This is a genomic window from Puniceicoccales bacterium (assembly GCA_031255005.1).
Classification (GTDB): domain Bacteria; phylum Verrucomicrobiota; class Verrucomicrobiia; order Opitutales; family LL51; genus JAIRTH01.
In genome coordinates this window covers 1-54,685 of the sequence record JAIRTH010000019.1, presented here as the reverse complement: position 1 = coordinate 54,685, position 54,685 = coordinate 1, and the positions used below count along the sequence as shown (strand labels likewise).

Below are 54,685 nucleotides of genomic sequence, written 5' to 3'. Positions count from 1 at the left end.
GCATAACAATTATAAACATTAGTCAATCCCAATAGGGACATCAATAGGACATTTTTTGTACTCATAGTATTCTATTAAGTAACTATGACTTCCATCCTGACAACCCTAGATTTATTTTTCAGAACGATTTACGGGAATTTTACGCCCTTTTCGTTAAAATAGCCAAATTGTTTCAAATAAAAAAACTCAGCCATCGTACAAAACTGAGTTTTTAATCTTTTCAATGAAAATTGCTACTATTCACCATTAATTAAGAAATTCCTAACATCAGCGATTTTTTCCTGCAATTTACGGGATGCAAAAGGAATTAATACAATTTCTTCTATGAGGGATTTTAGGCCATTGATGAAATTATTGCATTCATTGGACGGAACTTCACATTGGTTAAAGGTTTTAATGGCATTTAAAACTTCTTTAGTCATTCTCATTAGAGTTCCTTTCGCCATGGTATGCACATCACTGTAACGTGACATATCAAACAGATCTAAGAAGGGAAATCTGTCAATCATTTTTATGAAATGACCATGAAGTTGATGATCAAACAACTGGCTATCGACCGACGGTAAAGATATTCTTTCACAGAAATTTATAATTTTTCTATTCACATTTCTTGTCGCATTGGCCCAAAAACCAAGGTTCTCTATCAATTCTCTAAAGGCTAAATCATCTGCCAAATCCGTACGCCGTTTAGCAATCCTTCTGGCCACGTTGATCGATTTGTTTTTTGTCGCATTTACAATAGAATTTATGCTAATAACAAAATTTTTGTCTATCATAATATCTGGACATTCAGATACTCTATAGCCAAATTCACGTTCTACCAAATCGCTTAAACTACCGGTATAGTGGATATTACCTCTATTATAGCTGGATAGTTCATTAAATACACTAAGCACAGCCTGATCATCCACTGATAATTGAGATCCAAGAAACTCCATGACCTGGTATTGGGATCTTAGATAAGCTTCCTGTTGCCTTAGAACAAGAAGTTTTATCTGATCAAATTTTGCACCGGAAATATAGGGCCCTAGCTCTTCGGACCTGATCGCAAAAACCTTTGCATCGATCTGTTCAAATAGCTCATCAAAAACTTTTTCCATCTGAGGCTGATTTTGGGACTCAAAAACCTTTGCTTTTTTCCCATGAAAATCGCGTGCAATCTTTCTGAGGCTTTCTCCAATTCTCAAAGATAGCGAAAAAATGGATTCCACATCTCTTCGCAGAGCCTTTTGCTCATCAGCGCTCAATAGATTGGTTTCTTGGAGTATAATACTTCTGTATTGATTTGGACTTATGGTCGGCCTTGGGAAATTTTCCAATTTCTGTGCTTCGGTAAGATTAGCCAAATAGACAGGAACATTTAATTTCGAATTCCCAATATAACTCAACTTTTCACCTAATAATGCGAAAATGGATGGCTCTTGACTTATTAAGTATTTTTCCTCTTTTTCATATCTCTTTTTTTCTTTTGCTAGTTTTTTATCCCTTATATCTTTAAATTCACGACTTTTAGGAACGGCCGCTTCTGCCAACGCCTTTAGAAATGCTATTTTTTCCGCCTCGGTCATTTCCTCAACTTTATTCTGAGCGTAAATTTCTACGCTTTCTTTTGCTCTTTCGTCATTTCTATATATTGGTTTTTCCGCATTCTCATCTATTTTCAATAATTCAGCCCTTTTTCTAATAACATCTTCTGCTCTCTCTTTCAGTATTTTTTTTCTTTCGTCAACGAGAGCCCTGTTATTGTCAGTATTATAATGAGTTACATTCGGCCTAGGGTTTGGCTGAGTATTAATGGGCCTATTATTTACAACACTACCATGATTGCTTCTGAACGTTTTTATTTCATGCCCATTATCAAACATCTTAGCCCTTTCCTTTAGAGAGCTAGATACAGCTGGATTGTTGCGCACAAATGCTTTCGGGCTTGGTCCAACATTTTCTTTGTTCTGGACATTAAACATCTTAATTCTATTCGCAAAAGCATTACTAGGGCCACTACCTTCACCATATATTGAAGCTTTCGCAATCATTAACAAAATAGCTCCCACAAGTATTTTCTTATTATTTTTATTACATCCATCCATAAAACTAATCCTAATATAAGTGATAGCTATGTCAATTTATAACGTCAGTAATGAAAATATTAATGGTGTAAATTTGATAATAATTAAAAAATTATCAATCCTCCATGGATTTTAAGCATTTCTCTAATTTCATTGATTCTATTTTGTAATTCATTATAGAGCACTACATCTTTATTTTGAATATAATCTAATATTATATCTTTCGAAATATTATTTAATCTATTCTCATCGGTTGCATGAATTAAAATATTTTCCAATAAAATTTTAATTTTTCCATTGAAAGAATCGTCATTTTCGCATGAAAAACCATAATCAATCATGCTATCATTCATATCCGTTATTTTGCGGTATAACTGAAATTCATTCTCATCACATTCTCTTACAAGTTCATTATACAAAGACGGATACCGGGAATCAAGATCTTCAACCATTCGATGCATAAGACTATAAATAGTATGATTTTTTCTTAATACATTAAAAAGATATCTTAGCACAGCCTCCCAGTCAACATTCTCATTTTCTGGCATACAATAACCAGGCATATTGTCTTTTTTGGCCACAAGAATGTTTACAACTTTACGCAATGTAGTTAAATCTCGAGACATAGATAGACCACCCGAAAGCTTATTCAAATGCAGATCATGCTTATTGATATAGGCTTGATATTCATCATGACTTAATCCCTCTATCAATTCATTGTATAGACTTTCACATTCACTTACTACAGATTGAGAATATTCCGCTAATTCAGGGTCCATAGCAGGATTCAGCTTATAAATTGCTTTATCTACAAGCTCATTAATATTGTCTACTGTTTTCGTCTCACAAAAGATGTATTTTACTATATATTTCCAATCAATTTCTAAATTTTCACACAGATCATCGCTGAGAACACCAGCTTTTTCTTCTATAAAATATAACACACACTCATCTAAAGTCTCTAAATCTAGAACGCCAAATATGCCATAGGTAAGACTATATAAATTACGGTCCACCGGCTCACTGATGCTATCATCAATATCATAACACGATAATTCATCATAGCTCCGCTCTACTAACGGGCATCTAGCCTGACAATCACAAACATTCGTTAATCCTAACAGAGATATTAATAAAACATTTTTTGCGTCCATAGCCTTTTATTGAATAGAGATATTACCACAACGTCAATTATAATTTATACATCTCAAAACGATTTACAATTCTCAAACACTTATTCGTTAAAAATTAGACACTGGCGGAGAGAGAGGGATTCGAACCCTCGAGCCCCGTTTTATAAGGCTACCTTCTTAGCAGGAAGGCGCTTTCGACCACTCAGCCATCTCTCCGAACTGCCCATTTCTAAGGAAACTTTACTATCAGGTCAAGAGAAAGAGCCAAAGTTTATTAAAAAGGTAAAACAATTTTAATCCTAATCCATGGAACGCTTTTCCGCATCTGCTTCCAAAAAATTTTTTAGCGAATCCAATCTGGATTTTACTCTATTTACACCATTGACAGTCATTTCAGAATCCATGGCAGTGGTACTGCAAAATATATAAAACTTTATCTTCGGTTCGGTACCACTTGCTCTAACAGCATAGGCATCGCCATTTTCTAACTCCAGAAACAGAAAATCTTCCCGAGGTACTTTACAACCATCGGCATCAAAGATAGAGCTCTTTAAAAAATCACGAATCTTGACCACAGTTCGCCCAGCTACTGTCTCCGGTGGATTTTTTCTATAGGAATTCAAAATATTTCTGATTTTCTCCACTCCACTGGCACCTTCATAGTATATGTTTAATAATATATCGTCGTAATAGCCATAGGTATTATAAATCTCATCGCGAAAATCTATCAACGTTTTTTTGCCAAGATCCGTCATCATTTCGCAGACCATCGCCGCGGCAGCATTGGCATCCTTATCCCTAACCACATCGCTGACCAAACAACCATAACTCTCTTCACAACCAAAGACATAGAACTGGCTATGCTGGAGCAAAAGTTTTCTCCTTTCCCCTATTTCAATATGGTCATAATCCACATGGCCATCGCCTAGTTTTTCCATTAACCGCTGTGCATAGCTATTAATTTTATTGCCAAGCCATTTAAATCCCGTGAGCGTATTTATGCACTTCAAGCCATGATCCAGCGCTATCTTTTCGACCAGAGGAGTGGTGACAAAGGTTTTCAATACCACAGCATTTTTGGCACCATTTTTTGGCAAAATCCCCAGCTCTTTCATCTTTCTAATCCGATGCTCGAGCAGAAGAGCTCCGGTCATATTTCCAGAAAATTTTTCAAATTCTCCGTCATTATTTCTGGCAGCAATGGCCATGCGATCAGCATCCGGATCCGTTGCTATCACCACATCGGCGCCAACGGCTTTGGCCTGATCAATGGCAAGCCTCAATGAATCGAAATTTTCTGGATTTGGAGACTTAACGGTGCTAAATAGTGGATCATGGACCATTTGCTCTTCAACACAAATGACTTTCATTCCAAGAGATTTTAAAACAGGAACAGTTATCACATCTCCGGTACCATGCAGTGGTGTAAAAACAATTTTTCTGGTACATTTTTTTATCGAATCCACATCCAGAACCGAATCTTTCACCACGGCCATATAGGCTTCTTCGGCCTTTGGATCTATTATATTTGAAAAATTTCTGCCCTCTATGGCTTTAAACATGGTCATGCTATCCGACAGCTTTAGCTGTGAAAAATTCTTTATTATGGCAGCAGCATGGGGATCAATTACCTGGGCACCATCGGCAAAGTAAGCCTTATAGCCATTGTCATGATAGGGATTATGACTGGCTGTGATTACCACTCCGGCAATGGCCTTGAAATATCTAACCGAAAAACTCAACTGAGGCGTGGATCTCGGTCCGGCAAAAACCATGGCCTGACCACCGAGATACTCCCAGGTTTTGGCAGTAATCTCGGCAAACCATTTCGAAAAAAGCCTCACATCATAGGCCACAATTAACAGCATCTCGCGCCGCTGGGATGCCGCTGCCTTTTTACAATATTTATGCAATGCAGCTGTGGCCCGAACCACGTTGAAGTGATTTAAGCATGCACTGCCAATGGCTGGAAATTCTGGCGAGGTATTGACACCATTGCCAAGTTCGGCCATGGTGATGCGATCACCCACGGTACGACCACGGATACCTCCGGTCCCGAAATTAAGTGTCTTAAAAAACCTATCGTTAAGTTCATTGAACTCACCGGCATCAACCAGTTCAACGATCGATTCTCGGACAGTTCTTGAAGAATTTTCACAGCCATACCATTCTTTGATATTCGCAAGAGAACTTTTAGACAACGTGCCTCTTGGAATTTTATTAAAAAGATCAGACATTCCTCTTCTCCCCGATAATAATGTGAAAAAAAAATCTATAACATCCATTGGATTATGCAGCTAACAAAACTTCGTTAGTATCAGAACTCCAATCTATTTCAAATCATTGTTAATAATAAAATTACAAAATCATTTATAAACCTTTTTACACCTTGTACATATAAATGTTCCGTCAGGATTATCTATGGATCCTGATTTATATATGAACTCATTTGCAGACTCATTTGCAGACTCATTTGCGGATTTTGATTTGCCATCATCCGGTCGGCACAACAAATTTCCAATAAAATTGTATATTGATTTATATCCATCATAAATAGAAATCATACCGCACTTCGAAGCCGAAGTGATTTTATCAAAAATTTTACAAGTTACTGAGACAATTTTTGGATAATAGCAATACAATGCCATGACACCAATCATGGTACCAACACCGATATAACATTTTTTGGCCGCATCCGATCCCAATACCTGCATGGTCTTTTTGACTGAATACCATGAATCATGGGGCTGGTCTTCCTCATTGAAATATTTATGTATTGTTTTTTTTGGTCTTTGCCTCATATAGCTTTCGTTTTCTGACAATTCTTCACTGGGTTCGTCATACTCATCGCTAACATTATCTTCATAGTTATTGAAAACTTCCTCCGGTGTATCCTGATCAGGCACTTTATGGTCTTTAATCAGAATACATAGGTCACCATCGATTAAACTATTATTAAATTTCAATAACCAGATGGCATCATCTAGGCCCTCAAATTTACTGAGTATATTAGATTGATTTTCATCTCCAACAGATGGAATATTGCATAGGCGCGAACTCTTCTTTTTCTTGATGAAAGAGCTAATATGCTCATCTTTGATAATGAATACCACTGGTTTTTCGTCAATTGCATGACTGAGATCTATAATATGGTTATGGCTAATAAAATTAAGACCTAAATTTTCATAATAATCTTCAGTGAAAAGATTATCATCTGTGGATAAATTTGACATATCTAGTTCTATATTAGAATTTCCTTCTATATTCTGGTAAAACGCTGCCATCGCCAGTGGCAATGCTTTCTTATATTCGAAAGGAATTTTTACGACTACTCGGTTATAGGTTTTTAATAACTTATTAATCCTCTTACTATGTAGCTCTATATTATCTAACCTAATTTCTTCATCATTTTCTGTTTTTATAGTTAATTCTACTTCGGCTTTACAATTTACCGCAAACCATAGACATGTGACCAATAAGACTCTATACCATAAATACATATTACTTATATTTTACACAAAAAAATCCATTCGCAATGAATATTTACAAAATTCTTACATTTGTACTGATCTATATGAAGTCCAATGAAAACGCTGTCACTGCCTGGTCATCATTAACTGCATACAAAATCAATCTACCATTCATTTCACTGATGCATATGCCGTCTGTATTCTTTGTGTATATGCCTGAGAAGGATTTTACATGCGCGAGAGTTTGAGCATCAAAAACATGAAATATGGTTGTTTTCTTTTTTCTTTGCTCCACAGCAAGCCAATAGGATCGTCCGTCTTTTTTGAAAAACCATACACCTTCTGGGTCTCCTTGGGAAAAGAATTCGCTGTTAATTTTTTTATTAAGATATTCACCATCAAAAGAATATAATTTCAATTCATTAGATTTTTCATCAGCAATCAACAGTGTTTTATTATCCAGATTACCATAGATCGATTCAAGCTTCCCAAATTCTCCGACACCAAATTCATCCTTAATGCCAAACTGCAATGGATCCATCTGATTCATTTCTTCATCCAAAATAAAGGTGACTATCCTCCGGGCATCATCATTTTCGGACTTCTTGGTCTTACCATCATCGGTGATATATACCAAATAATAGTCATCGACCTTACAGACGAAGATACCATAGGGCCTAAATAGAATATCTTCACCAAAGGTACAAATATGGGCATAATCCGGAATAGAAAATACCTGAATCCTGGAGTTATCTCTTTCGGTAACAAAGAGCAGATTGTCAATGGCTGCAACTCCATTTGGCCTATTTAATTGGCCCATGTCATCGCCCTTACCGCCAAATCTCCCAAGGGGAACGCCATTTCTCGCATCGTACATCTGGATGGTATGATCATTTTTGGCGGTGACGTAGATCCTATTACCTGCACAGGCCACCGAATCGAGGTTGTCGCTGTGATTTTGTGGAGTCATCCATAATTCCACTATTTTTTCTATTTTGTCATCTTTGCATTTTTTTTCATATTTTTTACATTTTCTGGTATTCTTGTATTTTCCACAGAAGCTCTTGCATTTTTTTTGGCATTTTTTTTGGCATTTATCATAGCATATTACATCATAACATATTTTACCATAGCATGTTTTTCCATGTTTCTGCACATTGAAACACACTTTACCATTGTATGGTACGCCATTCATTGACTCGTTGCAACCTGAATCATAGGAACATAATTTGTCACAATCAATGCTGCAATCAATCATTCCACAATCCATAGCTTTATCACCACAGCAATGAGAGTTACCATAACTATCTGTATTGCCCACTATCGTCAAAAAAGATAAAAGGCTAAAACCGATCATTTTTCCATACCCATTCATGGGTTTTATTATGCAAATAAACCGCCACATGTCAATCTTAATAAGCCAATGATCTATCTAGATATGTCATTTTGACCTAGGACAAGCAACCCCATCTTGCTTAACACAGTAGATGTCATTCTAGGATTATCAGCACTGATGACAACCACCACAGATCCATTTTTTTGCACAAGCATGGGATAGATATAATTTATATTTATTTCGGCATTGGCCATGGTTTGGACTATATCTACCACTGTGCGCACCGAAGGCAGTGCTACGCCGATGAGTTTCTTTTCGACAAAATTTAGAGAATGAGCCATAAGAAGCTCCTTGACCTCTTCCGGATAACTCGGCACAATCCTTACAATGCTCAGGTCTTCATGATCGACCAACGAAATGCCAAGTATAGGTTCATCATGGCTATGAAATAGTTGCATTAATGTATTAAGGCTACCAATTTTGCTATCCAGAACAACAGAAAACTGTGATATCAATTCATGGCCATTAGATTTAATTGTGACATCACTCATAGCTAATAATGGTATGGTTCCGAGGAGAAAGTCGAATCGAAAAATCTATTATCAGGCCTTGGTACATTAGTTATTTGGTTAACATATTTGTTCTTGACTGCGATTGGTCAAATTTTCAAGTTAAGAATAGTTATTGCGAGCGTAACTCAATTGGCAGAGTGCCACCTTGCCAAGGTGGATGTTGAGGGTTCGAACCCCTTCGCTCGCACCAGATATGGATAAATCATTACAATTTGTTCTCTTTTTTCATCATTTCTTCGATCTCTTTGGTTAGTTCCTTGACGTGATTCATTAGCTCATCCAAAGTTTGATATTTACTGCAATTAAATTCATCAAAATACTCCACCCAGTGGTTATGATCGCCATCGATAGAACTTCTTTTTGTATATTTTTTCAGTACCATTAATGTCGCCAGAAATAGGTATTCGGTCCTCATATTAATTTGGCGCCATAGAGACTGAGGAGATGGATCGTTAGCCGAATCGAGGCTACGAAGATGGGGACCAATTTGGGATTGAATCTCACCAGATATTTTAATGAGATTATTTTTATCCATATCCATTAGCTTTTCTGGATTAACATATAGTTCCATCAACCAATCCATGGTTTCGATCTTTCGCCGAGTTAAATGGTTGCAATAGGAAAATCCGAAATATTTTACGTACCTATTGAAAATATCTGAAGTGACATAGACATCTTCATCCTGAGTCCCATTCAGATGGCATTTACCTTTTGTTTTAGCGCAAAAGCCATGACTAGTGATACCTAATCCCAACATCAACCCAAAAATTAATATTTTTGCTTTCATAATTTTTTTTAAAATTCTATTAAATATTGTTCAACGGTAAGCATGCCTACGAAAATAAGATCATTTCATGCTAGTTCATCATTTTTAAAAGATTACTTTTCACAGAAATTTTCATGCTCTTCCTTTAGCGCTTTGCTTAAATCTTTCGATACAATTTCACTTAGTATTTCTACGACCTTATCGCCTACATTATATTTTTCAAAACCAGCATCGCTTATCCCAGAAAGTTCCGTCATTATCATCATTCTTGAAACTTTCATTGCTATTTTATTTATTTTATACCTCTGCGAGTAAAATTTTTCATACATCATTTTATAGCTATTCCACTCATAAGACTTTTCTATATTATTCCTAAATTTAGTACAAAAATTCAAGACATTCTCTCTTAGTTTATTGTGCCATTTCGCAAATATACCATATCTTTTCTCCAATCGACAGTAAGATTCAAAGCTATTCACCATATATTTTTCAGCATTTTTATAAACATCAAAAATATGCTTAACATTTTCAAAAGACTTCATATCAGCATAGTTTTTAATTACTGCTTCAAATGCTTCCCTGTCACCGCCATTACCTTCTATTATTCTGTCAAATATTGCATCAAACTTAGCAATATTATCGTCTATCATTTTAATTTTTTCTTGAAAGAAATTGAGCATATCATGTATCTCATTCTCATTTCCTCTCGTATTAAAAAATCTTTTAAATAAATTTTTCGACAACGAAGCATTTATATCTGGCAATGAATCTTGTATCTTACACTCTTCAATTTCTTCGAGCAATTGAGTCATTATCATTATAGCACTTCCTCTAATTGCACAAATTTCCCAAATCATTTCATCTACTATATCTCTAAACTTGTTATATTTATTAATAAAAATCTCAAACCGCTTATTTATTTCATATAAATTTTTATCATTTTTTCCTTCTTTTTTATATGTTTCCTCAAAATTATGTATATCATCGCTTATTTCTTTAATCTTTCTTAACCTTATGCTGTCGTACATTTCTTTAATTTCATTATAATCACGACATCTATATACCATATATTTTCTGCAAAGCTCTCCAATGGCTTCATAGTACTTTCCCTTCGAGTCTTCAATGTTACTAAATGCCGTTTCGTCAGTAATACATCTGCGGACCTTTTGCATATCATCTATAGTTGTGGAAATATTTATTATTGCATTCGATATCCTTTCTATAAAAGAATCTAAACGCTTACACAAATCCTTACCTATGATCATATCCTTTGATTTTTCAGTTCTTCTTACTCTTTCGATCATATCTTCGCCAAAACCTCTTACTGTCTCGATCAATTCTTTTGCCTTCTCAGTTAGGCCTAGGCTAGCAACTCTAGATGAAGTGAAAAAATTTTTCACTCTATTAACTATGCTATATTTTTGCTCTATCTTAGGAAATTCATGCCGATCACTATAACTACCATTAGAATTTGGCATACATAATATTATCCATAGTAAACCTAAGATAATTTTCCCTATTTTTCGCATTTCCATGTTAAAAATTCTATTAAATACCGATTCAATTGCAAACACATTTAGGCCAGAATAAATTTTCCCTTGGATAATAGGGAAATCCTATTCTGGCCGGCATCAGTTTTAACAACTAGATTTTTTAATAATCCAAATATTTATATGCGCCTGAGGATTTTCTGGTATTATATATCTCTTTATTAAAATCAATGACACTTTGTATTCTACTAGCCATTTTATTTAGTTCATCTCCATCGATATATTTTCCTCTATTCTCCGAATCAGCATTGGTGTCATATCTCGCATGGCCAAGCTTATCCAATGCTATTCCAATAACAAAGTATAGAGCCGAAATTCTCTGAAATGATAGATCGACTATTTTTCTCCGATAGTTGTATTCCATGCTGAAATGTTTACTAATTTTTTTCGAATATTTATGGATGCTATTTCTAATAGTGTCTATTTCTGTAAAAAATTTTTCCAACTCTTCGGAGGTAAAATTGCGGGCCGTTCCTGGATTGGAATACAGCGACCTAACTTTTTCCATCATAGATCGTTTTGTCTCAGTAATATTTCTACAATAATTTTCCCCAAAATCCTCCTTGTCAATGTTCTCTATATTTTCTAATTTCATAAAAATTTCATTTTTAAGATTATTAGCTTCTATTTCCAATCCATGCCTGCTATCGCATAGTACTTTCAAATTATCAAGTTTAACATTATATTCATTCATTTTTTTCCTTAAGCTATTACAGTCTATTTTTTGACTCTCAAGCAGACGGAGATCTTTCTCAATTGATTTAACCTTATCTAATTTAATGTCGAATATTTCATTAAACTTATTAAAAGACTTATCAAACAGATCAGAATATTTACCATTGGCTTCATTGAAACGGTTAGTAATAGCCATTTTTTGGTTTTCTTCCTTAAGGATATTGGTTAAAATTTTATTATATTCCTTATATTTTCTAATAACATCATTCACCTCTTTAATTGCACGATCCATAGTCCAATAGTCATCATCAAGCAACCTTAATAGGTGTTGCTCATTTTGTTTTGCCATATCACTTTCGGACTGAGGTTCATTAGTAGTAGTATTATTAGTATAATTATAGCTAACATTAGTCATATTATTAGTCGTATTTAAACTACTAAAATTATTCCTCAACTTGGATTCAAGTTCTGATAAACTAGACCCAACATTTTGAGTTACATTATCATATTTGTTTTTCACAAATTCTACCGTATCATTTGCAGATTTTTTCATAAATTCTACCGTATCACTTGCAGATTTTTTCACAGAATTTACCATATTACCCAATCGGGACCAAATAGATCCTTCATTAACTTTGTCATTAACTTCGTCATTAACTTCGTCATTAACTATATTAGCTGTATAGAATGTACTGTTACCACTTGATCCATCATTTATAAACGGATTTTTTATAAACAGATTTTTCCTTTTTTCCATAATTTCTGTAACACTGTATCCTAATTCCATAGCACTTTTCTTTACTGAGTAATAACGTTTACATAACGCATCAAACTTTCTTTTAGCCTCATTATATCTACCTAACATAGATTCTTTTACATTACCATATTTATCATCAAATTCCTCACATAGATCTTTTAGGTTTCCTTCTCCATCGGGAAGCATTTCCGAGTATATAAGTCCAGCATCTGAATCTATTTTAGCTCTGTAAGCATATTGACAATCATCCACATTGTTGTTAACCCAATCAACATATTCCTTACCAACTTCATCTATCTTTTTCTCTACCAATGCATTATGATCATTTGCTCCATTGGTTAAAACCCGTAAATATTCTTTGTATTTATTTTCAATGCCAGTTAGCTCATTATTTTCGGAGTTTATTATGCTATTAATATAGCCTATTTTACCGTATAGTTTTTTCATATCATCCTTCATGGCATCTTCCCTCTCCTGATTTTCTTTCTGCTTCTCTTTAAACTGTTTACTTTCCTCGACAATCCTGACTACTTTTTGTTCCGATGGAATGACTATTTTTGGATTTGATTTAAAGAAATTCGCAGCTTTCTCCGCGGTAGATTGATCATCTTGATATAACATCAGAGCCGTTGATGGCGTTTCTGGCGTGACCACTGTCGGTGGTATTATCGATGATTTTTCGGCTGAAAACGACGCTAATGCTGGTGTCTCTGGTATCCCCAGTATCTGGTTATGATTATCCTTGGCATTGTCAAAATAATCTTTCAATTTTCCAAAGGCGGATGATGCAAAATTTTTGATCTCCGGGCCAAAGTATGCGCCAATGGCTGCACTAGCCGCTGCACCAGCTCCAACTATTATGGCAGTTTTATGTCCTTTAACAAATGACTTTACCGAAGAAAAAGCTCTCTGAAATTTACTTTGCTGCGGCGCATTGGGCTGAACTGGTTTCCATTTAAAAGAACTGTCCATTGAGGTATCAATTGTAGGTATAGACTCATTCCGCTTAATAGGCCTTTTCTTCATGCCACTGGGCATGACCATGGGCATCTGTTCATTTATACTATATATGACACAACAGTATTTAAATCTATCACTTCTTATGTCATTTTCCTGTTCATCAAATAAAGCTTTTTGGTTCATATTATTACGAATATTATAAATGCGGCCATCTTGTTCTGAAATATTGCTGATGCCGCTATCTCCTTTTGTAATAGAACATATTAAATATTTGCCTTTTTCTCCTAGCAATTTGGCAGATTCATACACTAATTTATTAAATTTAGCATACTCTTCATGTCGATAATCTGGAAAGGTCTTATATACATAACCATTTTTCATTATTATGTACATCAAATCAGCCTTTAAGGCATCTTTAACCGATCTAACTTCTTCTCTATCCTGAACAGAATTATTGCGTATTAATAAAACGCATAGCTCATCAGAATCAGGTATTCTTTTGTACATATCACAAAAAACTCCTTTGAAACTTTCTATCTCTTGCGAAAAAATATTTTTAGGTTTTGGCATATTAGAGCGTCGACGAGGCAAGAATGATTTATAATCACTCCATCCCCCGCTATTACTACCATTGCCGTTAGGTATTTGACTTCCTTGCAATCCATAACTATTCATAGACCTTTTATCGAATTGTTTAGATTTATAATCACTCCGTCTCCCTCTATTACTACCATTGCCGTTAGTATTGGGGATACATAGTATTATCCATAACAATCCTAAAATAATTTTTCTTGTTCTCATAATCCCTCCTATTTTATTGTTTATTTTATATTTTTTTCTTAGTTTTTTTAATTTCTTCTCTAATTCTTTTAATTTTTTTGGTTAATTCCTTGATACGATTAATTCTCAGTTCTGGTGTATTATACTCAAGAAGAAGAGTTTTGACACTTGCATCACTCTTCTCTTCGTTATATTCAAATTCATCGATTAAATCGCATTTTAAATATTCTTTATATTTATTAAAAATATTTTCTTCTTTTTCGCCAATTTTAGTGTCAATTATTATCATCAAATATGTCATCCTGACAATATTATTCAGATAAAAGATCATATATTTTTCGGTAATATTAGAAGCTATAGCATTGGTATCATTTTTCGCTCTAAAGCTACCTTTCATCCAAGAAAAATTTTTACCCATATTTATCAAACTCTCAAAAATTGGCCCTTTTAAGTCATTTAAAATTACCCTTAGATAACCAACGTCCATAGCATATACTTTACTAGGATCATCATATAAATCATTGATATCATTTATCAATTTTCTCCTTTCTTTGGTTAAACCCTCACAATATTCATCTCCGAAATAGTCTTTGAGATCTTCGTCGTCGCTATCGCTCTTATAATTACAAGTACGATCAACTAGGTTTACGATGCCACTGACAGTGGTTTCAATTGTCTTTATATTATTGTAGATACCCCATTGGCCAAAACTAGAGAAACCTGTTATTTTATCGAATTCTTTTTTCAGAAATTCAAATCTATCAATAATTTTTTTTCCTTTCATTGTTAATTCTTTCACAACATTGACCATATTATGTATTCTTTTTCCATTGATATCAATCCTTTTACCAGCGATACATCTGATGCCGCTTGCAATGAGTGGCATAAATGGAGAGTAATTAGATGCAATTGAATAACCTATCAGCGCAATTTTATCTTTATTACGCCAAATAAATGAACCAGCGCCCTTCAAAGCGCGACTCAATATACCAGGCGACTGCGGACTATTAATAACAACATTGGAAGCGGTAGCCCTAAAAAACGCAGGCGTACCGTAAGATACCGACGGCTCCAAAGGCACGTGTTCCTTCGCAAAAAAATCTTCTATATTACCAATTTTTTTAAACTTAGTTGACTTTATTTTATTCGTGAAATTACCAATACCATTGATGTTTTGCGTATAAAAAACTTTTTTGTCCATATAGGGAGATTTATGTTCCAAAACGATTAAAGGCACTGAAGAGCTCGGCAATTCTGCATAGCTAAAATATTCTTTTTTACCATGAAAATGTTTATACTTAGCATTGGTTTGCGGTTTTAAATACTCTAAATCTTTTCCACCCCTAGATGAAACATAGATATCTCCAGTGGCATATATAATGTCTATATATTCTATGGTTTCATTTTTTAAAATTACTTTTCCATCTAAAATAACTCTATCTATAGGCTCGGTATTTGTGTTTTCAGCTCGTTTATAAAAGGCTATATAATTGTATATTTCATTCCAAATATTCTTTCTAGATTTACTAAATTCCTGATTGTCTTCATATTTAAATTTGTAACTTTCTTTAATAAAATTACACGGAAAAGCATTTTCATTGGCTCTCGAAAATTTATTTAACTGCAATGGTTCACTATTACGTTCTGGCCAGCCGTAATCCTCCAGCTGGCTGTAATCTTCTGAATATTCGTCATCTTCGCTTTGAGAATCATAATAAGCATGGGTATAACTACCTAAGTGACATAATATTACCGTTATTAAATATAGAGTTAATATTTTAGTTTTTATTTTCATTTTCGTTTCCTTTTATCATTTCCAAAGTTAAACTCATAAATTCACCATCATATATTGTTATTTTCATATTTTTTCCTAAGATTATCCAAAATTTTCAATTTGTTTTGTTGCATAATTTTTATTATTTCGGCTTTCTTATCATAAATATTACTTTCCGTATCTTTTAGGCTTTTTTCTATATTATTTTTTTTAGTTTCATCTTGGTAGGATTGGCTATCAATTTTAAAATCAATGATCTGGGTTTTATATCCAGCTCTCATGGATCTAAGCTCAGCAACTTCCATGGCTAATTTGAGAGTTTTCAGTGTAGGATCATCTTCTTGTGTCTTTTTTCTTTTTATATATCTATCCAAGCAATCTTTGGCTCTTTTGTAATCTTCCCTTCGGGCAACTTCTTCTTGACGGGCTTCCTTTAGACTCATTTCCTTATCTTCGAATGCATTTTTTAAAAATCCACCCACTCCAGGTAACATGCCTAACTTTTTAGCAAAATTTTGTTTCCCTATGGCAAACCAGGATTTGTGGTACTCGGGATTATCTTTGTCTAAAAAACGATCTGTGCTATTATCTCCCACAATGGCACTTAGGGCAATATTAGTGACATCACAAATGAATTCAATGAATTTTGGCTCAGTGATGGACATGGTTGATATATCGAGTCCATTACGGAATAAACCAGCAGTTGAATGTACCATCTTGTTAACAATGCCTTGGTCATTTAGACCTGATTTTATTTGGTTATCTGAATAATTGTCCAAGTATTTATTAGTAAATTCACCAAATAGACCAGTAGTGATCATCGAAAATAATTCTCTGCCCAACTTACTTCCACGAATATTATCTGCTGCAAATGATCCAATGCTATTATCCATGTTTTCTAACCCTGATAAAATTTTGTCACCCATGCTACCTGCAATGCTGAAAATTGGACCATTTGGTTTCGTGATTTGCAATAAAAGACCCTTAACGCAGATACCTATGCCACCGGCAATAATTGGATAGGTTTTTTTTATTACTTCTTTGCACAAACAATACGAACCCAGCGATAGGCATTTAACTTTTTCCCAGATAATTTTTCCAGAACTGCTTTGGCTATTTAATTTAGTAGGTTGTCCTTGTAATAAGTCATATGATCTGGTAGTGATATTTTTATGATCTGATCTTTTGCTGTCAGATATATTTAATGTAAATTTATAATATCTATTTTTCCTTAATATATAACTCAACATGGCCATAATGTTTCTATCTTGGCCATCCTCACCGTTTAATTTTATAAAATTTACGGCCGCATTATTGACAATTACCATTAAAAACGTCGAACATTTAGTATTTTTGTCTATTAATTGATCCAGTGATTTTTTATCTAGGATTTCTGTACTTTTTCTTTTGTTACAAGAAATAAATACATCTCCATTTTTCAGGATTATGTGTATCGAGTCTATTTTAAAGTTATCATTTATGCCACCATCCGTTTTGAAACAGCAAAATACCATCGCTGCGTCCACTTTCTGTTCTTGGATGGATAGGTATACTTTTTCAAAAATATACTTGGGTGGCCCTGGGTTAACAATGCCCACTGATTTCTTTTTAGATATATAAAATGATAACTGTTCGTTTATATCTATCTTCTTTTCGTTTATATCTATCTTCTTTTTTGGCAAAATATATTTCCTGGACTTCACACAAGATTTTCTCGCCTTAGGATTCACCTTAGTCTTGGATTTAACCAAAGTCTTGTCATCATCTTCTTTGCTAGCATTTGCCACGGATTTCACACTAGATTTTCTCGCCTTAGGATTCACCTTAGTCTTGGATTTAACCAAAGCCTCTTCGTCATTATCTTCTTTGCTAGCATTTGCCACGGATTTCACACTAGATTTTCTCGCCTTAGGATTCACCTTAGTCTTGGATTCAGCCAAAGCCTCTTCATCATCATCTTCGTATGCAGGCTGATTATTCTCCGAAGTATGCCCATTTTTTGCATTATGTAAGTATTTATTGGCCAAGGCATAGCTTGATAGGGATAGTCCCATTACCATCCCTATCAAGACAAGACTTCTTCCATCCATATCAACCATCCCTATGTTATTCTACTATACCGAGATGATATTTCAATATAATTTAATATAAAATATGCCAATGATCCTATAGTGACTAACAAAATAGCTTGACAGATCCTCCATTTCATTTTTCTTTAAGGAAAGTTTAGAGAAAAATTTTTATGGCATTGAAAATCAGATTACAGCGTCATGGCGCTATACATAAGCCTATATACAAGATTGTGGTAGCGGAATCTTCTTGGCGTCGTGATGGTCGTTTTGTCGAAAAACTAGGAATCTACGATCCTCAGGCCCGAGGCAAAGCCCCAGAGCTCATGTTAGATATGGATCGGGTTGATCATTGGCTTAGGGTCGGAGCAAAGCCTACGGAAACCGTTGGCACTTTGATTCGTCGTTCGAGAAAAGTATTGTCTGCCTAATTTACGCATAGATTTTTTATCATTATTTCCGCAACTACTTGATGGCGTAGTGTCTTGTAGCATATTGAGCAGAGCTACAAAATCTGGATTGATTGAGTTTGGTGTTTATAATATACGCGATTTTGCCACCGACAAACATAAAATAACCGACGATAGACCATTCGGCGGCGGAGCTGGTATGGTCATGAAGGCCGAACCAATATGTTCAGCCATAGATAAATTTCGGACAGAAACCTCCATAGTGATATATATGTGCCCTGATGGCAAGCTGTTAACATCCGCCTTGGCCAAGGAGCTGTCCCAAAAAAAACACCTGATTTTATTATCTGGGCATTACGAAGGCATCGACGAAAGGGTAAGAAAATCTCGGGTAAATTTGGAAATTTCCATTGGTGACTATATAATAACCAACGGAACCCTGGCTTCGGCGGTGCTAGCAGATGCAGTATGCAGATACGTACCAGGCGTCCTCGGTAACGCTAACTCATTGACCCAGGACAGCTTCTCGAACGGATTGCTATCATTTCCACAGTATACTAGACCGGTGAAATTCGAAGAAATTTCTGTGCCAGAGGTATTGCTATCGGGAAACCACATCGAAATAAACAGATGGCGCCTTCGGCAGATGATTGAAAAAACTGAGTTGCGCAGACCAGATATTTTTCGAAAATGGTTGAATTCTGATAAAAAACACTTAGAAGGGAACAAGGATTTACAAAAATGAACCCTATTATAAAAGAATTGACTGATTGTCAGCTGATAAAAGATCGTGATAATTTCAAAGTTGGTGATGGTGTACGCGTGCATGTCAAAGTGCGCGAAGGAGATAAAGAACGTATACAGATTTTCGCTGGCATTGTCCTCTGCCGGAAAGGCTATGGCATAGGCGAAACTTTCACCGTTAGAAAAATTTCCTTTGGCGAAGGTGTCGAGAGGATATTTCCTGTCCATTCGCGAAACGTGATGAAAATAGAAGTCGAACGCGAAAGCGTACCCATGCGGGCGAAATTATATTACCTCCGCGGCCGAATCGGTAAAAGTGCCATGAAGGTCAAGGAAAATCGCGAATTTAGAAAGAACAGTACCTCGGCCTGATGGATGGATGGTTTACATCACTGGGAAATTACTTACAAGGTCTTGATCCTGAGATAGTTAACGCCACAATAAAGGCAATTATTTTTCTGCTTGCTCTTGCAGCGGGTGGTGTTTTGCTCGTGCGACTATGCAAATCTCAACGATACTGTGATCATTCTCGGCTTCACTATGATAATGAGGATCGTATATATATCGTTGATAGAAAAGCAATTGGATTAAAATCTGCATTCACTGTGGTAAAATATGGCCATAGAAAGTTCCTTGTGTGCATACACAAAGACAAAGTGACCTACATTGGTGATGTTAGCAATTATGGCCATAGGCCGTTCCGTGACAAAAAGTTACATGCAAAGCCTCCTAGATCTACTGAAAAAATCTGAGGCTTTTCTTGCCAGGAAAGGGTTGTCATCCCCTAGATTAGACGCGGAACTAATTTTTGCTAACATTATGAAATGCAAAAGGTTAGATTTATATTTGCGTTTTGATCATCTATTGGATGTGAGTCTAGTAGCATCGATAAAAAATGCCATCATACGCCGGGGCCGTCGAGAGCCGTTACAATATATAACCGGAGAAACTCAGTTTCTGGATATAAAAATAAGGACCGATCGACGGGCACTGATTCCTCGGCCGGAAACCGAAGAACTGGTTGAGCTTGTAATCAAAGAAGTTGGAGATAAACAAGTTAGTAAAATACTTGATCTTGGTACCGGCACCGGAGCCATTGCATTGGCACTGGCCAAAAATTTTACCAATGCTGAGGTCGTCGCTATAGATAAGAGCTTGGATGCCATATCATTAGCTATCGAAAATTCGAAAATCAATCACATTGATAATGTGACCTTTCTGCAATCGGACTGGTTTTCAAACCTAGAAGGTCTCTTCGATGTCATCGTTTCTAATCCGCCCTATCTGTCAGAGGAAGAGCTAAGTCTCTCTCAGCCAGAAATAAGGAACTATGAACCAGTGACGGCGCTGCTATCGGGAAACCATGGCTTGGATGATGCCATGAAAATCCTAGCTCAGTCAGAAAAGTTTCTGAATCGCAATGGATTGATTGCTTTAGAAATAGGAATTAATCACGGAAAAGATCTGCTGAATCAGGCCCATTGGCTGCTGTGCAAAGAACTACGAAATGACCTATGCCATCGACCAAGATTTTTCATTGGTAAACTATAACAACCTCTTGTTAAACTAGTTAAAACACAACACCGAATGAAAAATTGAACTGCATCTTGTCCTTTTTCCCAAAATTTTTGGGTGTATGCACCGGGAAACCCCAGTCCAACCTAAGAGGTGCCCCTTGTATCATTATTCTAAGGCCAACGCCCACATCGGCACAATAATTTTTTGGATTGAAGCGCATGGTATGGCTGTTGACAAAACCACCCTCTGCAAAGGTTGCAAAGTATACTGGCCCAACCAGTTTTGTGGTATATTCCGAGCAAAGATAACCGAAGGAATTGCCACCAACCACATAGCCTTCACCATCTTTTGGTCCAATGCCCTTATATTCAAACCCGCGCATATAACTTTGGCCTCCAAGAAAATACCGTTCAGTGTAGGGTATATTTTTATGATTATATGGCGTTATGGCCCCGAGCTTTCCTATCAACTCCATCACGTGATTTTCGCTTTTACTAAGCGGAAACCAACGGGCAGCACTGAGTTCCAGCTTGGCGAAATTTGTCTGGCCAAGAAACGGTCCACCGGCCAACTCATTATTTATGGTTATCAATGAACCCTTAGATGGCATGACGAAACTATTTCTCGTATCCCGTTCCAGCGTAAACTTAACCTTAGATATGCTACGCCAACCGCTTTCATCTTTCAAATCCTGCGGAGCGCGCTTGCCCACATTGTACAATTTCATCCGTTCAATATGATAGGCAAGCCTTCCATCCCAAAGTTCAAAAAGCCGTTTTCTCAGATATGGTTCCATGCCAATGTGTTGCTCATCATAACTTGGACCACTATAATTATTATCCGAGCGCTTGTACTCATTTTTGGCTAGAAAAAGATCAATGCCGGCGGCCAGTGGTTTATCATAGACAAACGGCTCTTCGAAGGATAATAAAAGCTGACTAGCCCGGGTCCCCACCTCAATCCTGGCTCTAGCTCTCTGACCTCCACCCTGAAATTTCGATTTACGGTTCAATAGATCAAAATTTGTCTGAAAAATTTCTGCAAATACCATGACATTGTTCATCGTACTTATGGCGCCACCCAGAGAAACTTTCCCTGTATTTGCCTCCTGCACGTTCACATTCAGATTTTTTTTATTCGGCTCATCCGTATCTTCATAATCCAGGTCAACATCACTAAAAAATCCAGTATTATTCAGCTTTGCCTGGCTGCTTTTCATTTTTGATGTGCTAAATTTTTGACCTGGAGCAATGGTCAGTTCGCGCAAAATCACCTTATTTTTTGTCTTGACATTGCCAGAAAGTTTCACTGCGCCCACATAGGACACCTCGCCTTCGACTATATCAAATTTGACATCTATCGAATTATCGACAAAACTCGGATCTCTAATAATCCTCACCTGGGTATCAAGATAACCGCTCAAGCCATAAAAATTCTGAATATTCGTACATGCTTTATCCAAGGCCTCTGGAGAAAACATATCGCCTTCTTTAATCTTCAAAATTTTCTCTAAGGCTTTAGTTTTGAACACTTTATTGCCGCTAATTTCCACTCGACCAACGCTGTACTTATTTTCACCCAATTCCAATGGGATGGTTATAATAAGTCGATTTTTCTTGTCGTAGGACAATTTTATTTGCGACTCATCGATGGAAGAATCCAGATAGCCGTGATTTTTTAACTCCTTTCTCAGCATGACCAAATCAGCCTCAAACATTTCGCGGCGAAATCTTCCAGTATTTTTAATCCAGGATATGAGAAACATCCATTTCTGGGTTAGCATCTTATCGCGCAATTTATTGACATCAATGTCCCCGTTACCGATGAAATTTATGCTATTTATATTGGCCTTTCTTCCTTCATTAATCAGAAACACCAATTCTGCATTGCCGGTCAATGAATCGACCCTTTTTTCGTAATCTATTTTCGGTTCAGGATAACCACTTTCCTGATAATAATTAAATATTTCATACACATCATCCTTGGCCGTTTCATCAGAAAATGCCAAGCCCGTGGTGCTTTTTATTTTCTTTCTCAGCACTTTCACACCTATTTTTTTGTTACCTTCAAACTTGATGGCTGAAATTTTCGGCCTCGGAATTAAGACAAAGGTCACCACAGCATCTTCGCCATGCTCAGACATGTCCATTTTGACAGATACAAAATCGAATAAATTTGTTTCATACAACGACTTTATCGATCTATCCGCCAGATAATGGCTAAAACACTTGCCCTCTTTGAGTTGTATGTTGGCCAAAACAACGCTGTCATGAATATTGCAGCGGACATCGCCGTCATATATCAAATCTATACGGCGGATAATCGGCCCGATCTCCTCTTCTCTAATATCTTCTGCCCGAACATTAAATGTTACTATAAGCAGTAAATATACCCAACAAAATATTTTTAAAAAATCAGATATTCTCATCTGCATAACTTTCAAACCTGGTTAAACTTTTTTTAAATGCCAGCTGAATTAAACCTGTAGGACCATTCCTTTGTTTTGCAACAATCAATTCACGGATGGCAATGTCCGAAGGAATTTCTTCATCTATGTTCTCTTCCCTCTTCTTAGAGAGTAACATAACCACATCCGCATCCTGTTCTATGGCGCCGGATTCTCGCAGATCCGACAATCTCGGCTGACGCTTTTCTTTTTCCGATTCTCTATTTAGTTGACTCAGAACAATGACTGGCACAGCCAATTCCTTCGCCATGGCCTTGACACCTCGCGATATTTCTGATATTTGTTGCTCCCTTGGGGCTCTGGTGTCGGTACCAGCAATCAGCTGCAGGTAATCGATGATGACCAATCCAAGTTTATTTTTGTTATGCATTCGCCGGGCCTTTGCCCGCATTTCAGTTATAGACATGTTTGTTGATTCATCTATCCATAATGGTGCACTTTTAAACTCGTTGGCAACTTTATTTAAATTTGTAGCAGCTTCTTTTGTAATGAATCCATCGCGCAGTTTGGTCATATTCATACCGGCTCTGCCACAAAGCAAGCGCATTGCCAGTTGCTCGGAACTCATTTCAAGGCTGAAAAATAGCGTCGGCACAACGACTTTGCGCTCTGGTTTTAGCACGGCATTTTCTGCTATGTTCAGAGCTAAACTAGTCTTACCGATGGATGGCCTGGCTGCGATGATGATCATCTCGCCGGGATGAAACCCAAAGGTCAGGCGATCCAAATCATTGAAACCTGAAGCCACACCACTTAGTTCACCACGGTGTTGCAACAGGTTCTGTACGAGCACAATAGCATCGTTAATTGCAATTTTTATTGGTTGGGCCGAATCCGAAAGACGGTTTTCACTCACATTAAATATTGCCTTTTCAACAGTCTCTACGAATTGGCTGACATCATCTACCCCGGCATAGGCAGATTCGATGCTTTCGCGGGAAATTTTTATAATTTTTCTGAGCAAATCCAGGTCACGTACCCGATTGATATAGTGAATGATATGGACCGGAGTGTCGATTCGGTTTGTTATGGAACTCAAATAATCATAGCCTCCGACTTTTTCTAATTCTCCACGACTAGATAACTTCTCTGCCAGAATCAGTTCTGAGACCGGAGAATTTTCAGCATAGAGATCAAGCAGCGCTTTGAAAATAACCTGATGGACTGGCATATAGAATGAACTTGGATGAATTTTTTCTTCGATGCAGATGGCGATACTTTCCTGACCACCTTCAATTATGCACGACGCAAGCAAAGCCTGCTCAAAATCCACACTATAGGGCGGAGTTCTCGATGGGCCACTCATTATAAATTAAAATTTTTTATATTTTTCTGGATATAAAATAATCACATCATCAAACAACATTAATTTGCAACTCAGTCTCTATGAAGAATATATGCTAAAAAATACTATAGGCTACCGTGGCTCCGACCACAACCAATGACACCATGGCCATCAATTTTATCAATATGTTCAAGCTTGGACCAGCCGTATCTTTGAAGGGATCTCCGACGGTGTCGCCGATGACCGAAGCTTTATGTGCTTCAGAACCCTTGCCCCCCATGGCGCCTTCTTCGATATATTTTTTTGCGTTATCCCAGGCACCTCCTGAATTGGCCATGAAAATAGCCAATACAAAACCGCTTGAAAGAGAACCACCTAACAGGCCTATCACACCGGGGACTCCAAAAACAAAACCCATGGCCACTGGTACAATTATAGCGCAGAGCGCTGGCACAATCATTTCTCGCTGAGCAGCATAGGTGGCAATCGTTACACATCTGGCATAATCTGGAACGGCGGAACCGTCCATTATACCTGAAATTTCCTTAAATTGCCTGCGTACCTCATCGACCATGCTTGATGCCGCGCGCCCCACTGCATTTATGGTGAATCCACAGAATAAAAAAGACATCATTGCTCCCACGAACAATCCCATAAGCACTTTTGGATTAAGCAAATGCACTCCATAGTAACTCATAAAATCGTTCATAGTCGCGTCGGAAACCGGAATACTTTCGCCGGAAACTATTACAAAATTTTGCCCAATCTTCATCAAACCAACCTTTATGCCAGTGACATAGGAAGCAATCAGAGCCAATGCCGTCAATGCAGCCGAACCAATGGCGAAGCCCTTTCCGGTGGCAGCCGTGGTATTGCCTAGAGAATCCAATGCATCGGTGCGGACTCGCACTTCGTCACCTAAACCGCTCATCTGAGCATTACCACCGGCATTGTCAGCGATCGGGCCATAGGCATCGGTAGCCAATGTTATGCCCAAAGTAGACAACATTCCAACGGCAGCTATGGATATGCCGTATAATCCAACGGTCATCTTGCTTTGATCAAACCCAGTGGCAAATCCAAAGGCCAATATGGTTCCCAAAACCACTGCCACAACCGGTATGGCCGTCGATATCATGCCCGTACCAATGCCGCTTATTATCACTGTCGCAGCACCGGTTTGAGATTGGCCAGCAATTCGCCGGGTCGGAGTATAGGCCTGAGAAGTATAGTATTCAGATGATTTTCCTATTATTTCGCCAGTGATCAAACCAACAACCACAGCCCCCCATATGCCAACATAGTTCGGTATGCCAAGAAGATATAGAATCAAGAATGATGCTATGAATATCAGGGCCGCACTGAACTTCACTCCATACCCTAGCGATCTAAGCAGTTCCAAAGTCGTCGCATTTTCCTTAGTTTTTACGCAAAATACACCAACTATGGATAAAATTACACCTACGGCTCCTATAAGCGCCGGGGCGAGAACGGCTTTCGTCTGAATCTCCACTCCATCGCCCAAAAATGCCACTGCACCCAACGCCGCAGCAGCCAAAATGGATCCATAGTAAGACTCATATAAATCGGCACCCATGCCGGCCACATCGCCCACATTATCGCCTACATTATCAGAAATTACCGCCGGATTCCTGGGATCATCCTCCGGAATGCCAGACTCAATCTTTCCAACCATATCAGCTCCCACATCGGCAGCTTTGGTGAAAATACCACCGCCGACCCTGGCAAAAAGAGCCTGCAAAGACGTGCCAATGCCAAAGGTGAGCATCGTGCCAGTTATGATTATCAGTTTTTGCGACGGATCTATGGCATCTTCAAAAATATCTAATATCAGAAACCAAATCGAATAGTCCAGCAACGCTAATCCAACCACCACTAGACCCATCACTGCACCGCTCCTAAAGGCTACCCGAAGCCCATCATTTAACGATTTAGATGCTGCAAAAGCTGTTCGCGATGAAGCATTTGTGGCTGTTTTCATTCCTAAAAAACCTGCCAAACCCGAAAAAATACCTGCCGAAATAAAAGCAAACGGTACCCAATCATTCTGCAAGTCTAGACCAAATGATAATACTCCAAGAATAACAGCAAGGATCAGAAATACCACAGCCACAACTTTATATTGCTGCTTCAAATAGGCCAATGCGCCGGTCCTTACATAGGCAGCGATCTCCTGCATTCTATCCGTTCCAGCGGATTCAAGCATCATTGAATTGTAAAAATATCTAGCCACAATCAACGCAAATACCGCAACTACCGGAATCACCCAAAACAGAATTGTCATTATCCCTCGTCTCTCCTATCTAAAAAAACCTGCGAACCCATTTCGTCTCACAACAATGCCCATTTAAATTAACCAAAAAGCCATTAGGCAAGCACAAAATAAAAAATTTGTAATCTAATCATAAATCACCATCCATTCAGATGCACCCTCTCTGAATCATAATTATCTCTCGGAGAAAGAGTTTGCAATGGATGCCCCAGAGGAACTATGGCGAACGGAAATATTTTTTCTGGAATATTTAATATCATTCTAAAACCTTTCATCACATCCACATCCGGATAGCAACCAACCCAAACAGAACCGAGCCCTAAGGCCGTGGCCGCTATCAAAATATTTTCCGTAGCAGCAGAACAGTTTTGCTCAAATTTATCCGGTATGGATTCCAACGACTTATCGCCACAAACCAGCACTGCCAATGGTGCCGATCGCAGCATGCCAGCGTAATGATGCTTCTCAGCAAGTCTATCCAAAATCACCCGATCATCCACAACAATGAAATGCCACGGCTTCGACCCCATGGCCGATGGTGCACTAAACCCAGCCTTTAAAATCATGCTTACATGTTCACCATTAACAGGTTCCGATGTATAACTTCTAATACTCCGTCTATTTAATATAGCATCCATTGATCCTACGGAATGAAAATTTTTCTGATTTTCAAGTCCAACTTTATCATATTTTTTTGACAAAACTGCCACAGCCGCATCACTAACATTGCCAAACATAAACAAACCAAATACAAACAAATAAATCATAAATTTTCCCAAAAATCTCATTAATGACTATGGTCTATCAATGACCATGGCCGTCGCAAATAAACATAGACAAGCCGCGCTTATATAAAATATAATCACCCTCGTGTCAATAATGCCGTTACAAAAATCTTCAATCTGCATAAACACATTCATAATATCAGAAACATTCTGTATGTGCATGCCATCGAAGTAGTTTTGTACAGCCGCACATTGTAACACCTGTCCCACAACCAAAATGAAAAATAATACCACAAAACTAGCCACACTGGAAGCCAACTGGCTGGGCACAACCGAACCTATGAAAATCCCAATGGATATGAAAAGCATACTGCTGCAAAAAATAAAAAATATCCCACCATTAATTATAACGCTATCAGTAATTTGCAATGACAATGCCAATTCTCTCGAAATGCACCTCGCAATGAACGGAAAGGTGGATATACCCAGCCACAAAATCATGTAGTAAAAGTAGGTCACGAAAAATTTGCTAAGCACAATCCAAATGCGCCGAATCGGCAACAAAATAAATGTGCCAAGCATGCCATTATCTCGTTCCAACGCAACGGATCTCATCGTAATCACCGGCAAAAAAAATACCGTTGGCAGCCACATGGATTTGAAAAATAGCACCATCAAATGACATGGCTGCGAAAATCGAGAATAGTCGTCCAGCAAAAATAAGAAGATCAAGGACATAAGCAGCGAAAATGCCAATCCAACCACATAGGCCACCGGTGATAAAAACAATGTGCGAAATTCATAGAGCACCAACGCTAGCAACTGCCTCATCTCCAAAGACATTGATAAAATTTATTAAAATTGCAACCAGATACAAATTTTGATTGAAATTTTCGGTAATTTGAATGCCATAAATTTAAATTGAACACGGAATACCAGGTAATAGCCCGCCGATGGCGACCAAGAACATTTAAAGAACTCGTTGGCCAGGAGCATGTTATCAAAACATTGGAGAATGCCATAGTCGCCGGCCGAGTGGCCCATTCATTCCTATTCGTCGGCCCAAGAGGCACCGGAAAAACTTCAACGGCGAGACTCCTGGCTGCCGCCCTCAATGCAAAGGACGCACCATCCATCGACCTCCCAAAAAATTCCCACCTGATCAATGAAATTCTAGATGGTAACTGCATAGATGTAATAGAGATAGATGGCGCTTCACATAACTCCGTCGAACAAATAAGAGATCTGCGCGACGAATGCCACTACCTCCCCGGCCAATGCCGCTATAAAATATATATAATAGATGAAGTTCATATGCTATCCACTTCGGCATTTAATGCTCTGCTGAAAACACTTGAAGAACCACCAAGTCATGTAAAATTCATATTTGCCACCACCGAAGCCCAAAAAATTCCACTAACAATCGCATCGCGATGCCAAAGATTTGAGTTCAAACCCATCGGCGAAGAAATATTAAAAACTAAGCTCTTGGAAATAGCTAAAGCGGAACAAATTGAAATAGAGCCTCTTGCCCTTGAAGCAGTAATACGCATGGCCGACGGCGGTATGCGTGATGCTCAAACCATCGTCGATCAAATGGCATCATTCTGCAACGGCCCCATAAAAGAAATAGATGTGATTACAGCCCATGGCCTAGCATCCCATGACCAACTATCAGAATTACTTACCGCACTTTTAAATAAGGATTACAAATCAATAATAAAGCTTTCAAACAACCTATCAACCCAAGGTTGTGATTTTTATCATAGTCTATGTGATCTAGAAAAACTGATTCATAAGCACCTAGAGAACACTTTGGCCGCATCAGATGAACAACCCACCCATTGGGTCTGCATGTTAGAATCAATCTCTTCTGCCAAAGATTCGGTAAAAAATGGAATAGTAAGCAAAATAAATTTCGAAGTGGCGCTTTTTAAAACAATAGAAAGTGCCAGAAAAGAATCTATAGATACACTAATAACAAAACTAAAAAATGCAAGCAAAAATCATCCCAAAGAATAAAATCATCGCACCAATGGAAAAATAATTCATCCCAAAACCTTTTCTCCAAAAAAATAAAAAAGATATTCAATTTTTCACTACATTTTGCTGTTGCATATTCACAAAAAAATTATTGAATTTTCTTAGCTGGTATGCAATGAGCAATAACATTTTGCGAGCATTCTGGGTAAGTGCACAAGAAGGTGTGCTTTTCCTAAAAAACGATTGGAAACAGAACGAACGTGGCCTTCCACCGGTGAAGTTCACAGAAGATGGAATGCCCAGCCATCTGCAAGTCAATCGCATCGACCCATTCCTATTTGCAAAAAATTCCGGCTATTTTTCAGAAAGAAATTTATTAATATTCATAATGTTGCCAAACTTGGTACCATTGGAAGAATCTGGCACATCGAAATTTTTTCTGGCCGGCACATTCAACCACTGGACACCGGATGTAAAAAGCAAAGAATGGCTACTAACACCAGAACTTGTCTGCGGTGAACTCTGCTGGGTCATCCGAATGAATCCAAATAAAATTCCAGACCTATCTCAATTTAAATTCGTCTCCGAGAATGGCTACTGGACTTCTCTACCTCCGGATTGCCAAAATATCGCCCGCTGCGAAAATGGCATCACAAATTTTCAATACAACGCCAGCCAAACCGGCTACCACTGCTTTTCTTTTTATAGAAAATGCGACGATTTTGACTTCAACAAAAATCTCCAGATCAGGTTCGGCAACGATCAGTCTCCGACTAACATAGATCACTCTGGCCTATTAGCCAATAAAAAGTCGGACAAAAAACTCGGAGCCCAGGTGAGCAACCATAGCACCCACTTTGCTCTGTTCGCCCCCAGAGCCACAAAGGTCACACTGGTCCTAACGGATACACTTCATAGTGAACCAAATATGATTCCAATGACCAAGGACTGCGACGGCCTCTGGGAATACTCCGTCAAAAAAAACCTCTCAGGAAAATATTATAACTATATCCTAACTGATAAATCTGGCAACGAATCCATCGTCATCGACCCCTATGCCATAGCCATGGTAAGCAAACACGGCCCCGGAATCATAGTCGATACACCCAAACATGTGAGCCAAGAAAATGATTTCAAACCACCACAATGGAGCGAATTGATCATCTGTGAAGCCCATATTCGAGACATCTTGACGAATTATAGATACGAAATGAGCGATCAAGATCGACTTGGATTTTCCGGCCTCTGCAAAATTCTAGCCGATGAAAATAATTACTTCAAAAATCTGGGAATCAATGCAGTGGAATTACAACCCATCCAGGAATTCGATAACAATACAAAGGAAGAATATCACTGGGGCTACATGCCAGTCAATTACTTCTCGCCATCCAGCGCCTATGCATTACATCCAACCACAGGATCGCAAATTTCAGAATTCAAAAATCTGGTTAATTCCTTCCATCGTAACAACATAGCCGTGATTTTAGATGTGGTGTATAACCACGTCGGCGAACCGAATTACCTGGCACGCATTGATAAAGAATACTATTTTCGAATCAATGGCGGCAATTTTGAAAACTATAGCGGTTGTGGCAACGACCTGCGTACCGAAACCCCTATGAGCACCAGATTAATTCTAGATAGTCTGTGCCATTTCATTCAAATGTATGACGTGGATGGATTTAGATTCGACCTTGCAGAATTGTTAGGCCTCGAGTTTCTGAAAAAAGCAGAAAATACATTAAAAAAAATCAAAAAATCTGTTATTTTAATCGCCGAACCATGGAGTTTCAGAGGACACATAGGTAATGAAATCAGAAGTACTGGATTTTCGGCCTGGAACGATGAATATCGGAACTTCGCCGCAGACTATATTCTTGGCAACGGAAACCGAGAAGGCCTGGAGTATTTTATCGGCGGCTCACTCAGATACAGGTCCAGTTTCCCGGCACAAACGGTGAATTATGTATCCTCTCATGATGACAGGAGCTGGATGGATAGGATCACTGAAAACCCAAATAACGATGGGAAAACGCCGACGGTCATCGATCGTCGGCGTACTAATTTATCCATAGCACTCCTCCTCAGCTCCATCGGAATTCCCATGTTTGCTGCCGGCCACGATATCCTCCATTCCAAATCCGGTGTGCAAAATACTTACAAAAGGGGCGATTTAAATGCCCTAAGCTATGGAAGAGGTGCTGAATACTCCGCAACTCATAAATATATGAGCGACTATATAAAACTCAGAAAATCCCAGCTCGGCAAACTTTTACGGCCGGAAAAAAGACCATCAAAAAATTATCTAAGAGCCTTTGGCCCAATTGAAAACAATTCAGCCATTGCCATACTATTCAACGCCAACCATGAGCTCGGCAATGAGCAATTGCTATTCGCGATAAATCCACATTTTTCACCGGCCACCTTCGATTTAGCCGAAATAAATTTCAAAAATTTTATACAACTTGCTGATACAGAATGCGTAAATATGAATGGCTTGCATGATGCTTTCCATTTATCTGACAACGACTTACTGAGCATCCCCATGGTCAGCTGCGGCCTATGGTTGAAAAATCAATATTGATTAAGTTAACTTCATTGACATAAATCGTCTAATCTACAGAATGGAAACACGTTCCTAGATTGCTTATGAAATTTAATCGCAACATATTTATCATTAGTTCATGTTTTGGCACATGGTGCATATCTAATGTGGTTGGAGTATCGGAAGTCGCGCCCATTGAATCTTTGGAGATTACACCCATCAAAGCCATATTTCCTTCGGCCAAAATTAAAGAGCTACCATCCGGAGTGAAACTTCATTGTTACACCACGGAACATTGGAAAAAATTGCTATCCTCCTATCCCCAAGCCCAGGCCTATGGCATCTGTACCAAGTATATAAAGGAAGAGGCAGCGACCATGGGCGAACGCCTAAATATGTTAAATGATACTCTCGATAAAACCGAAAAAGATCTCCAGGCCATCGATTTCGATTACAATAAAAATATACAAGAACTTAAAAAAGATTTGGCAACCATGAAAAATACCTACGAATCATGCAAAGCTGAGTCAAATATAGACATAAATGCTGATGGTTCCGTTAGATTTAAAAATACAAAACTTGATAAATCATCGTCATTTTTCATAAATTGCCTTATTGAATTTAAAGAATTTCAGATCTCAGCTCAACATTTTAGAAGTAGCATTTCATCCATGTTAAACAGTGTGAGGGAAATGCGAAGTGCTTATAAACAGAACAGTAAAAATAACAAGGCAAATCCTGCAAATGCGAAAGCAACTTCAAGCAATACCAATGTGAAACAAAACAACAACAACCAAAATAATTCGCCAAATCAGTTGAATTTAGAAAAAAGTAAAATTGTAAAAACTGATTTATCAACATTGGAGGGTAGCACACTAGACTTGCTCGATATTTCGGATAATACCATACTCAATACCATTGCGTTGGTAGCAGCTGTACACGAATTTTCCGCCGAAGAACGTTACACCGGCGATGTCAAGAAACGGAAGGACTCGCTGTTCACCAAAAAGAAGTAGAAGCTTGTCATTTTAGCATAAACATGTCGCGAAGTTTCTTTTTTATGCTATTAGCATAGGCCGGATCCGTGGCCCACTTGCCAGTCAAATTATCTAAAACCTTGACTGATCCACAATAGCCGGCTTTAACAACATTCTCAAATCGCGGATCAACACGATCTCTATTTAGTGAAGCTGTTGATGCATAGGCTTTAAGGTGTTGGACCTGGGCTCTTACACCAATCTTAATGGTTGGAAATGAAGCTCCGTTTGCACCATTATCGGTGGCTCCGAGCCCAGCAAAATTATTTTGATTTGGCTTAACTTGACCTCCAAACCTTAAGAAATTGGTCTCGTGACACATCTGGGTAAAAGCAATATCATGATTCACACCTTCGATTGCACATTCGGCAATGTACGTACTGGCAAAATAATCGGCTTTTTGCTTAGAAATTTTGCTATTATTATGCCTTAAATACCTGCTCATCCGATCCTTATCGGCCTTGCCACGGGCCATAATCGCCAGCGAATATTTTGGTAACTGACTGCGACGCTTGGGGTTAAATGCCGTCAAACCATTCTTTTTATTTACGGCATCGCTCCTATTCATAACCGTTTTGCAGGTTGCGCAGCCCAATAAACACAAAAACACTGTACAGATTAAAATCAATCTATTCATAACTATTATTTACAATCGAAATAATTTTGTCAAATACAACATTTTCATTGAATATTTTTTCATCACTTTCTTTTGAAAGCACGAAGTTCGATTTGGACCAGGATGGATAGGGACCATATTTTTTTGGATCCGTCGCGATAAATAGGCCTAGCACAGGGACTTTCATTGCTGCAGCCAAATGCATCGGACCGCTGTCATTGGCAATCACAAGTTTAGATTTTTTTATAAAATTTATTACATCACCAATGCTTGTTCTGCCACAAAAATTCATAAACCTATCGCTATCAACACCATCTGGACAAATTGCATCGCCAAGCCATAGGACGTTAAACTGAGTTTTATCAAGCAAAAGTTTGGTTAATTGAGCAAAATATGGCCATGCTTTTTCTTTCCTGCGGCTACCAGGAAATAGGCATAAATACTCGTTGTTCGTCAAAGTTTTTATTAATTTTAAAAAATTTTCTGACTCGTCGATGGGGAAATTTATCCGGCCGGAAATATCATCACTATCGCAAATGGACAGCAGAAACGGTCGCAATATATCCACCGCATGGGCAAATTTATCTGGATAATATTTAACCTTTTGCTCATAGGCAAGCCAGGCTAATTCTCGCGAGTCTCTACGGCCAATTCTACAGTTGGACCTGGCTGCCAATGCCATTAGAGCACTCCTGGCTAATCCTTGCATATCCCACACAGCGTCATAGCAGCTGCGCCTGATTTGCAACAACGTCTCCAGAAATGACCTAATGCCACCTTTTCTATTATAAACAATGATATCATCTACCAATTTCGAAGCTTCAATCAGCTCGAAAAACTCTGACTTCACCACCCAATCGATTGAAATTTCAGGCCGACGAATCTTAAGTTCAGAAATTATCAGCAATGCATGGACTATATCACCTAGAGATGATGGCTTGATAACCAACAACTTCATCAACGGCGTCGCTCATTGAGCTTTACCAACAATCGCAGAATCTCCATATAGAGCCAAATCAAAGTCACCATCAGTCCGAAGGATGCAAACCATTCCATATCTTTATGGACACCAGCTTTGCTTTGCTTAACGATGTAGTCAAAATCCATTACCAGATTTAGAGCGGCGATGATCACTACAAATACACTAAATCCTATACTAAAATTGCTAGAACCGTAAAGAAATTTGAAACCAGAACCACCAAATAAGCTGAACAACCAGCTCATAATATAAACAATGGCAATGCCTGCCGTAGCAGCAAACAGACCAATGGCAAACTTTTCATTAACTTTAATAAGCCCTGTTCTATAAATAAACAGCATCGCGCTAAAAACTCCGAATGTTAGTGCAACTGCTTGGATGACAACACCATGGTATTTCATCTCAAATATAAGAGATAGACTGCCAAGCACAAGCCCTTCTAAAATTGCATAGAGCGGCGCTGAATATTTCGCTAACAAAGGCTTAAAACATGTAAATAAACTGCAACCAAAAGCCAACATTGAAAATAGCACAGCCTTCGATAGCACATCATCAAAGGATGCATACTTCCTCGTCCAGGCAAAAGCTGCCGCTAACACTGTCAGCATCAACAACAAAGATGTCTTTGTTACGGTACCGGCCACTGTCATTTGGCAACCATCTTCAACGGCCACATCGAAGTATTTATCCCTAAAAACCGGATTGGATGTACGTTCGTAGTTCATAAATTTACAAAAATATTTAAATCTATCTGAGAACTATGGAAATTTTTTTGAAAGAATCAATCATAACTTTTTCAGATCACATTACTAATTTTATAAACATTTTCTTACCATATTGAATGACAACATGATCACGCACATCATGAGGTAATAAATAATTTATATCGTCAATCACATTACCATCGACCCTCACAGCCCTTTGCTCTATCATTCGACGCATTTCATTCTTGCTAATAGACAGTAATCCTGTGCTGGTCAACAAGTTAACGATATTTGTATCGCCGGCAGAAGCGGCCAATGATTTTAGCGAAAAAGTTGGCATTTCCGCTGGAATTTCGCCCCTGGAAAACACACTTTCGAAATTTTCCAATTCCCCATCGGCCACCTCTTTAGTGTACAGTTTTGCAACCAGTAGATGGGCAAGGGTTTTTTTAGCAACCATCGGATGTAAAGCCTTTTTTTCATTAACTTCACCAGCCGTCATACCGAGCAATAGTTCATAATACATCCACATCGTCTCGTCGGAAATGGACATGACCTTACCAAACATATCGCCGGGTAACTCGTTGAATGATATGTAGTTATCATAACTTTTAGACATTTTTCTCGTGCCATCCAAACCGACAAGTAACGGCATGCTCAAAACACATTGCTCAACCTGACCTGCATCTCTTTGTAATGCCCGACCAACTAACATATTAAATAGTTGATCACTGCCTCCAAGTTCCACATCAGCCTCCAGCATAACGGAATCGTAACCTTGCATCAGCGGATACAAAAACTCAACTATCGAAATGGGCACATTGGATCTGTATCTTTTTTCGAAATCATCGCGCTCGAGCATCCGCGCCACGGTCATTTTTCTTGCCAGCAAAAGCATGTCATCGAAGGTCATTTTACCAAACCATTCGCTATTTCTTCGCACAATCGTTTTGTCCTTATCTAAAACTTTAAATGCTTGAGCCAAATAGGTTTGTGCATTACTATTGACTTCTTCTTTGGTTAACTGAGGCCTCTCCGCCGATCGCCCAGACGGATCACCCACCGTAGCAGTATGATCACCAATCAAAAGAATTGCCTGATGCCCAAGTTCTTGAAATTGACGTAATTTATTAAAAACCACCATATGGCCAAAGGTTAAATCCGGCCTGGTTGGATCCACTCCAAATTTGATATTTAACCGCTTGCCACTGTTTAACTTATCTATCAATTCATCCTGGCTAACCACCCTATGGGCTCCACGAAAAATTATATGTGTACCATTCACAGGCATTTTGCTAGGCAAACATTACACCAAGTCAAGTTAATTTGTCAAATTTTCCAAAATAAAAAAAATCCTTTCAACAGCCATAATGTATGATATATAAAATGCGTAAACCGCTCGCACACTACATAGCTACATAACCATCGCAACGGCACTGGCAAGGAGCCTGGTATGGGATAAAGAAATCTTTATGTCAGTCGCTGCCAACGACTTCAAAAGCACTAACCCCTGTTGATTTAATTCAACCATCGGCTCCCCACGAATGCCTATTTTTACCATAGACGCCTTCCATGAAAATTCAGCACCTATACCGGTTTGCAGAGCTTTCGCCAAGGCCTCTTTTGCAGCAAATCTAACGGCCAGAGAGGGATAAGGATTGGCTTTGGCAAAACAATAATCCAATTCTTGGGATGTAAAAATTTTACTCAAAAAATTGTCACCAAACCGCTCCACAGATCGATGAATTCTAGAAATTTCCACAATATCGTAGCCCAGACCTTTTACAATGATATTCATGAAATTTTGAGACTAAAGGCATGGCATAGCGCCGCAGCACAAGCGTCGGATTCATCGAAAGGTAACTCTTTTTCTAGCTTAAGGATAGACCTAATCATGGCGGCTACTTGATCTTTTTTTGCCTGACCAAACCCCACCACTGCCTGCTTAATCCGTAGCGGAGCGTATTCATACAGATCAATCCGCCTCCTGGCCAGCGAAACCATGGCAGCCCCCCGAGCCATGCCAAGAATCTGAGTTGTCTGAAAATTTTGCACATATATGGCTTGTTCCATTGATGCCACACAAGGTCCATATTCACAACAACTTGCATAAATATCTTCGGCTATTTTTAGCACACATTCGCTCTGGGTATATTTCGGCGACATCTTCAGAGTTTTCGAAAATATCAGCTGAGCTTCTTGAGATTTATATATGTCAATGACGGCAAATCCGGTACCACGGAGACTTGGATCAATGCCAATGATCCTGCCAGAAAACCTACTGATAGTGTACGAATTATGAGACAGAAGATCAATATTTTTGACCTTTGCCGCCACAGCTTCCTTGGTCCATAAATTTCTACTTGAACAACGCCTCATCAATGTAAACATCTATGGATTTAATACAATCTATCGCCAAGTCGAGTCATAATAATCTCAGCTGGTCATCATTGTAACCACCTTGGCGAGAAGGTTTTCTATTTTTTAGTGAACGGCTAATAGAACCTTCGGTTTCGAGCATGGCCAGAATTTCCTTCGCCCTGTCTATCACCGAGACTGGAATGCCAGCCAATCTGGCGACCTGAATGCCATAGGAACGATCTGAACAACCCTTCATTACGCGTTTCAAAAAAATGATCTCATCGTTCCATTCCTTGACGGCAACAAAATAATTGGTCAGACGCGAAAGACTTTCGCTAAGCTTTGTAAGTTCATGATAGTGAGTAGCAAACAACGTTTTCGGGCCGGATTTATTCCCCCGATGCAAGTGCTCAACCACGGCCCAGGCGATGCTCAAGCCGTCATAGGTACTGGTCCCGCGGCCAATTTCATCCAAAATAATTAGGCTTTGATTCGTCGTATTATTTATTATATTAGCGGTTTCGTTCATTTCAACCATGAACGTAGAACTGCCCTTTGACAGATCGTCGCTGGCTCCAATTCTAGAAAATATTCTATCAACAATGCCGATTTTGCAATGGTCGGCTGGGACCCAGTGGCCGATTTGAGCCATTAAAACTATGAGGGCCACCTGCCTTATGTAGGTGGATTTTCCGGACATATTTGGTCCAGTTATCAATGCGATTTGGTTTGTCGACGAGCTCAAATAACAGTCATTGGACACAAAACTTCTGGAATCTGCAATGGGTTGGTAGGATTTTTTAAGCATTTGCTCCACAACAGGATGCCTGCCATTTTTAATATCAATTTCATCGCCAATTACCAATTCGGGTTTACAATAGCCATAGTCTCGTGCGATGGTTGCCCAGCCGCACAGCACATCAATTTCTGCAATGCTTTTAGCCGTCGAAAAAAACTCCTGGCTCTTGCTGAGAATTTTTTTCACAATTTCACCGAATAAAAAAAACTCGCGGTTCATCAATTTTTCTTCCGACGACAGGATTTCGTGTTCTTTTTCTCGCAATTCATGAGTTATATATCGTTCAGCGCCAACGGTTGTCTGTCGGCGGATATAATGATCTGGCACCAACGAGACATTGGATTTTGTGACCTCTATAAAATAACCGAAATTGCTATTATATTTTATTTTCAGCGATTTTATGCCGGTCTTTTTTTGCTCCTCGGCCTCCATGGCCGTAAGCCAGGATTTGCTGTCACTTCCAACAGCTCTCAATTTATCTACTTCCGAATCAAAGCCTTTGCGTATAAAACCACCGCCATTTACATCATTGGGTAACTCATCGGCCAATGCTTCGATTAGAAAATTCCTGAGATCAGCACAGGCATAAATACCGTTATTAAACCTGGCAATATCAGTACAACTAATTGCTGCTAAGATATTTTTGATTTTTGGCAATTGGCCCAATGCACTTCTCAGAGCACCAAGCTCCCGGGGGTTGCGCGGATTGTTTTGCAACCGAGTCAAAACCCTTTGTATATCACAAATACAGGACATAGATTCCTGCAATGCAACACATTCTGTCACATTATTAAAAAATTTTTCCACACAATTGTTTCGAGATTTTATTTCATCAATGTTCAATGATGGCGTGATCAGATAATTTTCCAACATTCTGGCACCCATGGGAGTAACCGTGTGATCGATGGCGTCCAAAAATGATCCCTTACGCGTTCCGCCCGAAGACCTAAAGATTTCGAGATTTTTTATCGTCGAGGGATCAACCACCAGATTTTTTTGCGAAATGTATTCCTTTAGCGTTACTATGTTTGTGGGCGATTGCCTTAGATTATCTGACACATACTTAAGCAGCGCACCGGCCGCACCAATCGCCGGATGATGGTCCTGGATCCCGTAGCCGCGCAAGTTCATAACGCCGAGAGTTGATTTTAGGAGCCCATGACAATTTTGCCAATCAAAATAGTAGACCGGCACAGGGGATAGAAGTTTTCCATCCAAAAGCCAACCAAAGGTTTCCTGGTCTCCGGTGGCCAATGAATCTATTTTCGTTTTAATGTCATCACAGACAACTATCTCCTTGGGATTCAATGCACTTATAACCGGAGCAATGGCATCAATATTCGGCGCTGTGGATAGTTGAAATTCACCGGTGGACACCTCCAGCCAGGCCATATGCACATGGCGTTTATCTAGCTCCAGCGCAATTATATAGCTATTTATTTTAGCCTCAAGATGACTTTCTTCTATGGTTGTTCCCGGAGTGAAAATTTTGGTTATTTCACGGCGAACAATCTTACCAGGTTTAGCCTCCTCTGTTTGATCACAGACAGCTACTTTATAACCTGCTGCTAACAATCTACTTATGTATTGACCCGCTGCATGATGCGGCAGACCAGCCATGGGGGTGAGCTGCCTTTTGGTTAGAGTTAAGCCAAGCACTTTTGATGCAATAATTGCCTGATCGCCAAAAAGCTCATAAAAATCACCTAACCTGAACAATAACAATACATTAGAAGGCAATTTGCTTCTAATTTCTTGGTACTGCTTCATCATTGGCGTAGTCAAATATGTATCAGAAGTATCTTTTTCCATACTGCATAGATTATTATCACAGCGTTAATAAAAGTCAATTTACACATTAATAATGTTAATTTGTCAAGTAAGTCATTGGACTACAATAAAATAAGTAGAGTATATCACATTTATAATTATTATCTTGACGATTTCGTACATATATAAGAGTCTATGCAAGTCGGTTGATTTTATGAATAGGCAAACATCTAGATATTTTCGTGGGATATTGTGGTTCGTTGCAAGCCTATTGTGCTGTGTGACCAATGATTCCATTATGAAGCATATAGGACTAAAATGTCATCCGTTACAGATTGTGTTCATGCGATTCTTTTTCGGAGTTATTACGTTGTTGCCGTTTGTGTTAAAAAACCAGTTAAAATCGCTGAAAACCACTAGGCCGCTGGCCCATATTGTCCGTGGCCTAATATTATTTTCTGGCATCACATTATGGTGTTCAGGGTTAAAATCAGTTCCCCTTAATGTGGCCTCCCTCATCACTTTCACCATTCCAATGTTCACACTGCTTTTAGCAGCTATAATGTTGCAAGAGAACATCGGACGTGCTCGATGGTTGGCCACATTATGCGGCTTCATCGGCGTGGGCATAGTTATCAATCCTGAAGCATCGAATTTCCCACTATCTGGCACATTGATATTGCTTTTTGGCGCGTCCATGTTCGCATTATTGGACATAATAAATAAGATGTTGAGTTCCAGAGAAAGTACCATTTCATCCATATTTTACACAGCTTTTATAACCATGACTCTATCTAGCATACCGGCAATTATTCTGTGGCAACCACTTAGCATCTACCAACTTTGCTTGTTTTTCATACTTGGAATGAGCTCAAATTTTTTACTTTTCTGCGTATTGAAATCGTTCTCCTATGTGGATGTGTCCGCTGTTGCCCCTTTCAGATATTTTGAGTTAATTTTTGCATATCTATTCGGCTATGTACTTTTCGGAGAAGTAATTACAATAAAAACATTGTTGGGCGGAGCCATCATAATACCTAGTGCACTCTATCTAATGGTTAGGGAGGTTTCCTTTGGCGCAAAAAAAATATGTAATAAAAAAGGAATTTCCTGTTGCCAATCGGTTTGACACGCCAACATTGCTTTCCATGGACGAACGCAACTTAGAGCATTTTTCAGAGTATGAAACGTTTTTTGAGATTTTTAATAACTTCTCTGGCAAGACGATCGGTGTCATAGGTCATACTCGTCCTGATGGAGATTGTATCGGTTCCCAGGTGGCCATGGCGGAAATATTGACTCATTTTGGCTCAAACCCCATACTTTTGAACGAAACTCCCAAAACTCCGGACAATCTCTTGCTGGTTCTTGGAAATTATCAGGTAAATTCTCCAAAAACTACCATCGTCGATGATTATATATTTGTAGATTGTGGCACAGTAAGTCGAGGTGGAATATTCACTAAAGCCTTGGCCAAGAAGCCGATAATATCCGTTGACCATCACATGAATAATGAGCTTTTTGCTGAAAACAATTTTGTGTTCAACCACGCGACTGCCACCAGTGAAATCATCGCGGATTATGCCTATCAATTTGGATTTCCGATCACCAAAATCATGGCGACAGCTCTCTATGCTGGTATCGTAACTGACACGGGGAAATTCAGTTATACATTTACCGTTGCCAGAACACTCCACCTCGGCGCAAAACTAATAGATGATGGCGCTAACCCCAATGAGATATTCCGAGCGATTTATCAAAATGAATCCAGAGAAAAATTTGCATTGATTCAAAGGTTCATTCAATCCTTCGAGTTCTTTGCTGATGGCAAAATATGTCTTGGCGTGCTTCGCGACGAAGATTTTCTTGCCACTAACACCAACATGGAAGATGATACCGAAGGAATAATTAATCTTCCTAGATCAATCAAGGGCGTTTTGGTAGCAGTTGCAATGCAAATACTTAATGATCGCATAAAGATTAGCCTACGGACAGATATTCCTGAAATAAGACTCGATTTATTGGCAGCAAAATTCGGTGGTGGCGGCCATGCCTGTGCTGCAACCTTTTCCACCTATGGTACCGAAGATAAAATAATGCCAAAATTAATAAATGAATTGCAAGAATGTCTGAAGTTGTTCATTCAGAGCCAATAATGGCACATAAACAAAAATTTAATGGAATACTACTCGTAGATAAACCGATAGGGCTAACCTCTCATGATGTGGTGGATAAACTACGCAAGAAGTTATCAATGAAGAGGATCGGGCACGCAGGCACCCTTGATCCCATTGCCAATGGACTATTGGTAATACTACTCGGCATGGCAACAAAAATCTCGCAGCTGATTACAAATTGCGATAAAACCTATGCGGGGGAAATGTGCTTTGGAATAACCACTGACACCCATGATGCCCAAGGAATGATAATTGCCATAAAACCTGTGCCGGAATTAGTCAAAAATGATGTGGAAAATGTAATGCATTCCTTTCTAGGAGAACAACATCAAATACCTCCTATGTTTTCTGCTAAAAAGTTAAACGGCGTACCTCTCTATAAATTGGCAAGGAAAGGCCAAAATGTCGAAAGAGAACCAAGATTAATTCACATAGCTGAATTTGCTCTGGGAAATTTTGCCTCTCCATTGGCAGAGTTCGAGCTGTCCTGCTCCAAAGGCACCTATGTGAGAACACTCATAAATGATGTTGGCCAAGTCCTTGGCTGTGGGGCACATATGACAAAACTCACTCGAACACGCGTGGGCCCAATGAGACTAGAAAAAGCTACCAAACTTGATCACATTCTGGCCATTGAACCAGAAGAAATAGATAAATTGATTCTACAAGTAACCGATGTAGTATGAAGCAATATGTTATTTTTAAAAACAGTTGGCAAAAACACCGTTTCGATTCATAAAAACGCCCCACTGGTATTGGCGATAGGTGTATTTGATGGCGTACACCTTGGGCATCAACGAGTTATACAAAATGCAATCGGAATGGCCAGTTCCATAGGTGGCAAATCCGCTGTGTACACATTTTTACCACACCCAACAGAAATTTTAGGAAATCGCAAAAATTTAATATTGACCTATGAGCAGAAAGCCATGCAACTGGGCAAGTTAAACATAGACTACATGGTTGAACAGCATTTTGATCGCGAATTCGCTAGTCTAAGTCCAGATGATTTTATGGATATGCTGAAACATAAGTTCAAGACTATAAACACCATATGCATCGGCCAAAATTTTCGATTCGGTAGTGGACGAACTGGTAATGCCAATTATCTTCAATCACTTTCCAGCAAAATTGGCATAGAAGTAATTGTTATTCAATCACTTATGGCAAATGGATTTCGCATAAGTAGTACTCGAATTCGGCAAGAATTAATCCAAGGCAATTTGGCTACAGCAAACTCAATGCTAGGTTATAACTACTATTGCCGATGCCTTTTTGAACGAAAAAATCAGGTCGCTGACATTTTAATATCAACATTTAGGGTGCAAAATGAACAACAGATTTATCCAGGCATATATTCCATAAATATACTGAGTACCAACGAGATATATCACGGAATCGCTGACTATTACAATGATGATAAAATATCTAGGATTGACGTCTATCTAATTGAATACCAAGTTACATTTACCAGTAGCATTGACGTGGAATTTCTTTCATTTATCGATGAAAAAAATCAGCTTTTAACACCACACCAACGGGCCACGCAAATGAAAAGAAGCATGAAAAATACATGGAAAAATCAAAAAAATTAACTTAAAATCCAAAGACTGCATGGCAACAAATTTTCAAAAAGAATTAAATGAACATCAATACCTTGCTGTTTCATCTCCAACGAAATCGACACTGGTACTGGCCGGAGCCGGCACAGGAAAAACCAGAACCCTCACCTATAGAGTGGCTTGGCTGCTGGAACATGGAGTGGCACCAGAAAATATTTTATTGTTGACATTCACAAATAAAGCTGCTAAGGAAATGCTCAGCCGAGTCGAAACAATTACCGGATTCACCAGTGATAATTTCTATGGCGGCACCTTTCATCATATAGCCCAAAAATTTCTGCGCAGGCATAGCGATCGACTTGGCATATCGCAAAATTTTTGCATTCTAGACGACAACGATTCTCTATCATTATTTTCTGAATGTGTCAAGGAAATTGATAATGAATTTCTGAAAAATAAAAGCAATCCAAGCCCAAGGGTCATGTTGGAAATCCTAAGCTATTCGATCAATACAAGAACTTCCATAGCCAATGTTTTGGAACAAAAATATTCATACTTTGATTATATAAGCGATTATATCACAAAGTTTTCCAGTGCATATCAGAAAAAAAAATTCGAACAGAATGTCCTCGACTACGATGATCTTTTACTGCATTTTTTACACCTATTGAAAGAAAATAACGATCTTTTGGATTTTTATGGCCAAAGATTTTGTAGTATTCTGGTCGATGAGTACCAAGATACCAATGAAATTCAAATGCAGATCGTCGACACATTAGCCACTGATCATCAAATATTTGCTGTAGGTGACGATGCCCAATGCATATATACTTGGCGCGGTGCCAATATCAAAAATATCACAGAATTTGCTGACCGCCATCCAGGAACAAATATTCTGAAAATCGAAAAAAACTACCGCAGTACGCCACAGATCCTATTGTTAGCCAATGAGATACATGTCTCAGAAAGACTAGGATATGGGAAAACGCTCAGTTCGGCACGGGCCAAAGGCCGATTGCCGTTTTTAGTAAAAACCACTGACCCAAGACAGCAGGCAAATTTCATAATAAAACGCCTAACTAATTTAAAACAAGATGGTTATAAATTATCAGATGTGGCTATACTCTATCGCGCTCACTACCATTCCATGGAGCTCCAAATGGAATTGACGCGCTACGGCATCCCTTACAATATCACCAGCGGCATTAGATTTTTTGAACAAATTCATATAAAAGATATCATTGCCATGCTCAGATTTGCGAACAATCACATGGATTCCAGAGCATTCGTAAAAATTTTATGTCGGCTGCCAAAATTTGGCGAAAAAACTGCAGAAAAATTGTTTCATATCCTGCACTCCCACGCGGACTTAAAAAACAAACATCCCGTAAATTGCCTTGAAGACGAACCAGTCATTGCAAAAGTGCCAACCATCTCCCTAGAATATTGGCGCCCATTGGCTCGCACACTGAAAAAAATTCACACTGGCATTGAATATATGAATGGCTCAAAATATATCCATCAGCCAGATGACCTCTTTGAGTATGCCGCCCAAAGAGATACAGAACAAATAGCGACCAACTCTGTGGGAGATCTCATAACATTAGCTCTCTATGAAGAGTACATTTTCTATTTACAAAAAAATTTTAACAACAGCAATTCGCGACAAGACGACGTGGAATCTTTTGCTAATTTTGCCAGCAAATTCAACGACACCACAACTTTACTCAATCAAGTTGCACTCATGCAATCCGAAACCACCGCGACCGACATGACTGCAACCGAGGACCAACTACGGTTGACCACTGTCCATCAAGCCAAAGGATTAGAATTTCCTGTGGTTTTTATTATAGGCTTGACAGAAAACAACTTTCCACTCAAGCGTGCCATCGATGAAGGAAATATTTCCGAAGAACGTCGGCTATTTTACGTGGCAGTCACTCGTGCCAAGGATGAATTATATATGTGCTATCCCTATCAATCACAACAAGTTAACAGAAATGCAACCATTGCACTGCCTCTGCAAAAAAGCAGATTTATAGCCGAAATTCCAAAAAATTTCTACGAAGTGATTTCATTTGGAATAAAGCAACCAACAAACTTTCGAAGGCAGTATTGATCTGCAACTATCTCATAGCCAATACATTAAGGACAGCCTCCACATCGTCAAAATGTATTTTTCTATCGGAAAACTGCTGAAATTTTTCATGACCTTTGCCAGCAATTAAAATCGTATCACCTTCGCTAGCAACGCTTATCGCCAAATGGATGGCTTCCTCCCTTGCTTCAACAAAAATCATCCTATCAGTACCATAGACACCATTTTTCATGTCCAAAAAAATGTCCTTAATGGCTTCATCTCTAGGATTATCCGAAGTGGCAATCACCACATCCCCAAAGGTCAATGCCGCTCTGCTCATCTTCGGACGCTTGGCTTTATCACGATTACCGCCACAGCCAAAAACAACTATTAACTTGTTTTTAGTTAATGGCTTAAGCGTCGACAACACGTTTATCAATGCATCTTCTGTGTGTGCGTAATCTACAAAAATCGAAACCCCAATGCCATTGACAACCCGTTGCAATCGCCCAGGAACTCCAGGAAAATTTTTAACTTTATCAATAAGAACTTCAATGTCAGCCATGGAACTAGCTGCAGCTACTGCCGCTAATACATTCATCACGTTATACTTACCAACCAATGGCATTTCACAATGATAGACCTTTCCGCATACATTCAGCACAAATGATGTCAATGCTAAACTCAATGAAATGTCGCTTACATGAAAATCTGCCAGCAAATCAGTGCCGTAGGTAATAACCTCGCTGTTGGTAAAACTCCTAATCTTTTCAGCCAAAATTCGCCCATATTTGTCATCCGCATTCACAATGGCCATATCTGGCAAAAAACCATTGTCGCCTAAAAACAATATCTCTTTCGCTTTGAAGTAGTTATCAATGCCGTCATGGTATTCTAGATGGTCTTCAGATAAATTACTAAATATCGCCACATCCACCGATAATCCATGAGTCCTCTTCTGGTACAACGCATGTGAACTTGCTTCCATCGCAACGACTTTGCAATCATTGCGCCGCGCACAATCGAGCAGATTAAATAGATCTATAGCTCCAGGTGTCGTGTTCGACAGCCACCCCTCCACAGCTCCAATTTTATAGCCGATTGTTCCCAAAACAGCAGTTTTCATTGCCTCCAAATGATCCAGAAGGTATGTAATGGAAGTCTTTCCATTGGTACCAGTTACACAATATATATAAAGATCTTCGTCCGGCATGCAGAAAAATCTCTTAGCTACCACAGCCATAACCATTCTCACATTATCAACTATCACAAACGTAACACTATCTATCTGTGGATGAAAATGTTCCGTAACAATCACACCGCATCCACGGCCCACCACATCGGCAATAAATGAATTCCCATCGCAACAATTACCATGGATGGCGAAAAACATGCTCGTTTTATTGGCCTTAATATTACAGTCCGTCAGGTTGTCCACCGCCGCATTCGGATCCCCCAAGAACTTGCATTTCAGCCCAAAAAATAATTCAGAAATTGTTCTCATTCCACCATAATGTGTTACCACAAACTCAAATTTAATCATCTAAATCAATAAATCCAATCAAATTGACTTTACTTTTAAAAATTTTAGGATTATCAAGAGATTAGGCAGACATGATGAATATTTTAAAAATCAATCGAAAAATGAGTGCTTTAACGTGGCTATTCGTCGCTATTACCTCATGTTATGTATTGCAAAACCTTTTCAGTGTGTGGTTTAGCTCAAATATATTCCTCAAAAAAATTTCTCTTTCGGCAACCAATGTAAATGGACTTAATTTGTTGTCACTATTAACCTATTCCTTTATCAATGAAGGACTTATGTCTTTATTTTTGAACAGTATCGCCCTATGGCTGCTTGGCACAACCATAGAACGGCAGTTTGGATCGAAACGCCTTCTGATTGTGTTCTTTACAGCATCTCTGGTCGGTGGCCTAACCTGGCTCTGCTTGCACTGGAACGACCATGGATCCCTCACCGGGTCTATCATCGCCTGCTTAGGCCTTCTAAGCTATTTTTGCGCCTGCAATGCGGACAAACAAGCCATATTTTTTTTCCTTTTCGTGTTTCCGATGTCGCTCAAGCCAAAACACTTATTGACAGCTGTACTGGTGATAGAAATCATTGGCATGTTCTTCGGTGAAATCTTTCTCCACAAACCAATCATAGCCTCGGCCAACATCGGCGGCATAATCGGCGGCCTCCTGTGCTACCGCTGGTTCAATGGCAAAGCTAAGGTCACGCAACCTGTTGAAAATCCATTAGTTAATGTCATTAAAAAGCAACCAAAAGCCATCGACCCCATGCAAAGTGATAATTATAATGTATACATAACCAGTCAAAGCGCCCAGAAAACTGAAATCGATAGAATTTTGGATAAAATCAATGAATCCGGTTTCGGATCGCTGTCCAAGGAAGAACGCAATACATTGAACTCCGCCAAACAAGTCATGCATAGATAAATGCACATAACAGTTTGGTTATCAACACACTAGCATGCTAATAAATTCAGCAATCGCACCATCGCCACCATGGGCTTTGAGCCTCACCACACCAGGACAATTTTTAGCCAAAGGTATGGCATTGACCGGACAGGCAGAAATGCCATTTTGCTCCGCAACATGTTCTAGCACACCAAGATCGTTCACATCATCGCCCATATAGGCCACTTCTCCTAAGCTAAAACCATTTTTTTTGCATAACTCATTGATAATCTGAACCTTTCTGTCCATAACTTCGGCAAAAACCACCGAATCATCAAGACCAATATACCTGGCAAAATTCTTTGCAATGCATCCAGGGTCGCCGGTTATGAAAAATACTAAATTGCCCATGGATATCCACTGCATTAAAGCCTCTATGTCTTTGATATTAAAACGCTTATACTCCACTCCATTGACCGACAAAATCCTCATCGCATCGGTACAAGTGCCATCCACGTCCAATGCCAACACCTTTATCGCCTTCCTCTCAGATTTTATTTCAAAATCCGTCGCTGCCTTCCACCTCTTTGTCCGGTTATAAAATTCCAAAACCTCGCTAAGCCCGTCCAAATACTCATTCGTAAAATCTCTAACCACACCACAATGAGGATCTCGGATCTCAACCAGTTCGCAATTAGCATGTTCAGCATAATTCGAAATGTCTCGAGAAATTACAATGCCCACACTTCTAAGCAAATCTCGCTCCCCATCCAAATAATCATCCACATATATCACCTCCGATGGCCTTACATTAAACTTAGCACATAAGTCATTCAAAAGCAAATACTTATCCTTCGCACCAGGAAAGCAATTGCCAGAAGCTATACCATCACTTCTCCGCTGCAAAACGCTGGCAAATTCATCTGAACTCGCCGTAATCACAATATTCATATGAAAAATATCCCGAAGTAACATCTTCATGCTGAAGCCATCGTAGGTGTTGAAACACAACAATGTATCGGTGTTAACACTCTCGACATCAGATAGATAGACATATTCTCCTTGAATTTTTTTACCCGCCGACAATCGAATAATCTCAGAAACATTGTAAATCACACCATCACCGACCACCATCATCTTTTTTGACACAATATCTATCGCCTGCATAAATTAACCTTCACATTCTAAAATTTTCGCCCAGGTAAAGCCTTCGGGTATTATCATCCGCCAAAAGTTTATCTCTCTCCCCTTCGCATAGAACTTTTCCATCGTAAATAAGATAAGCACGATCCACAATTGCAAGGGTTTCGCGAACATTATGATCTGTTATCAATACACCAACTCCACGCTCTTTGAGCCCTAAAACTATGCTCTGAACATCAGCAACACTTATCGGATCAACTCCGCTAAATGGTTCATCCAGAAGAAGAAATCGCGGCTTAGTAATCAACGCCCTGGCGATCTCTAATCTTCTGCGTTCACCCCCACTTAAAGTGCAGGCCCTATGTTTCGCAAGTTGCGCTATCCCAAAGTTTTTTAGTAAGCAAAAAATTCTATCATCAATCTCACTTTTCCTAACTCCAGTAAACTCCATCACAATCCTAATATTATCAGCCACAGTCAATTTGCTAAAAATCGACGGCTCTTGAGGTAAATATCCTAACCCTAAGCTCGCCCTATTATGCATCTGGACTTTCGTTATCTCTTTATCATCCAACAACACAACACCACCTGTGGCTTTCACCAATCCCACAATCATGTAAAAAGTCGTCGTCTTGCCAGCACCATTCGGGCCCAATAATCCAACAATCTCACCCTCCTGTACAGCCAAATCTATGCCACAGACCACCAAACGATTACCATACTTTTTAGCTATCGATATTGTTCGTAACATCTTGATTTACATCACTTTTCGCAATACTTTCCGGAATGCTAACCAAGCCTTCCGTTGCATTAATTTGCACAGCGGCTCTACCACCCTCTGAACTCATCACCTCAACGGATTTAGTTCTGTAATTTATCTTCATATCTCCGCAAACCGTTCCACTGGAATCAGAAACTTTAGCATTGCCGATCAAAAAAATCTCATTTTTTCCTGTATTTATCTCCACCCTATCTGCGGACCCACTTCTTTCGCCCTGGCGCATCGTCGCATTTCCTTCTGCCACAATACTTTCTATGGCATCAAACGATGGCGAACTGGCCATGGCTTTCGTCCCCTTCGGAGCCTTGGCCACCACCACCATCCTATCGGCACTGGCCTGAAATTCCGTGGTCTTTATCCTGACATCTCCGGAAAATTTGAACTCCATATGACCATCCATCGGCGAAATTTCCAGCCTATTGCTAGATATCTCACTGAAAACATCATCAGCAACTAACCAACTCCGCTGGAACATGATAAGCATGAATATGTATCTATAAAATTTCATCTTGATGTTTGTCAAAAAATACCTGAGCCCCCGAAGATATGATAAATTTTTTATCTCCATTCCCCACAAATTCCCAATCATTGCCGATGACCGAAAACCCATTACCATCAATGACTATCACGCCATTACCCATCGCCGCTTCATCTTTTATCGAAACATCCGCCTCATCGGCCATCACCGAAAATTCCATATTATTATCACCTTCTGGCATCATCGTTTGCATCTTGGCAGAAAAAATTTTAACATCATTATCGCTTACCAAATCGGCTTCCTCGCCAGAAAACTCCAAAACTTTATTTCCATTTTCGTCAAAAATTGGCAGCGAAAACCTAGCCATCGGAATCCTGGTAGCTTCGCAATCAACCCAGTCAAAAACCAGAAAAAAAATAACTATAGAAAAAAATATCACCTAATCTAAACCCAGTTCTAACCTCAGTAATGCACTATTCTCAAATATAAACCCACAGCTGGCAATATCATTTTGCATAAATATGTGTTGTAATAATCCACCATAATAATCTATATTTACGTTGATCGAACAGAAAAATATAATATTATAATATACAGTATGGCAACTTTTAGTTATGTAGGCATGGATTCCTCGAAGAAAAAAACCAGTGGCACCATAAATGCTAATGATAGGAGAGATGCCGTAAGAATGTTGGCCGCCAAAGGCATACAGATCACATCCATAGCTGAAAAGAGCGGCGGTGCTTCGGGTGGCATGAAAACCGATAAATCATCTTCCGGGAAAAAAGGCGGCGTTGGCTTTGGAGTAAATAAATCAAAAATCGCCTATAATTTTATAAAAAAATTCTTGCAATTGTATGCTGGCGGCCTTGCCGTTGGTGATGCGGTGAAAATAATGCGCGTAAGGACAAAAAACCCCATTGAACAAACGATTGCCGAAGCCATTCACAAGGATATATGTGAAGGTAAGACCATTTCCGACGCCATGAGATCCTTCAGCGACGTGTTCGGGGAAAACATTATATGCATGATCGAAGCCGGAGAAAAAACCGGTAATCTATTGCCCATCATGCGCAATCTGCTCGATTTCCTCGAAACCAAGGAGGCCATCAAGAAAAAATTCGTAGCGGGCATGACCTATCCAATAATTGTCTGCTGTGTGGCCACCGTGGTCGTACTTGTTTTTTTGTTTTTCCTCATGCCAAAGATAGAAAAAATGCTATCATCACTGGGCGGAGAAATGCCGTTGATCACAAAAATATTGATGGCTTCGGCAAATTTCGCTCTGAGCTATGGCCACTTCGTCCTGCTCGGCGTCATCGCAGTAGTTTTCCTATTTGTCAGCTTCCGAAAAACTCCCAATGGCAAATTCGCCACCGATTGCTGGATGTTGAAAATTCCGTTAATAGGCACGGCGATAAAAGAAAATTATTACTGCCAAACGGCTAATTTGCTTGGTACCTTGCTTGGCAGCGGCATCAATACCACCGAGGCCATGAAGTTAACCGAGAATTCATCATCAAATACACTTTTTAAGAAAAATTTCCTAGAGGCAAAGAAGCAAATCCTCGATGGCGTATCCATTTGTCTGGCCTTCGAAAAAAATAACGTGTTCCCGGAGATGGCCTTAGATATCCTATCCGTGGGCGAAAATACCGGAGACATCGCTTCATCATTCAAAGAAGTGTTTAATATATTTAACCAGAGCTTGAATGACAATTTGAAAAGAATGACGAACATTTTTTCCACACTGGCCATGGGCTTTGCCTTTGGACTGGTAGCTGCTCTGGCCCTGAGTGTTGTAACCAGTGTAATGAAACTAAGCACCAGTCTGTCCGGCTCCTAATTCGAGGCTAACTCGTTTTATTTCCTTGAGTCTATTAAAGATTATTTTTATCATAGACCTCAATGGAACAGTTGTACAATGTAAAAGTAGATGGATTGGATATGGGTTTTTCCACCGGAAATCTTGCTAGACAAGCAAATGGTTCGGCAATAGTAAGTTATGGAAACACAAGTGTGTTTGTAAGTGTCGTCGCTGCAAAATCTGTGGCACCAGATCAAAAATTTTTTCCACTAACCGTTGACTATAGAGAAAGGTTCAATGCGTCGGGGAGAATACCTGGTGGCTATGCCAAAAGAGAGGGCAGACCGTCAGAAAAGGAAATTTTGACATCGCGACTCTGCGATAGGCCACTTAGGCCGTTGTTTCCGAAAAAATTCATGAACGAAGTTCAGGTAATGGGCATATTGCTATCGGCGGATTTGCAAAATGAAGCAGACATACTAATGGTCAATGGTGCTTCGGCGGCGTTGCTGTGCTCGGATATACCATGGGCTGGCCCCATAGGTTGCCTAAGAGTGGGTTATATCGATAATGAATTTATTATAAATCCTACCAATGATCAAATGCTCGAGTCTAGACTTGATCTAATATATGTTGGTAATGAAAGAGATATGATGATGATCGAGGGTAATGCTGATCAGCTTCCGGACGAAAAATTTTTGGAAGCATTGGAGTTTTCTCAGGAAAAAATTCAACCAATAATATCAGCCCAAAAGGAATTGGCGAAAAAATGCACAAAGGAAAAAAAGCAGTTCAATCTGAAGGTGTTAAATGAAAATGTTTTCAAAATATGCGAAAAATTGAATGGCGAATTATCGGCCGCTTTATTTCAAAATTCTAAGGCTTTGCGCGAAGAAATCGTTAGTGAAATCAAAGAAAAAGCCAAAGCGATGTTAATTGAAGAACTAGGCGAAGATGCTTTTGATGAGGTTGAAACAAATTTGGTACTGGAAAAATTACAAAAAGATTTGTATAGAAAGAGCATTCTCGACCAAAATAGGAGGGCTGATGGCCGTCAAATTGATGAAATTCGACCATTATCATGCAAAACCAATGTGTTGCCCTGCGTTCATGGATCGGCAATTTTTCAACGCGGTGACACCCAAGCACTTGTAACTACGGCACTTGGATCAAGTCGCGATGTCCAAGAACTGGATGCCATAACCGGCGGCGTAGAATCGAAGAGCTTCATTTTGCATTATAATTTTCCTCCATTTTCCGTTGGCGAAACCGGGAGGACAGGCAGTACAAGTCGCCGAGAAATAGGTCATGGCGCTCTGGCTGAACGTTCTCTGGCACCGGTACTTCCACCTGAGGCGGAATTTCCCTACTCCATAAGGGTGGTGTCAGACATATTAGAATCGAATGGATCTTCTTCCATGGCAAGTGTTTGCGGCGGTTGTTTGGCGCTTATGGATGCCGGCGTACAAATAATGGCTCCGGTATCGGGCATATCCACTGGATTGATCACTGAATCAGATAGGGATGGAAATATCATTAAATACGTGATACTCACCGACATAATAGGCGATGAAGATCATTTTGGTGATATGGATTTCAAAATTTCTGGAACGGCTAAGGGTGTCACCGGATTTCAGCTCGATCTAAAAATCAAAGGTCTTCCGCTTTCGATCGCCAAGGAAGCTATTCTTAGAAATAAATCGGATCGCGCCAAGGTTTTAGAGGCGATGCTTTTGGTTCAACCAAAACCGAGAGAAGATCTTAGAGAAAATGCTCCGAGAGTTAAATCCTTAAAAATAGATCCGGACAAAATCGGAATGCTCATCGGGCCAGGCGGTAAAAATATCAAAAAAATAACGGAACTCACTGGTGCGCAAATAGATATAAACGAAGATAACAGCGGCAACATATTGGTTTTTTCCAATAATAAAGAAATGCTTGAACAGGCCATCGCACAAATCATGTTAGTTTCCGCTGAAATAGAGGTGGGGAAAACCTATCGCAGTGTAGTAAAATCCATGAAAGAGTTCGGTGTATTTGTCGAGTGTATCCCTGGGAAAGAAGGACTTGTGCACATTTCCGAACTTGA

Annotated in this window: 44 protein-coding genes and 2 tRNA genes; 17 read left to right on the top strand and 29 right to left on the bottom strand. The window is 39.0% G+C overall.

Annotated features, from left to right (window positions below):
- Positions 1-236: 236 nt before the first annotated feature.
- The 7 genes from LBH49_02460 to LBH49_02430 form a co-directional block, all read right to left on the bottom strand.
- A complete protein-coding gene (locus LBH49_02460) occupies positions 237-2,087 on the bottom strand; it encodes a hypothetical protein (protein MDR0351486.1) in 1,851 nt (616 codons plus the stop codon).
- Positions 2,088-2,170: 83 nt separating this feature from the next.
- Positions 2,171-3,220, bottom strand: coding sequence for a hypothetical protein (locus LBH49_02455; protein ID MDR0351485.1), 1,050 nt, complete (start codon positions 3,218-3,220; stop codon positions 2,171-2,173).
- Between the two features lie 102 nt (positions 3,221-3,322).
- Positions 3,323-3,415: transfer RNA gene (locus LBH49_02450), tRNA-Ser, on the bottom strand.
- Between the two features lie 83 nt (positions 3,416-3,498).
- On the bottom strand, positions 3,499-5,484 hold the full coding sequence (locus LBH49_02445; protein MDR0351484.1) for a phospho-sugar mutase: 1,986 nt from the start codon (positions 5,482-5,484) through the stop codon (positions 3,499-3,501).
- Positions 5,485-5,565: 81 nt separating this feature from the next.
- Positions 5,566-6,699, bottom strand: a complete 1,134-nt coding sequence (locus LBH49_02440) for a hypothetical protein (protein ID MDR0351483.1) — start codon at positions 6,697-6,699, stop codon at positions 5,566-5,568.
- A gap of 70 nt (positions 6,700-6,769) precedes the next feature.
- A complete protein-coding gene (locus LBH49_02435; protein MDR0351482.1) occupies positions 6,770-8,044 on the bottom strand; it encodes a hypothetical protein in 1,275 nt (424 codons plus the stop codon).
- Between the two features lie 53 nt (positions 8,045-8,097).
- A complete protein-coding gene (locus LBH49_02430) occupies positions 8,098-8,556 on the bottom strand; it encodes a hypothetical protein (protein ID MDR0351481.1) in 459 nt (152 codons plus the stop codon).
- Positions 8,557-8,691: 135 nt separating this feature from the next.
- On the opposite strand from LBH49_02430, the gene LBH49_02425 reads away from it, so the two are divergent.
- Positions 8,692-8,767 (top strand) — tRNA-Gly (locus LBH49_02425).
- Between the two features lie 15 nt (positions 8,768-8,782).
- Here the strand turns inward: LBH49_02425 and LBH49_02420 are convergent.
- The 5 genes from LBH49_02420 to LBH49_02400 form a co-directional block, all read right to left on the bottom strand.
- Positions 8,783-9,364 (bottom strand): hypothetical protein, encoded by a 582-nt coding sequence (locus LBH49_02420; GenBank protein ID MDR0351480.1) that lies wholly within the window; start codon positions 9,362-9,364, stop codon positions 8,783-8,785.
- A 92-nt stretch (positions 9,365-9,456) separates the two neighbouring features.
- Entirely contained in the window at positions 9,457-10,821 is a 1,365-nt protein-coding gene (locus LBH49_02415; protein MDR0351479.1) for a hypothetical protein, read from the bottom strand.
- 175 nt (positions 10,822-10,996) lie between these two features.
- Positions 10,997-14,086 (bottom strand): hypothetical protein, encoded by a 3,090-nt coding sequence (locus tag LBH49_02410; protein ID MDR0351478.1) that lies wholly within the window; start codon positions 14,084-14,086, stop codon positions 10,997-10,999.
- A 25-nt stretch (positions 14,087-14,111) separates the two neighbouring features.
- Positions 14,112-15,860, bottom strand: coding sequence for a hypothetical protein (locus tag LBH49_02405; GenBank protein ID MDR0351477.1), 1,749 nt, complete (start codon positions 15,858-15,860; stop codon positions 14,112-14,114).
- Between the two features lie 47 nt (positions 15,861-15,907).
- Entirely contained in the window at positions 15,908-17,929 is a 2,022-nt protein-coding gene (locus LBH49_02400) for a hypothetical protein (protein ID MDR0351476.1), read from the bottom strand.
- Positions 17,930-18,081: 152 nt separating this feature from the next.
- Between LBH49_02400 and rpsP the strand changes: the two genes are divergently transcribed.
- The 5 genes from rpsP to prmC are packed head-to-tail and all read left to right on the top strand — an operon-like array spanning position 18,082 to position 20,613.
- Positions 18,082-18,339, top strand: a complete 258-nt coding sequence (rpsP, locus tag LBH49_02395) for a 30S ribosomal protein S16 (protein ID MDR0351475.1) — start codon at positions 18,082-18,084, stop codon at positions 18,337-18,339.
- Positions 18,332-19,063 (top strand): tRNA (guanosine(37)-N1)-methyltransferase TrmD, encoded by a 732-nt coding sequence (gene trmD, locus LBH49_02390; GenBank protein MDR0351474.1) that lies wholly within the window; start codon positions 18,332-18,334, stop codon positions 19,061-19,063. Before rpsP ends, trmD begins: the two co-directional genes overlap by 8 nt.
- Entirely contained in the window at positions 19,060-19,434 is a 375-nt protein-coding gene (rplS, locus tag LBH49_02385; GenBank protein ID MDR0351473.1) for a 50S ribosomal protein L19, read from the top strand. The genes trmD and rplS overlap by 4 nt, the downstream gene beginning before the upstream one ends.
- The gene (locus LBH49_02380) at positions 19,434-19,814 is read left to right on the top strand and encodes a hypothetical protein (GenBank protein ID MDR0351472.1); all 381 of its coding nucleotides are present in this window, start codon (positions 19,434-19,436) and stop codon (positions 19,812-19,814) included. Before rplS ends, LBH49_02380 begins: the two co-directional genes overlap by 1 nt.
- A complete protein-coding gene (gene prmC, locus LBH49_02375; protein MDR0351471.1) occupies positions 19,765-20,613 on the top strand; it encodes a peptide chain release factor N(5)-glutamine methyltransferase in 849 nt (282 codons plus the stop codon). Before LBH49_02380 ends, prmC begins: the two co-directional genes overlap by 50 nt.
- Positions 20,614-20,632: 19 nt before the next feature.
- On the opposite strand, the gene bamA is transcribed toward prmC, so the two are convergent.
- The 5 genes from bamA to LBH49_02350 all read right to left on the bottom strand — a co-directional run bounded on the left by bamA (position 20,633) and on the right by LBH49_02350 (position 28,181).
- Positions 20,633-23,014, bottom strand: coding sequence for an outer membrane protein assembly factor BamA (gene bamA, locus LBH49_02370; GenBank protein MDR0351470.1), 2,382 nt, complete (start codon positions 23,012-23,014; stop codon positions 20,633-20,635).
- Entirely contained in the window at positions 22,995-24,353 is a 1,359-nt protein-coding gene (gene dnaB / locus LBH49_02365) for a replicative DNA helicase (protein MDR0351469.1), read from the bottom strand. Before dnaB ends, bamA begins: the two co-directional genes overlap by 20 nt.
- Positions 24,354-24,447: 94 nt before the next feature.
- Complete coding sequence (locus LBH49_02360) at positions 24,448-26,637, bottom strand: sodium-translocating pyrophosphatase (protein MDR0351468.1); 2,190 nt, start codon at positions 26,635-26,637, stop codon at positions 24,448-24,450.
- Between the two features lie 125 nt (positions 26,638-26,762).
- Positions 26,763-27,392: a nitroreductase family protein gene (locus LBH49_02355; protein ID MDR0351467.1), complete on the bottom strand. Its 630-nt coding sequence runs from the start codon at positions 27,390-27,392 to the stop codon at positions 26,763-26,765.
- 27 nt (positions 27,393-27,419) lie between these two features.
- The gene (locus tag LBH49_02350) at positions 27,420-28,181 is read right to left on the bottom strand and encodes a hypothetical protein (protein ID MDR0351466.1); all 762 of its coding nucleotides are present in this window, start codon (positions 28,179-28,181) and stop codon (positions 27,420-27,422) included.
- A 90-nt stretch (positions 28,182-28,271) separates the two neighbouring features.
- On the opposite strand from LBH49_02350, the gene dnaX reads away from it, so the two are divergent.
- From dnaX to LBH49_02335, 3 genes are all read left to right on the top strand, one after another.
- Positions 28,272-29,372, top strand: coding sequence for a DNA polymerase III subunit gamma/tau (gene dnaX / locus LBH49_02345; GenBank protein ID MDR0351465.1), 1,101 nt, complete (start codon positions 28,272-28,274; stop codon positions 29,370-29,372).
- A gap of 136 nt (positions 29,373-29,508) precedes the next feature.
- On the top strand, positions 29,509-31,917 hold the full coding sequence (locus tag LBH49_02340) for a hypothetical protein (GenBank protein ID MDR0351464.1): 2,409 nt from the start codon (positions 29,509-29,511) through the stop codon (positions 31,915-31,917).
- A gap of 65 nt (positions 31,918-31,982) precedes the next feature.
- Positions 31,983-32,894, top strand: a complete 912-nt coding sequence (locus LBH49_02335) for a hypothetical protein (GenBank protein MDR0351463.1) — start codon at positions 31,983-31,985, stop codon at positions 32,892-32,894.
- 7 nt (positions 32,895-32,901) lie between these two features.
- On the opposite strand, the gene LBH49_02330 is transcribed toward LBH49_02335, so the two are convergent.
- From LBH49_02330 to mutS, 7 genes are all read right to left on the bottom strand, one after another.
- The gene (locus LBH49_02330; protein MDR0351462.1) at positions 32,902-33,552 is read right to left on the bottom strand and encodes a glucosaminidase domain-containing protein; all 651 of its coding nucleotides are present in this window, start codon (positions 33,550-33,552) and stop codon (positions 32,902-32,904) included.
- Entirely contained in the window at positions 33,545-34,489 is a 945-nt protein-coding gene (locus tag LBH49_02325; protein ID MDR0351461.1) for a glycosyltransferase family 9 protein, read from the bottom strand. The genes LBH49_02330 and LBH49_02325 overlap by 8 nt, the downstream gene beginning before the upstream one ends.
- On the bottom strand, positions 34,489-35,235 hold the full coding sequence (locus tag LBH49_02320; GenBank protein ID MDR0351460.1) for a Bax inhibitor-1/YccA family protein: 747 nt from the start codon (positions 35,233-35,235) through the stop codon (positions 34,489-34,491). The genes LBH49_02325 and LBH49_02320 overlap by 1 nt, the downstream gene beginning before the upstream one ends.
- 76 nt (positions 35,236-35,311) lie before the next feature.
- Positions 35,312-36,499 (bottom strand): tyrosine--tRNA ligase, encoded by a 1,188-nt coding sequence (tyrS, locus tag LBH49_02315; protein ID MDR0351459.1) that lies wholly within the window; start codon positions 36,497-36,499, stop codon positions 35,312-35,314.
- A gap of 129 nt (positions 36,500-36,628) precedes the next feature.
- A complete protein-coding gene (acpS, locus tag LBH49_02310; protein ID MDR0351458.1) occupies positions 36,629-37,012 on the bottom strand; it encodes a holo-ACP synthase in 384 nt (127 codons plus the stop codon).
- On the bottom strand, positions 37,009-37,593 hold the full coding sequence (locus tag LBH49_02305; protein MDR0351457.1) for a crossover junction endodeoxyribonuclease RuvC: 585 nt from the start codon (positions 37,591-37,593) through the stop codon (positions 37,009-37,011). Before LBH49_02305 ends, acpS begins: the two co-directional genes overlap by 4 nt.
- A 46-nt stretch (positions 37,594-37,639) precedes the next feature.
- Complete coding sequence (gene mutS, locus LBH49_02300) at positions 37,640-40,186, bottom strand: DNA mismatch repair protein MutS (protein ID MDR0351456.1); 2,547 nt, start codon at positions 40,184-40,186, stop codon at positions 37,640-37,642.
- Between the two features lie 172 nt (positions 40,187-40,358).
- Between mutS and LBH49_02295 the strand changes: the two genes are divergently transcribed.
- From LBH49_02295 to LBH49_02275, 5 genes are read left to right on the top strand one after another with little or no spacing between them, the layout of a single operon-like run.
- Positions 40,359-41,273: a DMT family transporter gene (locus LBH49_02295; protein MDR0351455.1), complete on the top strand. Its 915-nt coding sequence runs from the start codon at positions 40,359-40,361 to the stop codon at positions 41,271-41,273.
- Between the two features lie 19 nt (positions 41,274-41,292).
- Positions 41,293-42,300, top strand: coding sequence for a bifunctional oligoribonuclease/PAP phosphatase NrnA (locus tag LBH49_02290; protein ID MDR0351454.1), 1,008 nt, complete (start codon positions 41,293-41,295; stop codon positions 42,298-42,300).
- Entirely contained in the window at positions 42,300-43,007 is a 708-nt protein-coding gene (gene truB, locus LBH49_02285; protein ID MDR0351453.1) for a tRNA pseudouridine(55) synthase TruB, read from the top strand. Before LBH49_02290 ends, truB begins: the two co-directional genes overlap by 1 nt.
- 6 nt (positions 43,008-43,013) lie before the next feature.
- A complete protein-coding gene (locus LBH49_02280) occupies positions 43,014-43,916 on the top strand; it encodes a hypothetical protein (protein MDR0351452.1) in 903 nt (300 codons plus the stop codon).
- A 19-nt stretch (positions 43,917-43,935) separates the two neighbouring features.
- Positions 43,936-46,002 (top strand): ATP-dependent helicase, encoded by a 2,067-nt coding sequence (locus LBH49_02275; protein ID MDR0351451.1) that lies wholly within the window; start codon positions 43,936-43,938, stop codon positions 46,000-46,002.
- 7 nt (positions 46,003-46,009) lie between these two features.
- Here the strand turns inward: LBH49_02275 and LBH49_02270 are convergent, their stop codons facing one another.
- The gene (locus LBH49_02270) at positions 46,010-47,467 is read right to left on the bottom strand and encodes a UDP-N-acetylmuramoyl-L-alanyl-D-glutamate--2,6-diaminopimelate ligase (protein ID MDR0351450.1); all 1,458 of its coding nucleotides are present in this window, start codon (positions 47,465-47,467) and stop codon (positions 46,010-46,012) included.
- Positions 47,468-47,673: 206 nt separating this feature from the next.
- Between LBH49_02270 and LBH49_02265 the strand changes: the two genes are divergently transcribed.
- Positions 47,674-48,426: a rhomboid family intramembrane serine protease gene (locus LBH49_02265; GenBank protein ID MDR0351449.1), complete on the top strand. Its 753-nt coding sequence runs from the start codon at positions 47,674-47,676 to the stop codon at positions 48,424-48,426.
- 21 nt (positions 48,427-48,447) lie between these two features.
- Here the strand turns inward: LBH49_02265 and LBH49_02260 are convergent, their stop codons facing one another.
- Genes LBH49_02260 through LBH49_02245 form a run of 4 tightly spaced genes read right to left on the bottom strand, consistent with a single transcriptional unit; the run spans position 48,448 to position 51,156 of the window.
- Entirely contained in the window at positions 48,448-49,554 is a 1,107-nt protein-coding gene (locus LBH49_02260) for a hypothetical protein (protein MDR0351448.1), read from the bottom strand.
- A 10-nt stretch (positions 49,555-49,564) separates the two neighbouring features.
- Positions 49,565-50,281 carry an LPS export ABC transporter ATP-binding protein gene (lptB, locus tag LBH49_02255; GenBank protein MDR0351447.1) on the bottom strand — a complete coding sequence of 239 codons (717 nt, stop codon included), beginning with the start codon at positions 50,279-50,281 and terminating at the stop codon, positions 49,565-49,567.
- Positions 50,256-50,786, bottom strand: a complete 531-nt coding sequence (locus LBH49_02250) for an LptA/OstA family protein (GenBank protein ID MDR0351446.1) — start codon at positions 50,784-50,786, stop codon at positions 50,256-50,258. The genes lptB and LBH49_02250 overlap by 26 nt, the downstream gene beginning before the upstream one ends.
- Before the next feature lie 19 nt (positions 50,787-50,805).
- The gene (locus LBH49_02245) at positions 50,806-51,156 is read right to left on the bottom strand and encodes a hypothetical protein (protein MDR0351445.1); all 351 of its coding nucleotides are present in this window, start codon (positions 51,154-51,156) and stop codon (positions 50,806-50,808) included.
- A 231-nt stretch (positions 51,157-51,387) separates the two neighbouring features.
- On the opposite strand from LBH49_02245, the gene LBH49_02240 reads away from it, so the two are divergent.
- Together LBH49_02240 and pnp are read left to right on the top strand one after the other, a co-directional pair.
- Positions 51,388-52,635: a type II secretion system F family protein gene (locus LBH49_02240; protein ID MDR0351444.1), complete on the top strand. Its 1,248-nt coding sequence runs from the start codon at positions 51,388-51,390 to the stop codon at positions 52,633-52,635.
- Between the two features lie 62 nt (positions 52,636-52,697).
- Positions 52,698-54,685 (top strand): polyribonucleotide nucleotidyltransferase (gene pnp / locus LBH49_02235; GenBank protein ID MDR0351443.1); only part of this gene is annotated, 1,988 nt, incomplete at its 3' end.

Bases quoted from the DNA above. Each gene is read 5' to 3' on its own strand.
- LBH49_02460 (MDR0351486.1), bottom strand. From the start codon at position 2,087: ATGGATGGATGTAATAAAAATAATAAGAAAATACTTGTGGGAGCTATT.
- LBH49_02455 (MDR0351485.1), bottom strand. From the start codon at position 3,220: ATGGACGCAAAAAATGTTTTATTAATATCTCTGTTAGGATTAACGAAT.
- LBH49_02445 (MDR0351484.1), bottom strand. From the start codon at position 5,484: ATGGATGTTATAGATTTTTTTTTCACATTATTATCGGGGAGAAGAGGA.
- LBH49_02440 (MDR0351483.1), bottom strand. From the start codon at position 6,699: ATGTATTTATGGTATAGAGTCTTATTGGTCACATGTCTATGGTTTGCG.
- LBH49_02435 (MDR0351482.1), bottom strand. From the start codon at position 8,044: ATGAATGGGTATGGAAAAATGATCGGTTTTAGCCTTTTATCTTTTTTG.
- LBH49_02430 (MDR0351481.1), bottom strand. From the start codon at position 8,556: ATGAGTGATGTCACAATTAAATCTAATGGCCATGAATTGATATCACAG.
- LBH49_02420 (MDR0351480.1), bottom strand. From the start codon at position 9,364: ATGAAAGCAAAAATATTAATTTTTGGGTTGATGTTGGGATTAGGTATC.
- LBH49_02415 (MDR0351479.1), bottom strand. From the start codon at position 10,821: ATGCCAAATTCTAATGGTAGTTATAGTGATCGGCATGAATTTCCTAAG.
- LBH49_02410 (MDR0351478.1), bottom strand. From the start codon at position 14,086: ATGAGAACAAGAAAAATTATTTTAGGATTGTTATGGATAATACTATGT.
- LBH49_02405 (MDR0351477.1), bottom strand. From the start codon at position 15,860: ATGAAAATAAAAACTAAAATATTAACTCTATATTTAATAACGGTAATA.
- LBH49_02400 (MDR0351476.1), bottom strand. From the start codon at position 17,929: ATGGATGGAAGAAGTCTTGTCTTGATAGGGATGGTAATGGGACTATCC.
- rpsP (MDR0351475.1), top strand. From the start codon at position 18,082: ATGGCATTGAAAATCAGATTACAGCGTCATGGCGCTATACATAAGCCT.
- rplS (MDR0351473.1), top strand. From the start codon at position 19,060: ATGAACCCTATTATAAAAGAATTGACTGATTGTCAGCTGATAAAAGAT.
- LBH49_02380 (MDR0351472.1), top strand. From the start codon at position 19,434: ATGGATGGATGGTTTACATCACTGGGAAATTACTTACAAGGTCTTGAT.
- bamA (MDR0351470.1), bottom strand. From the start codon at position 23,014: ATGCAGATGAGAATATCTGATTTTTTAAAAATATTTTGTTGGGTATAT.
- dnaB (MDR0351469.1), bottom strand. From the start codon at position 24,353: ATGAGTGGCCCATCGAGAACTCCGCCCTATAGTGTGGATTTTGAGCAG.
- LBH49_02360 (MDR0351468.1), bottom strand. From the start codon at position 26,637: ATGACAATTCTGTTTTGGGTGATTCCGGTAGTTGCGGTATTTGCGTTG.
- LBH49_02355 (MDR0351467.1), bottom strand. From the start codon at position 27,392: ATGATTTATTTGTTTGTATTTGGTTTGTTTATGTTTGGCAATGTTAGT.
- LBH49_02350 (MDR0351466.1), bottom strand. From the start codon at position 28,181: ATGAGGCAGTTGCTAGCGTTGGTGCTCTATGAATTTCGCACATTGTTT.
- LBH49_02340 (MDR0351464.1), top strand. From the start codon at position 29,509: ATGAGCAATAACATTTTGCGAGCATTCTGGGTAAGTGCACAAGAAGGT.
- LBH49_02335 (MDR0351463.1), top strand. From the start codon at position 31,983: ATGAAATTTAATCGCAACATATTTATCATTAGTTCATGTTTTGGCACA.
- LBH49_02330 (MDR0351462.1), bottom strand. From the start codon at position 33,552: ATGAATAGATTGATTTTAATCTGTACAGTGTTTTTGTGTTTATTGGGC.
- LBH49_02325 (MDR0351461.1), bottom strand. From the start codon at position 34,489: ATGAAGTTGTTGGTTATCAAGCCATCATCTCTAGGTGATATAGTCCAT.
- LBH49_02320 (MDR0351460.1), bottom strand. From the start codon at position 35,235: ATGAACTACGAACGTACATCCAATCCGGTTTTTAGGGATAAATACTTC.
- acpS (MDR0351458.1), bottom strand. From the start codon at position 37,012: ATGAATATCATTGTAAAAGGTCTGGGCTACGATATTGTGGAAATTTCT.
- LBH49_02305 (MDR0351457.1), bottom strand. From the start codon at position 37,593: ATGAGGCGTTGTTCAAGTAGAAATTTATGGACCAAGGAAGCTGTGGCG.
- mutS (MDR0351456.1), bottom strand. From the start codon at position 40,186: ATGGAAAAAGATACTTCTGATACATATTTGACTACGCCAATGATGAAG.
- LBH49_02295 (MDR0351455.1), top strand. From the start codon at position 40,359: ATGAATAGGCAAACATCTAGATATTTTCGTGGGATATTGTGGTTCGTT.
- LBH49_02290 (MDR0351454.1), top strand. From the start codon at position 41,293: ATGGACGAACGCAACTTAGAGCATTTTTCAGAGTATGAAACGTTTTTT.
- truB (MDR0351453.1), top strand. From the start codon at position 42,300: ATGGCACATAAACAAAAATTTAATGGAATACTACTCGTAGATAAACCG.
- LBH49_02280 (MDR0351452.1), top strand. From the start codon at position 43,014: ATGTTATTTTTAAAAACAGTTGGCAAAAACACCGTTTCGATTCATAAA.
- LBH49_02275 (MDR0351451.1), top strand. From the start codon at position 43,936: ATGGCAACAAATTTTCAAAAAGAATTAAATGAACATCAATACCTTGCT.
- LBH49_02270 (MDR0351450.1), bottom strand. From the start codon at position 47,467: ATGAGAACAATTTCTGAATTATTTTTTGGGCTGAAATGCAAGTTCTTG.
- LBH49_02260 (MDR0351448.1), bottom strand. From the start codon at position 49,554: ATGCAGGCGATAGATATTGTGTCAAAAAAGATGATGGTGGTCGGTGAT.
- lptB (MDR0351447.1), bottom strand. From the start codon at position 50,281: ATGTTACGAACAATATCGATAGCTAAAAAGTATGGTAATCGTTTGGTG.
- LBH49_02250 (MDR0351446.1), bottom strand. From the start codon at position 50,786: ATGTTCCAGCGGAGTTGGTTAGTTGCTGATGATGTTTTCAGTGAGATA.
- LBH49_02245 (MDR0351445.1), bottom strand. From the start codon at position 51,156: ATGGCTAGGTTTTCGCTGCCAATTTTTGACGAAAATGGAAATAAAGTT.
- LBH49_02240 (MDR0351444.1), top strand. From the start codon at position 51,388: ATGGCAACTTTTAGTTATGTAGGCATGGATTCCTCGAAGAAAAAAACC.